Source organism: Haloarcula sp. CBA1115 (assembly GCF_000827835.1).
In the GTDB taxonomy this organism is placed as follows: domain Archaea; phylum Halobacteriota; class Halobacteria; order Halobacteriales; family Haloarculaceae; genus Haloarcula; species Haloarcula hispanica.
The window spans coordinates 400,273-455,211 of the sequence record NZ_CP010529.1; the positions used below are offsets into that span (position 1 = coordinate 400,273).

Sequence of the window (54,939 nt, forward strand, 5' to 3'; positions counted from 1 at the left end):
ACGCACGCGAGGTCAAGGAAGAGGCTCGGGAGTTCGCTGCGGAGCACATCGAACCAGTCGCCGGTGAGTACTACGCGTCCGGGGAGTATCCCTGGGATGTGCTTGAAGCAGCCAGGGAGGCCGGCCTCGTCGCACAGGATATCGGCGAGGAGTGGGGCGGGAGCGGCTACGACCTCCAGCAGATGCTTGCGATGGCGGAGGAGTTGTACAAGGCCGACGCAGGGATCGCGCTGACGATCCAGCTCGCCAGCTTCGGGGCAGAGATCGTCGAGGATCACGGCGCAGACTGGCAGAAAGAGGAGTTCCTCGAGCCCGTCGCCACCGGCGACCAGCTTACCGGCCTCGCCGTCTCCGAGCCAGAGACGGGGAGCGACCTCGCCGGGATGACGACAGCCGCCGAGAAGGACGGCGACGAGTGGGTGCTCAACGGCGAAAAGTACTGGATCGGCAACGGCGTCGAGGCCGACTGGGTGACGCTGTACGCCAAGACCGGTGACGACCCGAACGACCGCTACGGGAACTACTCGATGTTTATCGTCCCGACGGACGCCGACGGCTACCACGCCGAACACATCCCCGAGAAGATGGGCTTCCGGGCGTCCAAGCAGGCTCACATCGTGCTCGACGACTGCCGGATTCCGGAGGAGAACCTGATCGGCGTCGAAGGAGCCGGCTTCTACATGCTCGCCGAGTTCTTCAATCACGGCCGCGTCGTCGTCGGCGGACACGGCATCGGTCTCGCCGCCGCGGCCATCGAGGAGGCCTGGGAGTTCGTCCACGACCGCGAGGCCTTCGGCAAGACCGTCGACGAGTTCCAGGCGGTCCAGCACAAACTGGCGGATATGCAACTCGGTCTCCAGTCCGCCCGAACGCTCACCTGGCACGCGGCCGAACGCGTCGCTAACCAGGAGAACGCCGGTTACTGGGCCGCATTGGCAAAGACTAACGCGACCGAAGCCGCTATGGACTGTGCGGAGAAAGGAATGCAACTACACGGGGGCCGGTCGGTGCTGACGGAGAACCGCATCTCTCGCGTTTACCGCGACGTGCGCATTCCGGTCATCTACGAAGGGGCCAACGACATCCAGCGGAACCTCATCTACAAGCAAGCCCCGATGTAACGGAGAGGGCTCAGTCGATCACTGTCGATTGGTTGATTGCGTCGCAAACGACGTATTTTTCGCTGGAACACCACCCTACGAGTGTTCTGACAGCCCTATACAAACGATCCGACACCACCCTACAAGTGTTCTATCACCACCCTGCAAGTGTTTCCAGTACGACTACAACTGGACCAGAACAGTGGACAGGTGTTCACACCCCACCCTGCAAGTGTTCGCACGGGGGTATGCGTCGTGCGGGGGTGCGCGAGCGTCTGAGATTCCCGAAAACACCACCCTGCAAGTGTTTTTGAGACGTTGTTCGGAGTTCCGATGCGCCACTCTAACACCACCGTGCAAGTGTTTCCCGCACTGGGAGAGACAGACGAGAGCCCACGGGAACACCACCCTGCAAGTGTTCAGGAAAGCCCGTTTTGAGCGGTTTTCCCGGCGAATCGGTGTTGACACCACCCTGCAAGTGTTTTCGAAACGGAATACCGGGAGGCTGTGGTGGAAACGGACGGACACACCGGTCTGCAAGTGTTCTACACACTGCAGTGGAGGGTAACTGCCACATAATCGCTCGGTAGCACTCCGGGTTCACGGTCTACTGTTGGCACACACACCACCCTGCAACTGTTCTGGACTGTACAATAGAGGGACTGCCACTGAACACACACACACCACCGTGCAAGTGTTCTGCCATGTGAGTCGGTGGGGGGAGGGGAGCAAATACGCTGGCTACGTGAACTGCCAGAGGTTCTGTTGCTCGTCGTCGGTCGTGTCCGGTGCCTCGAACTCGGTGGCCTCGTCTTCCAGATAGTGTTCGAGTATCCCGTTGACGTTGCTCGGCACGGCATCGCTGTAGGACGACTGGAGCGCGGCGTTGATGATATCGGTCGCGTCGTCGGTGACCTCGTAGATGTACTTGCGCCCACCCTTGCGACCGAGGTTGCGTTCGGCCGAGCGGACTAGCCCTTGCATGGAAAGCTGGTCGAGGAACTCGTAGATCTTGCGTTCGGATTTCACGCGGCGGCCACTCGACTCCGCAATCGAGGAGTAGAGGTTGTAAATCCGCTTTGTCGACGCCTCGTGTTTCGGTTCGATGAGCGCAAGCGTCGTCGCGAGGTACGTCAGCGCCTGCTGTGAACTCAGGTCGTGCTCGAAGTAATCCAGCAGTTCGTCGGTTTCGATAGTGTCTGTCGCCCGTCGCGTATGTGCTTCTGTCACACCGTCCGCGCCCTCCATCCGCGCGTACTCTCCGGCCTTTTCGAGGATTCGGAGTCCCTGCCGAACGTCGCCCCGTTCCTGCGCCGAGAAGGCCGCCGCCAGCGGGACGACATCTTCGCCGAGCACGTCCTCTCGGAACGCAATGTCGGCGTAGTAGCCGAGAATGTCTCGGAGTTCCGTTGCGTCGTACGGACCGAACTTGATCTCTCGCTCCCCGAGCGTCGATTTCACTTTGGGTTCCAGCACGTCGACGAACTTGAGGTCGTTCGAAATCCCGATGAGTCCGACCTTCGCATCGGTGATCGGCGTGTTCTCGTTCGCTTCGGCCCGCGGCAGTTCATACAGGAAGTCGTTCCGCGCGTCCGCTGGAATGTTGTCGATCTCGTCCAGGATGATGAGGACGTTCCCACCCACGGCTTCGATCTCCTCGTAGAGGAACTCGAAGACGCTGTCAGTGCTGTAGCCGCTCTCGGGGAGTTGGTTCTCCGGATCTCGGAACTCGTTGACGAGTGTGTTGACCAGCGCGTACGCCGACCGGTAGTTCCGGCAGTTTATCGGACCGACAACGGTGAGTGGGATGTCCTCGGCCTCGGCCTTCTCTTCGAGTTTGTCCCGTACCCACTTCGTAACGGCAGTCTTTCCGACCCCCGTTGGGCCGTAGACGAAGACGTTGTTGGGGTCGTGGCCGACGATGACGTCCTGAAGCGCGTTGATGTAGAACTCGATCTCCTCGTCGCGGTGAAAGATCGTATCCGGCGTGAACGTGTCTTTTTTCAGCGGTTGCTTTCGTTCGAAGATCGCGTCAGTCCCATCGAACGGGTTCTCGTTCACGTCGACCATCGTACGCCACCTTTTGAGTGACTCTATATAAAACCAGTGACCACCGTACAAGTGTTTCAAGTGTTTTCACGCCGAACAGTCACACACCACCCTGCAAGTGTTTCTTCGATCCCTCTGGAAAACAGCCACGAACAGTCTGCTGCACCGACCCTTCATCTAGAACACTTGAGTCCTGCGATTCTCGACTGTCTCGTTCTGGACCGTATCTAGAACTAGTAGCACTATTATATATTTTATGGTAAAGGCAATAAAATCATATTCACCATCGAACGTCCACCTCCATAGAATTCAAGCTACAAGTGCTTCAGAGCACTCATATCTGCATATACGAATAGTCTTCTGATCATGTACTCTCAGTAGAATCGAACAATCTGCCATTTCTTTAAGTATGCAGAGGGAGCCTCCCCCTCCCCACCCCCACCCCTGGAAACACCGAGAACACTTGCAGGGTGGTGTGTGTGGGTCCCGCTTTTCCACCGACATTTCGGTATAAAAGTACTCAGCGTCGATACGGCATGAAACCCCTGCCATAGCGAACGGTTGGTCATATAGCGAGCTAGCCCGTCACCCGCGGCGCACGGCACCGCTCTTTACTTTCTGACAGCCCGTAGACACCGTATGGACGACCTTACAGTGACGTTCGTCGACCGGGGCCGCGTACAGGCTGATCGAAACTTCGTCGTCGACGGCCACAGCGTCGCGACGGCCTCGGACCGCGACCCGGAACACGAGTACGAAACGTACGTCGTGTGGAACCTCATCGTAGAGACGCCCGAGATGACTATCCTCTGGGACACTGGCTCGCATCCGGAGGCCGGCGACGGGTACTGGCCGACGCCGCTGTATGAGGCGTTCGCACACGTTGACGCCGAGGAGCACGCCCTGCCGGCGGATCTCGAAGATGCGGGCTACAGCATCGACGACATCGATGCCGTCGTGATGAGCCACCTGCATTTGGACCACGCTGGCGGCTTGCACAACTTCGCGGGAACAGACGTCCCGATCTACGTCCACCGGGAAGAACTCCCGTACGCGTACTACAGCGCCAATACGGACGACGGCTCTATCGCCTACCTCGCCAGCGACTTCGACCGGGACCTGAACTGGGAGATCGTCCACGGCGACAGCTATCATCTCACCGATGGGGTCGAACTGTTGCACCTTCCCGGCCACACGCCCGGGCTCATGGGCGCGTTCATCGACCGGCCGGGCCAGTCGCTCCTCGTCGTCGGCGACGAAGCGTACGTCGAAGCGAACTACGCGGGCCAGCCGATGGCGACGAGCCTCCTCTGGAACAACGGCTCATGGAAGGAGAGCCTAGAGCGGTGCCGCGACCGACAGCGGGCGACGGGGGCTGAAGTGCTGCTCGGCCACGACCTCGCGGTGTTCGAAGACGTGTCCGGGGCTGCGGACTGATTCGATATCAGCGTGAGATTAGTCCGACATAACGACAAGTGTCCGGCGCTCACCGTCGTCAGTCGCCACGACCCATCGGTCTTCGTGGCGCTCGATGACCGCCCACACGCCGAAAAACAGGTGCAACTCCAGTTCGAGACTGTTGACGCGCTCTCCGGTCTCCTCGATGCGGAACTCTCTAGACTCGGTCACGGTCGGCATCTCAAGAGCGAATGTCGGCCGACGGCGAGCCGTGGTAATGACCGCGCTGGCCGGTTCGAACGCGGCTCACTGTTCGAGGAAGCCGTACGTCTCCTCCAGATAGTCGATGATCCAGTCGACCGTCGACTCGTCGTAGGTCCAGAAGCCGTAGAACTCGCGTGGCTCGCGCTCCTCGGCCAGCAAGGCGCACTTCTGGGTCGGGTCACCGCCGCCGTCGAACACGACGAACCACGAGTCGGCGATCTCGTCCGACCGTTCCAGATGCAGCGAGAACGTGCTGTACTCGGGTGGCTCGACGTCAGGGACGGCATAGGCGTGAACGTCCACGTCGGTCTCACCCAGCCGTTCGTAGAGGTCGAGTTCGCCCTGAAGCGTAGACAGTGTCTGGAAGCCGGCGTGCAGCGTTCCCTGTCCCACACGCCACGCGCGGTCCTCGATCTCGCGGGACGCGGCCGTCATCCGCTGGATAGACCACGAGGTGAACATCGTCTCGTCGAGGTGGTCGAGAATCGACGCGTACGGGCTGTCGTCCCGCGTGATGTACTGACGGCCTTCGTCAAGCGAGTCGGTAAACGAATTGAGACTCGCGGCCGCGATGACCGCTTCGTCCTCGCTGAGAGTGATAAACTCGCCCGGGCGTCCGCTCTCAGTCTGCTCGGTCTGAACGTGGACGTTGCGGTCCGCGAAGCGCTCGCGCAGGTCTTCAGCCGCTGTCGGCCCGGCGTTGAAGACAGTCAGCGTCTTCTGATGGTCCTCGACGCCAGCGATGAGTTCCGTTAACGACATCCTCGACTATACATCGGTAGTCACTGTGTTAGTCGTTGCGGGAGGAAGTTGCATGGCTTACTATTGCTGGCTGACACCTGTCTCCCAGACGGATATCTCGCCCCTGTGAACGTGTCCCAACAGCGACGGACTTCAATTTCGAAAACGGCAATCTGAGGTACCTGAGCCGAAAGATAACGATTAATGAGTGGTGATGTAGTGGAAAATCTTTAGTCATGGCCCCCCAACGGGATGATACGGCACCAGAGCTGGGGCCGAGGATTTCACCATGACAGACAACGAACTAATCTGGCGAATCGCCGGTGGTTCCGGTGACGGAATCGACTCGACAAGCCAGAACTTCGCGAAGGCCTTGATGTGGTCGGGGCTGAACGTGTTCACACACCGCCATTACCCGTCGCGTATCCGCGGCGGCCACACGTACGTGGAAGTACGTGCGAAAGACGAGCCAGTACAGTCCCGCGGGGACGGCTACAACTTCCTGCTGGCCCTGGGTGACTCCTTCGCCCGGAACCCGCAGGAAGAGGCCTACTACGGCAAAGAGGAGCTGAAACCGCTGTACGAGAACTTCGACGACCTCCGCGAGGGCGGCGTCCTCCTCTACGACGAGGGGCTGCTCGACGAGGAAGACGTCGACGAGATCGGTCTCGAAGAGGCCGCCGAGGAGAACAACTGGCACGTCGTCCCGATGGACCTCCGCGGCATCGCCAAGGAGCACGGCCGCGAGATCATGCGGAACACGGCCGGTATCGGCGCGACCGCGGCCATTCTCGACATCAGCACCGACGAGTTCGAGAAGCTCATCAAACAGAACATGAGTGGCGACATGCAGGAGGCGAACCTCAACGTCCTGCACGACGCCTACGAAGCCGCAAGCGAACTCGATATCGATCACGACATCGAGGTCCCCGAGGGCTCCCACGACGAGGAGCAGGTCATCCTCTCGGGCTCGAACGCCATCTCCTACGGCGCAATCGACGAGGGCTGTCGCTTCATCTCGGGCTACCCCATGACTCCGTGGACCGACGTGTTCACGATCATGTCACAGCACCTGCCCTCGTTCGGTGGGATCTCCGAACAGGTCGAAGACGAGATCGCGGCCGCCGCGCTGGCCCTCGGTGCGTCTCACGCCGGCGTGAAAGCCATGTCCGGGTCATCCGGCGGTGGCTTCGCGCTGATGTCCGAACCGCTCGGACTGGCGGAGATGACCGAGACGCCTATCGTGCTCGTCGAAGCGATGCGGGCCGGCCCCTCGACGGGGATGCCGACCAAGCCCGAGCAGGCGGACCTCGAACACGTCCTGTACACGTCACAGGGCGACTCCGCCCGCGTCGTGTTCGCGCCGGCGAACATCCGCGAGTGCTACACGCAGACCCGCTCGGCGTTCCGCATCGCCTACGAGTACCAGATCCCGGCTATCGTCATCTACGACCAGAAGATCCAGGGCGAACTCCGGAACCTCCCGGCCAGCCACTTCGACGAGGAACCGAACGCCGATCCCGGCTCGGTCCTCACCGAAGAGGAGATTCAGGACGCCGCACACCACTCCTCCGGGAAGTTCCAGCGCTTCCTCCACGAACCCGAGGACGGCTCGAACGTCAGCCCGCGCTCCGTGCCGGGCCAGAAGGACGGCCGCTTCCTCGCGACGGGCAACGAGCACAACCCATCGGGCCACATCAGCGAGGACCCCGAGAACCGTATCGCCCAGATGAACCGTCGGCTCAACAAGCTCGACGACATCCGTGCTGATCTGGACGAAAACACGTCCCACCAGACCTACCACGGACCCGACGAGGCCGACTACGGCATCCTCGTGTGGGGCAGCCAGCAGGGGACCGTCTTCGAGGCCGTCGACAGACTCAACGAGAACGGCCATTCCGTGAAGGCGCTTGGCGTCTCCGACATGGCTCCGTACCCGAAGGAGGAGGTCTCCGAGTGGCTCGAATCGGTCGACGAGGCGCTCGTCGTCGAGATGAACGCCACGGCCCAGTTCCGCGGCCTGACTCAGAAGGAACTCGGCAAGTACGGCGACAAGATGTCGAGCCTCCTCAAGTACAACGGCAACCCATTCGAGCCCGCCGAGATCGTCGACGGGTTCGAGTCCAGCATCGACGGCGAGGAACTCGCCGCGAGCAACATGAAGTACGTCCCCGCGGCAGGTGACTAACCAATGAGTGCATTCTCAGCAATCAACGAAGAACGCGAGATCGAGCGCGACGAGTTCACACCCGGCATCGAACCCCAGGCGACCTGGTGTCCGGGCTGTGGTGACTTCGGCGTCCTCAAGGCGCTCAAGCAGGCCATGCCGGAAGTCGGCAAGAATCCCGACGAAGTCGCGCTGTTTACCGGCATCGGCTGTTCCGGGAAGCTCAACAGCTACTTCAACAGCTACGGCTTCCACACCATCCACGGCCGCTCGCTGCCCGTCGCCCGGGCCGCGAAGCTCGCCAACCCCAACCTCGAAGTCATCGCGGCCGGCGGGGACGGCGACGGCTACGGTATTGGTGGGAACCACACCATCCACACGGCCCGTGAGAACCACGACATCACGTACATCGTGTTCAACAACGAGATCTTCGGGCTGACCAAGGGCCAGACGTCGCCCACGTCGCCGAAGGGCCACAAGTCCAAGACACAGCCCCACGGCTCGGCGAAGTCGCCGATCCGCCCCCTGTCCCAGCAGCTCAACGCCGGTGCGACCTACATCGCCCGGACCGCGGCTGTCAACCCGAACCAGGCGAAAGAGATCATCGCCGAGGCCATCGAACACGACGGATTCGCGCACATCGACTTCCTGACCCAGTGTCCGACCTGGAACAAGGACGCGAAACACTACGTCCCGTACACGGACGTCCAGCAGTCCGACGAGTTCGACTTCGACGTCTCGGACCGCGCGGAAGCCGCCGAGATGATGCGAAAGACCGAGGAGCGTCTGTACGAGGGCGAAGTGCTCACCGGTCGGATGTACATCGAAGACGAGCGCCCCTCCTACGGCGAGGAGAAGCGCCAGATCGGCGAGATGCCCGAGGAACCGCTCGCAGAGCGGTACTTCGACGAGGACGCGGAGTGGGAGCGGACCTACGACAACCTCCTCGAACATCACAAATAAGGCCCGCTACTGGACTGCAGACACCACCTCGAACGTGGGTTTCTGGTTCGGAAGATATTTTTTCATGCACCGAAAAGATTACTCTATGAGTGCCGAGTCCACGGAGCGTCGAATCCTGTCGGTCCTTGAAGAGGACGCACAGGCCTCGTACGCAGAAATCGCGGAGCGAGCCGACGTATCGAAGCCCACAGTCCGGAAATACATTCAGAAACTCGAAGAGGAGGGCGTCATCGTCGGCTACTCCGCCGATGTCGACCCGAAGAAGCTGGCAGGCCAGTCGATTGCCCTTGTCGGCATCGACATCGCGAGCGATTGCTACGTCGAGGCCACGCGGAACCTCAAGGAGATCCCGGAGATGGAGGAACTGTACACGTCCAGCGGCGACCACATGCTGATGGCGGAGGTCCGAGCGATGGACGGGGACTCGCTGGCGGACGTCATCGAAGACAAGATTCTCGCGCTCGACGGCGTTACCGCCGCGCATCCGTCGTTTCTCCAGGAACGGCTGAAGTAACGGGTTTTTAGACGCTCCAGCGCTGACTGCACGGTATGCTTTCTCGGCTGGTGCTCGGACTCGGGCCGACGGCCGCGGACCTTCTCGACGCGATTAGCGACGACCGCGGCGACCTGGCAGTCGTGACCCAGGACGAGCACCGTGCTGAAACGCTCCGGGCGGACGGTATCAACGTACTCGAAGCCGACCAGACTGATCCATCTGTTCTCGCCGATCTCGACGTTCACCCCGAGAGCGTCATCATCGCCAGCGAGGACCCCGAGCAGAATGCCGACGCGGCGACGGCCGCACGTGACTGCTTTCCCGACGTGTTCCTCCTCGCCTACGCCGGCCGCGGCGCGACGGCAGACCAGCGCGACCGACTCGACAGCGTGGCGGACCGGCTGGTTACGCCGGAGTCTGTCGTTACCGACTACGTCACCCAGTCGGTCGGCGACGAAGGAACGCGGGCCAGACAGCTCCATCAGGTACTGCGGGACATCGACGACCACCTCGCCGTCGTCACGCACGACAACCCCGACCCGGACGCGATTGCCAGCGCTGTCGCCCTCGGGGCGCTCGCTGAACGGGCCGATTGCGAGGTGACGATCTGTTACTACGGAGAGATTTCTCATCAGGAGAACCGGGCGTTCGTCAACCTCCTCGATTTCGACCTCCGGAACTTGGATGCTGACTCCCCGGACGAACTGGACGCGTTCGACGCGTTCGCGCTGGTCGACCACTCCAGAGCCGGTGTCAACGACCAGCTCCCACCGGAGACCCCCATCGACATCGTCATCGACCACCATCCGCCGCGCGTCCCGATCGAAGCCCGATTCGTCGATCTCCGGAGCGGCGTCGGGGCGACGAGTACGTTACTGGTCGACTATCTCCAGCGGTTCAACATCGACATTCCGACCCCAATCGCGACGGGCCTGCTGTTCGGCATCCAGGTCGACACGAAGGACTTCCGCCGGGAGGTCGCCGCCGCGGACTTCGAGGCCGCCGCGCATCTCGTGACGAACGCCGACATGGCGACGCTCCAGCGCATCGAAGACCCGAGCGTGAGCCCGGAGACGCTGTCGGTCATCGGCCGCGCGATCGCGAACCGCGAACAGGAGGGCTCGGTGCTTCTGACCGGCGTTGGCGAGATAACCGACCGTGACGCGCTCGCGCAGGCGGCCGACAGGCTGCTCGACCTCGAAGGCGTGCAGGCGACGATGGTGTACGGCGTCGTCGACGGGACGATCTACGCCTCTGCACGGGCTCGCGGGGCGGACATCGACCTCGGCGAGGCGCTGCGGGACGCCTTCGGACAGATCGGGTCCGCGGGCGGTCACGCCGATATGGCGGGCGCACAGATCGACCTGGGGATGATCACCGTCGACGAGCGCGAGGAGTCGCTGGAGGAGATCGTCCGCTCTATCGTCTCTGACCGGTTTCTCGACGCTATCCAGTCGCGGTCCCACCGGCTGCTCGGGCGCGTCTACGCACGCGCTGACTACGACGTGGCCGCGTTCACGGAGTCGACGGCGCTCAGACGGGACAGCGGAGACACCATCACGACGCCTGGAGACACGCCTGCAGGGTCGAGCGACGACACCGCAACGGACTGGAACAGCGATGTGCTGTTTCTGGAAGACGGCGACGAAGACGGAGGCGACGAGTCAGAACAGGCGGACGACGCGGCTGAGCCGCCGGACGACGAGTCAGAACAGGCGGACGACAGCCCGGAGACGCTCGTCGAACCCGACGACAGCGAGCCGCCGTAGGCGAGCCTTTTTTGCCGTCGGTCGAGAACATCGCGCCGATGGAGGAATCGAGTCGACCGACGGTCGGAGACTACATGACACGCGAGGTTGCCACCGTCGAACTCGACGACACTGTCGGGGAGGTCGCCCGACGGATCGCCGACAACGACCACTTCAGCGGGTTCCCGGTGACGGACGGCCGCCGCGTCGAAGGGTTCGTCAGCGCGCGCGACCTGTTGCTCGCGGAAGACCACGAGCCGATGTTCCGTGTGATGACCGACGACATCCTCGTGGCGCACCCGGACATGGCCGTTCAGGACGCGGCACGCGTCATCCTGCGGTCGGGCATCCAGAAACTTCCGGTCGTCGACGACGCCGGCCACCTCGTCGGCATCATCTCGAACGCCGACGTGATCCGCTCACAGATCGAACGGGCGACCCCGGGCAAGGTGGACAAGCTCGGCCGGACGCTGGAGAACATCCACGGTATCACGACACACGAAGGCCGACGGGAGGTGGAGCTCGACGACCTGACGCCGACACAGACGACGGTGTACGCCGACGAACTCGAAGGCCGGGTGTACGAACTGGAACGCGGGCTGGCGGAACCGCTCGTCGTCATCGACAACGGCGGGGACCTCCTGCTGGCTGACGGCCACCACCGCGTGAAAGCCGCCGCGCGGCTCGATATCGACGAAATGGACGCCTACGTCATCGTTCTCGACGAGACGGTCGAACTGGGGATGGCCGAGACGGCCGCAGACTCCGACCTGGAGTCGATCGACGATATCGAGGTCGTCGACTACGCGCACCATCCGCTCGTGCAGACGACGGAGCGGCTCCAGAATTAGTCCTCGACGGTGTGATTGACGGTAGCGTCCCACTTTGCCCGAACCTTCTTACTAAATCATGACATACACCGGAGTATGTTCGACGAGTCGGACCTCCAGCGCATCCGCGAGCAGAAAGACGAGTGGGAAGCCGAGACACTGGACCCCGTACTGGACGCCTACGGCGAACGCAAAGAGCAGTTCGCGACGGTCTCAAACCTCGACGTAGACCGGCTGTACACGCCGCTCGACGTGGACGACGTCGATTACGAGGAAGACATCGGCTTCCCCGGCGAGGAGCCGTTCACACGCGGTGTCTATCCGACGATGTATCGCGGCCGGCAGTGGACCATGCGGCAGTTCGCGGGCTTTGGGACCGCCGACGAGACCAACGAGCGATTCCACTATCTCATCGACGAGGGCCAGACCGGGCTCTCGACGGCTTTTGACATGCCGACGCTGATGGGGATCGACTCCGACGACGTGATGGCCGACGGCGAAGTCGGCAAGGAGGGCGTCGCCGTCGACACGCTGGCGGACATGGAGCGGTTGTTCGACGGCATCGACCTCGGTGAGGTGTCGACCTCCTTCACGATCAACCCCAGCGCCCCCGTCATCTACGCGATGTACATCGCGCTGGCCGACCAGCAGGGCGTCCCGCGCGAGGAGATCCGCGGAACCCTACAGAACGATATGTTCAAGGAGTTCATCGCACAGAAGGAGTGGGTCATTCCGCCGGAGCCGTCGCTGAAACTCGTCACCGACACCATCGAGTTCGCCAGTCAGGAGACGCCGAAGTTCAAGCCTATATCCGTATCGGGGTATCACATCCGGGAGGCCGGTTCGACAGCCGTACAGGAACTCGCGTTCACGCTCGCGGACGGTTTCGCCTACGTCGAAGACTGTCTGAACCGCGGGCTTGAGGTCGACGAGTTCGCACCACAGCTCTCCTTTTTCTTCAATTCGCACAACTCCATGTTCGAGGAAATCGCGAAGTTCCGTGCGGCCCGGCGCATCTACGCCCGCGTGATGGACGACTGGTACGACGCGGAGGCTGACGCGAGCAAGCAACTGAAGTTCCACACCCAGACCGCCGGGCAGTCACTGACAGCCCAGCAACCGCTGAACAACATCGTCCGCGTGACGATTCAGGCCCTCGCAGGTGTGCTGGGCGGAACCCAGAGCCTACACACCAACAGCTTCGACGAAGCGCTGGCGCTCCCATCGGAGCAGGCCGTTCGCGTCGCCCTCCGGACACAGCAGATCATCGCGGAGGAGTCGGGAGCCGCCGATATCGTCGACCCGATGGGCGGCAGTTTCGCCATCGAGTCGTTGACCGACGAGGTCGAGGAGAAGGCGATGGCCTACATCAACCACATCAGGGACGAACTCGGCGACGGCTCGGTCCGCGACGGCGTCATTCAGGGGATTCAGGACGGCTACTTCCAGCGTGAGATTCAGGACGCCGCCTACGAGTACCAGCAGCGTGTCGAGAGCGAGGAAGAAGTCATGGTCGGGGTTAACAAGTACACCGTCGAGGAAGACACCGAACCCGAGATTCTCACCGTCGACGAGGACGTACAGGAACGCCAGCGGGACAAGCTTGCGACGGCCAAGGCAGAGCGCGATGACGCGGCCGTGGAGGCGGCGCTTGACGAACTGCAGCAAGTGATCACCAACGGTGGGAACGTCATGCCCGTCATCATCGACGCGGTGAAAGCCTACGCGACGATGGGCGAGATCATGGCCGTCTTCGAGGCAGAGTACGGGAGCTATCAGGAAACGGCCAGCGTCGCCTGACTGGACAGAGCGTACGCTCAATCGTCGCTTGAAGAACTGTTTTCGAGGTGCAACCAACTTCCATCATCACCCGCATCAGGCACACTGATACGACCCGAGCCGTTCCTGGTCGACAGATTCGGACCCGTTCAGGTTGGTCGACTCGGTCAGGACAATCAACTCCACGCGTTCCATCGCGTCGTCGTGGCCTTGATTCCACCGGGAACACAGATACGTTGCGAGCGACTGTCGAAGACTGGGTTCGTGACGGGCTGTCCCGAGGAACTTCTTCCAGCGCTGGTTCGGAAACCGGTCTGACACCTCTGGCGGCCGGGAGAGAGTGACCGGCTCCCCGGTAAGCGCGTCGACCCGATTCCCGGACTCCAGGGGTGCCGGGGCCGCGTACCACCACGTTTCCTGTGGCGGGTCTGGCGCGAACATATACCAGCTCCGGTCCTCGATTCTGTCCGGCGTACCTGTCGGTGCGGCGACGAAGCCGACTGCGATAGCGTTGAGAACGACAATGGCGACGATCCCGAGCGCCGCTAGCGAAGCCGTCGTCGTAGGGAACCAGATCTGTGGCGGACCTGTCGCTGCATCCGGCCACCGCGGGCGCAACGCTTCGATAGCGGCGGGCCAGCGGTTCGCGAGCCCGTCCCAAAGCGGCGTCGGGAGAAACAGGACCAGCCCGAGAATCGAGACGAGCGGAAACACACCCAGGCGAAACGAGAACGCCATACAGACGTGTGCGGTGACGAACGCCGCGACCAGTGCCGTCCGATACCATCCGGTCCAGATGAGCAACAACGGGGACCCAACGAGCAAAGCGAGCCAGAGCCAGTTCCCCAGGACCAGCACCGGGTCCCAGCCCGCAACCACGTCACCAAGCCGGACAGTGAGGTGGTCGAGCTGGAACGCGTACTGCACCGCAGTCCCTTGGTGCCAGTACGTACCACGAAGCTTCATGAGGCCGTTCGTCACGTACACGGCAAGCACTTGGAGAAGGATTCCTGCAGTGCCGGCGGTGGCGACCCGTGTCGAGGCGGAGTCCGGCGGCCCATCTTCCCAGGCACAGCCGAGCGGGAGCAGGAGACTCCAGAACAGCAGCCGGCGAAACAGCGTATCGCCGGCGTTGAGGACGACAGGGTTCCGGAGCTGTATCGATACGAGCAGGACGAACGCGACGCCCGCGCTCAGGCGAGGGTGGTAGCCGACCACCAGCGCCAGTCCTGCGAGCGCCGTCAGTCCGAGGGCCACCAGCGGGAGCCAGACGGCCCCCGAGAAAGCGAGCGGCGACACGTCTCCCAGAACCGGATACAGTTCAGCCAGTGTCGAGCGCGGGAGCGCGCCGCTATCGGTGTAGAACGCAACGATGTCCGACCACCGCAGAGTGATGTCGGCGAGGAGACACAGCCCGAGCGCCGCTCTGAACGCTGCGAGCGCACGTCGGTCGATAGCGATCCTGCGGACCAACCACTGACGGAGGGGAAATTCGGGGCGCATCTGTAGGGAGGGCGGCGAGACACCGGCTTGTCGTCAAGCAGGCGACTAGCAGCCGATTTTCTGTCGGCTTAAAATAAACTAACGGAATCAGGCTATCAGAAAGCTGAAGCGTACACAGCGGTACGAGGAACTGGTTCACACGGCCAGATATACTGCAGCAACGGACACTCAGGAACTGGCCGCGTCGTCGATTCGCTCGGAGACGTACACGACGAGGCCAAGCAACACGCCGAGGACGATGCCGATGGTAACGAACCCGTAGATAGCGACGCCGAACGGCGTTGGCGGCAGCGCAATCACACCGAACAGTTCGGGTTCGAGGTCCTCCGGTCGGATACTGCCAAGAACGAATCCCATTACACCCGCGAGAACGACAATAGCAACGTACAGACGAAGGACGATTTGCTGCCCGGACCTGGCCTCGGCTGGCTCGCTCATGTGTGAACAACGGCTCGAAGACGATTAGCCTTTTTCACTTCCACGCCGTAGCTATCCTATGTCACAGAAGGAACTGTTGTTTCTCGTCCTGACCGGAATCGCGCTCATGATGTTCGTGACGGCCATGGTACTCGTCTCCGGCGCGAGCTAACAGGCACTGTCAGTTCGGGCGTGGCTGCGAACGACAAAAAGTAGACGAAAACAGAATTCGGCCGCTTACGAGTCGTCTTGTTCTTCCTGGCCGCCGTCAGCGAGCAGCGACGGGTCCTTCTCCGGTGCTTCGGCTTCGAGTTGCTCGTCGAACCACTGGAACTCACGGTCTAGCATGCCGTCGCGTTCGAGGTTCCACGGGTCGCCGTCCTCGACTTTCGGGCCTTCGAGCCAGGACTGGACGATGTTCCAGACGAAGAACAGCTGGCCGATGAACAGGATGAGTGCGCCCACCGTCGCCGCCTGGTGGAAGGTGCTGACCTGCGTCAGCGGCGCGATAGCGCCATCAAACTGGTAGGTGGCGTACCGGCGCGGCATCCCCAGATAGCCGAGCGCGAGCATCGCGAAGAACGTGATGTTGGTCCCGACCATCGAGAACCAGAAGTGCGCCTTCCCGAGCGTGCGCTGGTACATCCGCCCGGTGAATATCGGGAACCAGTAGTAGATGCCGGCGAAGGCCGCGAAGCCGATGGCACCCATCACGATGTAGTGGAAGTGTCCGACGACGTAGTAGGTGTCGTGCAGAATCAGGTCGACGGGAATGGAGGCGAGGAACACGCCAGTCACACCGCCGATGATGAAGTTCGAGACGAAGCCGATACAGAACAGCATCGGCGTCGTCAGGCGCAGGCGGCCGTTCCACATCGTCGTGATCCAGTTGAACGTCTTGACTGCGCTCGGTATCGCGATAGCCAACGAGACAGCCATGAATGAGGCCCGGAGCCGCGGGTCCATACCCGTCGAGAACATGTGGTGGGCCCAGACGCCAAAGGAGAGGACCCCGATGGCGAGCGTCGAGTAGACGACGAACTTGAAGCCGAACAGTTTTCGGCCGGAGAACTTCGGCAGGATGAGGCTGACCAGTCCCATCGGCGGCAGGACGAGGATGTACACCTCGGGGTGGCCGAAGAACCAGAACAGGTGCTGCCACAGCAGCGGGCCGCCACCCTCGACGGCGAAGAACGTCGTCGAGAGGTTCCGGTCCAGGAGGAGCATGACGATGGCGCTCCCCAGCAGCGGGAACGCGAACAGGATGAGCGCGGACTGGGTGAGGATCGTCCACGAGAAGATGTCGAGGTTCGCCCAGTTGACCTCCTCGTTGCGCTCCGTGAAGATGGTCGCGATGAAGTTGATCGCCCCCATCGTCGCTGCAACGCCCGAGAGGTGCAGTCCCAGCAGCATCAGGTCGACGCCGGGGTTCGCCTGCTCGACCGACAGCGGCGTGTACATCGTCCAAGCCGTACGAGCCGGCTCGATCATGTTCTCGGTTACCGGCGCGAGGAAGAATCCGGCCCAGATAAGCAGGGCCGCCGGCGGAAGCAGCCAGAACGCGATGGCGTTGATACGCGGGAACGCCATGTCGTCAGCCCCGATGAGCAGGGGGATGAAGTAGTTCGCGAACGCCGCGATGATGGGCGTCCCGAACAGGAACAGCATCGTGATGCCGTGACTCGTCAGGATGGAGTTGTAGGCGTTGTTGCCGAGGATGGCCCCGGCGGGCGTGACGAGCTGGAGGCGGATGAGCATCGCCATGATGCCGCCCACGGCGAATGCGATGACCGCGTACACCCCGTACAACAGACCGATGTCTTTGTGGTCGACGGTTGTTAGCCAGCGAATGATACCTGCGGGTTTCTCACGGTTGATGACCGCTGCCTCGTCACCCGTGACGGCCCCGCCACCCGCGAGCGGCGTATACGAACGCCAGTTCTCGACACGGGTGAGAAGCGCGGCGACGCCGACGAGGAGGACGGCCATCAGCCCCGTCAGCACAATATCTCCTGCTACCATAGTCGTCCTTCAGGACTGGGACATTATCAAAGGGTCGATTCCTGCAGCAACGATCATAAAACACGGCTTCCATCCGGCGGTGAAACCGCAGAAAGGAGGGACCACCTCGCACTGTCATCCGGTGGCGACCGCGGTCGGCCTTCGAAACGGTTTGTCTGGAACTGTCAGATCAGTCTTCGTGGCCGAGTTCGCCGCTCTCCTTCTCAGCGTTCTCGACGGCCTTCCCCGCGTAGTAGGTCAGGACAGCGAGCAGCAGGAACATCGAGATGATCAGTGCGAACTGCATTCCGGAGAAGACGGGATCCGTTCCGAATGCCGGGAACGCGGCGAACGCGACGATGAAGAAGAGGAGGATCCCGAGCGGGATAACGTTCACAGTGAGGTCGAGCAGGGTGTCTTTTTCGAACCCGAACAGTGCCATGCCTGTCCGTTAGAACAGGTCGGTAAATAGAGTGTTGGTTTCCGAACCGGGCGGGTACCCGTCTCAGGCCGCGGTCTGTTCCATTATCGAGGCGACGCCACCCATCGCGATCATCACGGTGCCCGCCGCGGCGACGGCCACCAGCCGAGTGAGGAGTGGCCCGGTCCCGACGTTCGAGAGCGCGATATCGGCGACCGGGACCTGCCAGAGCGCAAACGCGGCGGCGAGGACGATAAGAACCACTCCCACGCCCAGCAGGGTCGGCCACGGCCGTTCCACGTACCCGGACTCCGTGAGGATACCGGCGATACTGCCGCCGAACAGTATCAGTCCGAAGACGGCTACCGGAAAGAGTCCGACGAACACGCCGATCTCTGACAGTGCTAATCCCAGTGCGACGAACAGCGGCCACGGGCTCGCAGTCGGATACTGGTCGCTTAGTCCCGGCTCCTCTGCCATACACGCACTTACACTCGAATCGACATATGTCCATCGGACCGCGCCCGTGGGCACAAACTATTTGTCTGCCATCCGGCTTGGTGGGAGTAATGAGTACACGCACGGTCGAACGGGTCGACGGCTGGGAGTCGGTTCCGTTCGACGGCGGGTTCGCGGGCCTGCAAGACCTCGCCGGGCAGGAGTTCTCCGGCGCGGTCATCACGGGTCCGACGCGCCTGTTCATGTTGAACGGGACCGTCGTCGGCGTCCTCGACGGCACTATCGAGGACTTCGAGGACGCGTCGGGAACAGCCAAGCGATCACCCCACGAGGCCTTGCCCCTGCTTGCAGTGATGCAGGAGCGGGCCGACGAGGTGAAAGCGCAATACTACACCGAAGACACCGCGCTTGCAGACGTCGATCAGACCCTGTCGAGCGGCAACTTTACGGGCTTTATCGAACTTTCAGAAAACGTCCTCTCGGGGGACTACTACACTGTCTACCACCAGGGCCGCTCGATGAGCGTGGCGTGGGTCGGGAACTCAGACAATCTCATCACCGACGACGAGGCGTTCGAGACGGCCAACGACGAGGTCGGCATCTACGAGGTCATGCCGGTCGACATCGAGCCGATCGAGATTCCGGAACCGCCGGAATCCGCGGCGGACGAGCAGTCAGCGGACCCGGCGGCCGCCGGCGTCGATCCGCTCGACGCTGGCGACGAGACGGCTGTCGCCGACGTACCCACCGACGAGGGTGCAGTGGATAGCACGCCGACAGAGACGGCAGCACCGGACGAACCGACACCACAGGACGACGCCAGCGATGAACTGGCGGACCCATCCCCGGACCCCGTCGGAGATACCGAAGCCGGTGGAACCGACGAGGCTGAACAGGCCCAGACCGCAGCAGAGTCGACACCGGACCGCGGCCCTGCAAGCAGCGGCCCGCCGGGGTCGAAAGCCGCCGGCGCGACTCCGGGCCGGTCCCGCCGCAGTTCTGAGTCGGACGAGCAATCGAGCGTGGACGAGAAGCCGAATGCGGACAGCCGGTCAGACAGCGGAGCGACCGACCGGGCGGCGACAGATACTGACACCGCGACACGGACGGAACCGAACAACGACGCCGCGACACGGACGGAACCCGACAACGACGCCGTCGAACGGGAGACCAGAGTGCGTGAGACTGCCGGGGAGACCGAACCGAATCGCCCGGCGACGGACCCGTCACAAGCGCAGGAATCCCAGCAGGCGAGTGCTCGGAACGCCCCGGCACAGAGCGACCAGACGGCTTCGACGGACCGTCGCGCCGAACCGACCGACGCGAAACCGGACCAGAGCACCGAGTCACGGCCGTCCCAGGCACAGCCCGGGACTGGAGCGGCAACGTCGACGCCGGACGCCGGTTCTGGCGGGTCAACCACGGACCTGGAGACGCGCTCGGTCCCGTCGCTGGACCCGAACAAATCCGGGGGTGCTCGGGAAAGCATGACAACCAGCGTGTCCCCCACCCAGACGCCACCGAAAGGTGGGCAACAGGCATCGACGCCGCGACGTGACCAGCCAGCACAGGACGACTCGGCACCGTCGACCGAATCCAGTGTACAGGGACCAGCACCGGCACAGGAGAGCCGTAGCACACCTGCGAAAGACCCACAGCCGGCCGAGACGCCCAAGACCCAGCCTTCGACAGAGGACCAGCGCCAGTCCCCTGCCGACGAAGAGCCGACACCACACGAGCAGGAGCGCGTCGCGGAACTGGAGTCCGAACTGGAACAGCGGGCCGAGACGGTGTCGGAACTGGAATCCGAACTCACAGATCTGGAAGCCACGAACCAGGAACTCCGGGACGAGCGCGACCGCCTGGAGTCGGAGCTAGCCGACGCACGGGCCGAGATCGACCGACTGGAGGAACAACTCGACGAGCAGGACGACACCGCTGCGGGTGGCACCCGGCTCAGCGTCGGCGAGGCGATAAACGGGACGAACCTCTTCGTCAGGTACGACTCGAAGGGCAAAGCGACGCTGGAGGAAGCCAAGGACGGCGAGGCGAGTCGCGAGGAAGTCGAGGCGAACCTCAGACTGGAGTACCACACGCAGTTCGAGGCCGAGGGGGCAACGGTCAACGGGACGCCCTTCGAGGAGTTCCTCGAAGACAGCATCCAGTACCGCTTCGTCAACTGGCTCATCCGGAACCTCCTCTACGAGATTCGGGACACCGGCCACGCGGGAGCGATGAAGGACCTCTACGAGGGCCTTCCGGCTATCGACCGCGCCGAACTGAACGGCAACGTCACGGTGACCTACACGGAGGACGGCCAGGAGAACCGCTCGCAGGAGCGGTTCGACGTCGTCGTCCGCGACCGGATGGGGAACCCGCTGGTCGTCGCCAACATCAACGACTCGCGCGAACCGGCCTCCGAGGGCCAGATGTCGGACCTCATCCGGAACGCTGAACGGGTCGGCAACGCCTCCGGATCGCTTGCGTCGGCGTTTCTCGTCACGAGCAGCTTCTTCGAGCCGGGGGCGCTCGAAACCGCCGAAGAAGCCACTTCCAGTGGGCTGTTCAACCGCGATAAGCGGAAGAGCTTCGTGAACCTCTCGCGCAAAGAGGGCTTTCACCTCTGCCTGTTAGAAGCGAGAAACCAGGAGTTCCACCTGGCGGTCCCGGAACTCTGAGAAAGAAGCTTAGCCTTCGATTTCGGCTGCGTCTTCGATCTTCATACCTTCGAGCTTGTCGATGATTTCGTCGACCTTCTCGTCAAGGTCGTCGACGAACTCACCAGTCTGTTCGGTCGTGATCGCACCCTGGCTGGAGGGCTCGATGAGGTTCTCCTCTTCGAGAACGCGCAGGGAGTACCGCACCTTGTGGTGCGGGTAGCCGGTTTCGTTGGACATCTTCACGATACCGATAGGCTCGTTCTCGATAACCATGCGAAGCACCTGCAAGTGGCGCTCCAGCATGTCAACTTCCTTTTCAAGCCTGTCTATCATGGCAATTGTTAACTTGTGTTTGCGGTATTTAAAGGTTCTCCCTCGGCCAATCGCTACAACGTTGATACGTTCGAACAGGGGTGTCTTAAAACCGTCGTAACGGTTCACATGGGTACTGCTCACGAGCGTGATTTCCGGACCGTAATCTGTTTATCACGGTGGATGGAAGGTGCGTGCGATGACCGTAACCATCGTCGGCTCACAGCTCGGCGACGAAGGGAAGGGCGGCATCGTCGACCTGTACGGCGACGACGTGGACGTCGTCGCGCGCTATCAGGGCGGCGACAACGCCGGCCACACCGTCGTCCACGAGGGCGAGGAGTACAAGCTCTCGCTGGTTCCGAGCGGAGCCATCCGCGGCAAGGTCGGCGTCCTCGGCAACGGGTGCGTCGTCAATCCGCGGACGCTGTTCGACGAGATAGACACGCTCCAGGAACGGGGCCTCGACCCGGACGTTCGCATCGCCGAACGAGCACACGTCATTCTTCCGTTCCACCGCGTGCTCGACGGTATCGAGGAGGAACTAAAAAGCGAAACGGATGACGAAGTCGGGACAACGGGCCGCGGTATCGGCCCGACCTACGAGGACAAGGCCGGCCGGCGCGGCGTCCGCGTCGGCGACCTGCTCGACCCGGACGTGCTCCGGGAGCGCCTCGAATACGTCGTTCCGCAGAAGCGGGCTGTCGTCGAGGACGTGTACGACCTCGATGTCGACGAGCTTGACGATCCGGACGCCTTCGACGTGGACGCCATCTTCGAGGAGTTCCGCGAGTTCGGCCGCCGCTTCGAGGCCGAAGACATGACCGTCAACGCTGGGGCCTTCCTCAGTGCGACCATCGACGAGGGCCAGAACGTCATGCTGGAGGGCGCACAGGGGACCATCATAGACATCGACCACGGGAACTACCCCTACGTCACGTCATCGAACCCGACGGCTGGCGGCGCGGCGACCGGGACCGGACTCAGCCCCGGCGTTGTCGGCGACGGCGAAGTTATCGGTATCGTGAAGGCATACCTCACCCGTGTCGGAAGTGGCCCGCTACCGACCGAACTCGGCGGCGTCGTCGGCGACACACCCGACTACGACGAGCAGGGCGAAGGCGAGAACGAGGAGCTAGCGAACTACATCCGCGAGAAAGGCGGCGAGTACGGGACCGTTACCGGCCGCCCGCGACGTGTCGGTTGGCTCGACCTGCCGATGTTGCGCCACTCCACGCGCGTGTCCGGCTTTACCGGTATCGCCATCAACCACCTCGACGTGCTCGCCGGCCTCGACGAAGTGAAAGTCGGTCACACGTACACGCTCGACGGCGAGGAACTGGCGTCGATGCCCGCGACGACCGAGCAGTGGAAGCGCTGTGAAGCCAACTTCAAGTCCTTCGACGGCTGGCCCGAGGTCGACTGGGCGGACGCCGCCGACGAGGGGTACGACGCACTCCCCGAGAACGCGAAGGCCTACGTCGAATACATCGAATCCGAACTCGACACGCCGGCCTACGCCATCGGCGTTGGCCCCGGCCGCGGCGAAACCATCGTTCGCGAGCATCCGTTCTAGGGGCTGTTCTCCCTACTTCGACGCGGCGTTCACACACGATTACCCAGTGACGTGGCGACACTCACTGGGAGAGCGGCAGACTTTTGCGACCGCCGGTCTTGGTCGAATGTATGAAAGAGGACTTGATGGAAATTATTTGCTGCCCTCTGGACAAGCACGACCTCGACCTCGAAGTGACAGAGCGCGATGACGACGAGATCCTGGCGGGCGAACTCGTCTGTACCGAGTGCAGCGAGACGTTCCCCATCGAGGACGGCATTCCGAACCTGCTCCCGCCGGACATGCGCGACGAAGCACCGGCCTGAACCTTTTTTTCCTCGCCCCGCGGAGTCACGTCCGTGCCTGACTCCCTGCCCGTGCACCTCAACCGGACGGACATCCACAGTCTGGAGGTTCCAAACGAGTTCGACGCGACAGGGAGTTTCGACGTACGATTAGTCAATCACGGCGAGGCCCTGCACGTCCATCTCCACCTCGACGACTCGCTTTCCTCCGTCGCATCGCTCGACGCCACGAACCACCACGTACGGGCCGAAACCGACCGACTGGTCAGGATAACTGTCGACGGTGACGGCCCGGTCCGCGGCAAGCTAAAGGTCGTGACGGGGTACGGCGCCGAGACCCGGTACATCGACATCTACATCCCGGAAGGCGGGACCGAGAACGAACCGGTCATCGTCGACGACGAGCTGTCGAAGCCACAGCCGAAATCGGCGACGGAATCGGAACCCGGGCTCGAAGACCTGTCCGCGGGACCGATACTGGCGGCTGGCGGTTTCACGGTCCTGATTGCGGGCCTCATCACGCTGGTTCTCACCGAGAGCCTGCTGTTGACCGCTGTCGCAGTCCTCGCAGTCACAATCGTGCTGGGACTTCTGTCCGTCGCCGTTCGCTCGTCCTGAACCCCGTTACTGTTCCGTCTCGACGCCGCCGAGGTTCCCCTCGTCGTCGAACAGCTTCGCGCGCAGGAACCGCGCCCGGTACCGGTTGGCTCCCTCGTAGATGTCCGCCTCGCGGATGTCCTCGGCCTCGCCGTCGGCGACGGCATCGATGATGGCCTCGACCTGCTCTTTTTCGCTGGGCGTGAGTTCGAACTCGTAGGTCTGGCTCGTCTCGCCTTCGAGTTTCGTCCACTGGCGTGCGCCAGCGATGACGAGGGAACAGGGTTCACGGCAGGGGAATTTCCCCGACCCACCGTCGACATCGAGCTCGGTCTCGTCGTCGTACTGCCACTCTCGGCGCTTGAGACACTGGGAGTCGTCACAGCAAGCCTCGGCGACCCAGTTGACGTGTTCGTAGCCGTCGCCGCGGTCCCAGGTCTTGACGACGCCGTAAATGCCCGTCTGGCGGTCGACGGTGTCGCGCCAGTGGCTCACGTCCAACTCGCCCTCGCGCTCACGGTGCCAGTTCGAAATCGTGGCCGGATAGAAGAAGTCCACCGCCTGGACTAGCTCCGTCGGTCCGAGTTCGGGAAACACCCAGCCTGACTGGAGAGTGGGGGCTGTTTTCAGCGGGCGGTAGCGGTCACGGTCGTCGTGTTTGGCGAGGGTACGGGCGTCCAGTGGGTCGTCGTACGCGTCCAGCGAATCGGCGTCTGTCCCCGTGTCGTCTACGTGGCGGAGGTCGTACACCCGCTCGTCGTCCTCGTCCAGTGTCACGGTAATCGAGAGCTCACCCCACGTCGTCGTCAGCCCCTCTCGTAACTGGTCGTATCGGTCCGGAATCGGCGTCGACTCAGCGTTTTCGAGCCACCGGAGATACGCCCAGCGAGGCTCCGCCTGAGGCGCTTTTGCGTGCCAGAAGTACCAGTTCGAGATGTACTCGGGGTACGACGCGGCCAGGCCATCGAGGTCCGCGATACTCGTACTCTCTGCTTCCGCTGTCGTCTCGACGGCGTAGCGTCCACCCTCGACCGCTGCCTCGATACCGTCGAACGCGATACCGTCCGACGCCGCCTCGGCGAACGCCTCGACATGGGTGTCGTCCATACCGCCGCCGTAGGTGTCGCACCGGGAAAAGTCGCCTGTTCCGGCAATCGGAGTGGAGATAGTTCCAAATTCGGCAAAATTATATTTTACAAGAATCGTAGATGATTTATGACATCTTGGTGGGGGCGGTCCGTGTCCGGAGGTGGACGCTGTGGACTGGCCGACTGACCGGGGGTTACAGGTCCGAATGGCGACTGCTGTCGTCCTTGTGGGACTCCTCCCGGTGGGGTTCGTCTACGCAGGCCTTGCACTCGTGAACACGGCCGGAATATGGCTGGCGAAGCTAGCCACCGACTGGGTGCTGGCCGGCGAGTTCTACATCGAGCCGTGGCTGGTCGCTGGCGGCGTCGTGGTCGGGTTCGCCGCGCAGTTGGCCGTTGGCGACACCATCGCCCTGCGGGCGCTGGACGCTCGCCCCGTGGGCCCCGACGACGAACCCGGTCTGGTTGAAAACGTGACACGGCTAGCGCAATCAGTGAACCTTCCGGCACCGGCAGTCGCCATTGCAGACAGCGACGCGCCGAACGCATTCACTGTTGGCCGGAGTCCCGACAGCGCCACGCTGGTGCTCACGACCGGACTGCTCGACGCACTCGACGACGACGAGCGCGACGCCGTCATCGCCCACGAACTCGCTCACATCAAGAACCGCGACGCCACCGTGATGTCGCTTTCCTACGTGCTCCCGACGCTAACCTACAGCCTCGCAGCCAGCACCCTCGGGCTTCTTCAGGCCATCCCCGGTGCTTTCACCGGCTTCCGACACACCGATAGCGACAGCGCCCGGGGCCTCCTACTCGGCATCTTTATTTTGACAGTCAGTGCCTTACTGACGCTCGCTGTCTCAGCCGTGTTCTGGCTCGCCAGTTTCACGCTGTTTCGCGTGCTCTCGCGGTACCGCGAGTACGCCGCAGACCGCGGGGCCGTCGCTATCACCGGCGACCCTGCGGCGCTCGCCAGCGCGCTGGCGACCATCGATGACGAGATGGCGGCGGCCCCAGACCACGACCTCCGGGCGCAAGACGGTGGTCTCGACGCGCTCTATATCGCACCCATCGACGAGACACAGTTCAAAGACGCGCCTGATTTCGTTGCCAACGACGTGTTCCCCCAGACCCATCCGCCAACCGAGGCCCGCATCGAACGACTGGAGACGATGGCCCGGGAGGGACCGTCGTGACCGAGTACAGCCGACGAACCGTTCTCACGGGGCTTACCGGCGTTATCGGGTCGCTCGCCGGGTGTGGCTATCGCCCCGGCCCGGGCGATAAGAAGTGGGAAACCGCCGACGACGGCGGCCGTCTGGTCACGCTGGTCGACGGGACGCTGTTCGAGGTCACGTTCGAGACCATGGACTTACTCGACGACAACTCGGCTGGGGCCGTTGCTCGGTACAATCTCGTCGACGGTTCCCGGCTGGGCCGGTTTGAGTTCGAGGGCGTCGCGGTAGACTGGGCCAGCCATGCGGCCCGCCTCTACGTCGGGACAGCGGCCGGTCGGGTCATCGGGGTGGCCGGGGACGGACGAGACTGGACGAAAACAGTCGAAGAGCCAGTGTCGAGCGTCGCCGCCGCTGACGGCCGCGTGTATGTCGGGACCGAGAGCGGGAATCTCCTTGCCTTCGCCAGCGAAGGAGGGGCCAAGCAGTGGTCGAAGTCCCTCCCCGTCCCTGCAGACCCGTATAAAAACAACGTGCCGACAGTCGGTGCGGGACCAGGCTGTCTCGCCGTCGACTGGGGGACTGGCGACGAGTTCCGACTCGACGTGTTCGCACCGGACGGCTCACCCCTCTGGAACCGAACGCTCCAGCGGAGCCTCAACGGGCGGCCACATGTCCGCGGCGACGCGGTTTACGTCCGCTCGGAGTTTCTTCAGGCGTTCGACCGTGACTCGGGGACGCGCCGCTGGGTCAACGAAAATGTCACCACTCCGGGTGGACCGTTGCGGTTTAGCCGCGACGGCGATACCGTCTACGTTCCGGAGCGACACGCCCTGATAGCTGTTGCGACCGCTGACGGCACTGAGCGATGGCGGTTCAATGACGAACGGTACGCGGGCATGGAACAGGGGCGAAGCGCGTACCAGACGGATATCGGTGCGACGGGCGCGGCCCCGGCTCCCGAGGGTGGGTCGGTGTTCCTCAACACGAAACACCACGGCCTGTTTCAGTTTGACAACGGCGGGAGCCTGAAATGGCACGAACCCCGTCTCGACTTCAGCTTCCTCTATGCGGTCACAGAGAACGCGATAGTCCACTCCGGTGACGAAGCAATCGTCGCTCGCTATCGGTAGTCCCCGCCGTCGGCGATGGGTCCGCTAGTCGCCCGCGGCGGTGGTGCCCCGCCGGTCTCCGCACGGACCTGCTCGATAGCGCTTCGCACGTCGGCCCCCGCGTCACCGGCCCGTTCGAGTACCACGTCGGCCATCAACGGCTCCGTCCCGACCGCGCCGGCGTACCAGATGTCGTGGCCCTCGACAGTTGTCGGTACGTCGTATCCCGTTCGGTAGTCGTCGGTCAACCCCATGTCCTCGGGGATGTCCTCCTGCGTGTGGAAGCCGTCGGCGATGAACAGCGGGACGACGACGATGTCGTCGCTCTCGAAGTAGTCAGCCACATCGTCGACCTCGGGGTCCTCGTCCATGAACAGCGACTGCACCTCGTCGAAGCGGTCCCGCTCACGGATGCGGTCGGCGTGGTACTGAATAGCCTTCGCGGAGTTCTCGTTACGCTCCGTACCGTGGCCGACGACCGCGAGGCCGAATCCGTCGCCGACATCTGGGTCACCGGTGACGGACTCGGCCCGCTGGACGATGACATCACTCATCGAATCGTGCGTCCCGACCGGACCACAGTAGTGGACGGTCTGGTCCGTGTCTTCGGCGGTCAGCGTCGCGTTTGTCGCGCTCGTCCCGTCGGAGTCCCACAGCTCGGGGTCCCAGCCCTCCAGACGGAACTCCCGGGGGATGACCTGCTCGGTGAAGTAGCCCTCCGAGATGAACAGCGGAACCAGATACACCTCGTCGGCGTCGACGGTCCGCAGCGCCTCCCGGAACGACGGTTCCTCCTTCCAAAAGGATTCACGGACCTCGCTAAACGCGCCGGTCGCCCGAATCGTGTCCGCGTGGTCGTAGGTGGGCGTACTCGACTCGGCGTTCAGGTGAGAGCCATGGGCCGCGATAACGAGCGCTTCGTCCATATCCACCGGTTGGTGCGAGCCGTCCTTAGGGCCTTCGTTGGCCTGCCCGGATAGCCGGCAGGCTGTTCAACGTTGAACGCCGAAAGTGTGTACTTGCCGACCGATTCCACTCGGTCACAGCCCGAACAGGAGGACGTAGAACAACACCCCAGCGGCTGCCAGCAGTGCGGCGTGTCCCAGCGCGCCAGCAGCGACGACGATGCCACCGATGACTCGTTCCGCCGGTTCCAGGGGCTGTCCGAACACTTGCCGTTCGCGTTGTGCAATAGCCATTGTCCTTCCCTCATGTAGAGAGACGGCCTCCTGTGGCACAATCCCCTATGACTGTTCTCAGTCGCTGGGAGTGGTCCCGAAGTTCTGCGGGTCCAGCGCGCCCGTTTACCGTTCATCACAGGACGGCGAGGCCCCTCGGTAGCGAGCGGCCCCGTGGAACCGCGTTCGCTCGCGCCTGATAGAACGACTTTTGCCCACGCCGCCCGTGGCCGACGCCAATGTCACTCGCAGCCGCGACCAGGGATGCCGTCCGCGAGCGGCCGTTTCTCTACGACGCACTCCGGGCGGGCATCGTCAACTACACGGCCGCCGCACGTACGCTCGACATCGACGGCGAGGAGGAAGCCGTCGCGACTGCGCTCCGTCGGTTCGCCGAGGAACTGCCCACCGACCCGCCACACGACAGCGACGCCAGGGTCTCGATGCAGAGCGGGCTTGGCCGGGTCGAGTCCCCCGATGCTGAGTCGGCCGCCGTCCTCACAGTCGGCGACGCCGCCTTCGCCGATGGCGCCGGTTCGCTGACTGGCATCGTCGCCACCGGTGACCTCTCGGCGGCGGCGCTGGCCGAGGTGCTGGGACGCCTGCGAGCGACCGATATCTCGACCGAGGCCGCCGGCGTCACCGACGACGCGCTCGTCGTGGTAGTGAGTCGCCGCGCGGGACCGGACGCGCTCCGAGTGGTCGAAGCGACTGTACAGGGGTGAGCCGCCTTCCGACGGCTTAAAGCGGGCGGCCCCAGTTTGCCCCGATAATGACGCTTCGTGTGACGAACACGTTGACCGGTGAGAAAGAGCCCTTCGAGCCGCGCGACCCCGACTCCGTGCTGTTGTACTACTGTGGGCTGACGACCTCCGACCCACCCCACCTCGGGCACGCGCGCGGCTGGGTCCATGTCGACGTGATGGCCCGCTGGCTCGACCACCTGGGCTATGACGTCCACCACGTCGAGAACTTCACCGACGTCAACGAGAAGATCGTCGCCCGCGTCGGCGAGGACGGCGACAGCGAGGCCGACGTGGCCCGCCACTACGTCCAGCAGGTCATCGACGATATGCGCTCGCTCAACCTCGGCCGCGCGGAGGTGTACCCCCGCGTCTCAGAGCACGTCCCGGAAATCATCGACCTCGTTGAGCGACTCATCGAGCAGGGCCACGCCTACGAGCAGAACGGCTCCGTCTACTTCGATGTGACGAGCTTCGAGGACTACGGGAAACTCTCGAACCAGTCCGTCGACGACATCGAATCACAGGGCGCGGACACCGAAGGGGAGAAGCGGCACCCCGCAGACTTCGCGCTCTGGAAGGCTGGCGGCGTCGATCCGGCAGACATCGCCGAACATCAACATCCCGAGGCCGCACCCGCCGAGGAAGCCTGCCAGACCGCTCAGATATGGGACTCGCCGTGGGGCGAGGGGCGACCCGGCTGGCACATCGAGTGCTCGGCGATGTCGATGACCCACCTCGACGAGTCCATCGACATCCACGTCGGCGGGCAGGATCTCGTCTTCCCCCACCACGAGAACGAGGTGGCCCAGAGCGAGGCCGCGACCGGAAAGCAGTTCGCGAAGTACTGGCTCCACGTCCGCCTGCTTGAAACCGAGGAGGAGAAGATGTCCTCCTCGCTTGGCAACTACTTCACCGTCGCCGATGCCGTCGAGGAGTTCGGCTCCGACGTGCTTCGGACCTTCCTGCTGTCGACGGCCTACACCTCGCGGGCGACCTACAGCGACGAGACCATCTCGGAGGCTGAAGAGCGCTGGGACCGCCTCTCTCGCGGCTACGAGCGAGCGGCCGAGGCCTGCGACGGCGTGGACGCCTACGCGAAGGTAACCGACGAGACGCTTCGTGACGCTGTCGCAGACGCCCGCTCGGCGTTCGAGGCCGCGATGAACGACGACTTCAACACGCGGGAGGCGATGACCGCGCTGCTCGACCTGACGGCCGCAGTGAACTCCCATCTGGATGCCCACGAGCAACGGGACTACCAGGGGCTCCGCCGCGCTGTCGAAACGTTCGAGGAACTCGGCGGCGGCATCCTCGGGCTGGCGTTCGGCGACGACGACAGCGGCGACGTGTCGCTTGCCGGCGACGTGGTCGATCTGGTTCTGGACATCCGCGAGCAGGAGCGAGAGGCCGGTAACTACGAACGCGCCGACGAACTCCGGGACGAACTGGAAGCGCTCGGCGTCGAGGTGCAGGACACCGACGACGGGCCGACCTACCGGCTCTGAAAGGGGACGACAGACCGGTTCTAGGACGTTTATCGACGGTGTTTTGTACCTTAGTTAACAGCTTGGGCGGCCAAGTACTTTATATACTGGACACAGTGTAGGAACAACAATGCGAAAGGGCATCCTCACGCTTCTCGTCGGGTTACTCGTCGCCTCGTCGGGCTGTGTCGGCCTGATAACCGGGGAGACAGTCGAGTTCGACTCCGCACCGGCGTCAGTCGGCGACAGTGCGCTCGAAGAGACCGGCTACGAGCAGTCGATGGCTGACGAACAGACTATCGAGCGGACGGTCACCGTCGCCGGGCAGGAGCGAACCATCCGCGTCACGAACCACGTCCGACAGTACGAGCGTGGCATCGACCTCGGACCGCTCGGTGAGGTCAACGCCGGCCGATTCATCGTCTTCTCGACGCCCAGCGCCAGCGTCGCGGGGAAGTCGCTGAACCCGGCCGCCAGCTGGTCCAACGAACGCCTCGTCGAGGAAGTCGCCAGCCGGAACGACCAGATAAACGATGTCCAGTTCGAACGCAACCGCTCGGTGGAGGCACTGGGCGAGTCCCGTGAGGTGGCCGTGTTCTCCGGAACGACGAGCATCGAGGGTCAGGAAGTCGACGTCCTGATCCACCTCACGAGCTTCGAGCACGAGGGCGACGTGGTCGTCGCCGTCGCCGTCTACCCGGAACAGATCGACGACCGCGAAGGGCCACGCGTCGATACGCTGCTCGGCGGCCTCTCGCACTCGGGCAACTGACTGCGGGGACACTGTTTTCTTTCGGGCCAGTGATGACGGAGGCATGAATCGGCTGTTTGTCGCCGGTGCGGTGCTCACGCTCGTCGGCATCGCCGGCTACGTCGTCGGGACGAGCGTCGCCTACCCTGGCCGGTCTGCGTCAGTGACGGCGGTCATGGTCGGCCTGACGGTGGCGGCCGTCGGCCACGCCACGCCGACGGAGGACACACCGTGATCTCCGCAGTGGTGTACGCCGACGGACAGGCGATGGAGTACGAGGACCTGGCGGCAGCCCGAACGGCCGTCGGGACGACGTGGGTTCACGTCACCGACGCGACACCCGAAGAAATCGACGCCGTCAGTTCCGCCTTCGATCTCCACTCGCTGGCTATCGAGGACATCAAGACCGACGTCCGGGCGAACGTCCAGGAGTTCAACGCCTACACGTTCGCGCTCGTCAAGTCCGCGTCGCTCACGCCCGGCGATACGACGTTCGACAAGGAGGTGACAACGACGCCGCTTGGCCTGTTCATCGGCCCCGACTGGGTCGTCACGCTGTCGACGGGAGCCGTCCCGTCCATCCAGCGCGTGATGGACGCCGTCGGCCGCGGGGACGAGCGACTCCTCCACCGCGGCCCGGATTTCACGGCCTACCGGGTCATCGACGTCATCGTCGACGCGTACTTCGACCTGCTGGACGAGATCGAGACCGATATCGAACAGATCGAGGAGGAAGTGACCATCTCCACCGATATCGAAACGCTCGAACGGATCAACGACGTCCGGCGCGACCTGCTGTCCTTCCGAAAACAGGTCTGGCCGGCGCGGGAGGCGATCGGCGTGCTCGCCCGCGGCGACCCCAAACAAATCCAGCCACAGACGGAGAAGTATTTCCGGGACGTGTACGACCACCTGGTCCAGATAGTGGACCTGACCGAGACGTACCGCGACTTGGTGGCGGGGGCGCGGGATATCTACCTGAACACGGTGTCCCAGTCGACCAACGAGGTAATGAAGATGCTCACCGTCGTCGCGACCATCTTCATTCCGCTGACCTTCGTGGTCGGCATCTACGGGATGAACTTCGCCGATAGCCCGTACAACATGCCGGAACTGGGCTGGGCGTTCGGCTACCCCGCGGTGATGATCGGGATGGTGATCGTCGTCGCCGTCTTGCTCGCCCATTTCCGCCAGCGGGGCTACCTATAACGCCAGCGGGACGAGCAACACCCCCATCAGGGTCGCCCGCCGAGCCCCGAACTTCGGGGGCAAGTGGCCGACTGCGGTCGCGGCCCCGAACGCACCCACGCCGACCAGCCCCGCGAAGAGCGCGGAGAGACAGATCAGGACCGCAATCACGGACAGCGAGAGGTATGTCGGGTCCAGTCGACCGACAATCCGGAGGTAGCGGTCGCCCAGCGTCGGGACGAGTATCGCGCCGGCGACGGCAGCGATGGCGACCGCGGCGAGCAGTGCTGGGAGCACCAACGGGACTTCGGCTCGGTCGAGCGCGACGAGAACGCCGGTTCGGGGCGTTCCCAACGAGATGAGCGCGAACAGCGCAAAGACAGCCGTCGCCGTGTTGACGCCGCTCGTCGTGACGATGAACGCTCGCGGCCCCTGGTCGGAGACCAGGCCCAGCGCCAGCGTCGCTGCGATAGCGCTGGAGACGCCCGGAATGTAGCCGACAGCGCCACCACAGAGCGTCCCGATACCGGCGAGAACGCCGACCGTTCGTCGCGGCGTCGTCACCGTCGCGTCGGCCTGTGGCGGGACGCCGTCCCCCTCGATAGCGGCCAGGAGCACCGGCGCGCCGAACAGTCCCGAAAACAGCGGGACCAGCACGTCCGACACAGGCAACGCTCCGGTTACCGGCGCATCGAGCAGGCCGATTCCGAGCAGACCGCTGGCGGCCAGGGAACACGCCGCGCCGACCCGCTGGCGGCGACCGTGCTCCGTGACCACGAGCAAGGCCGCAATTCCTGCGAGCAGCACTGGGAGCCACGGCCGGAGCAGCGGATACACGCGCTCCATCAGCAGCGTTAGCGGAACCGCCAGCGGGACAGCAAACACCACAGCTAGTCCACTCCCCAGCGCTGACAGGCGAAGCGCCTCCCGGCCGCGGCCCTCGATGACCAACTGGTGGCTCGGCAGTGCGCTGGCTGCCATCGCCGGGTCCGGCACGCCAAGCGCCAGCGCCGGAATTACGTCGAGGAAGGTGTGTGTCACGCCGGCCGAAAGCATCGCGACGCCGACGTACAGCCGCGGGCCGGGCAGGCTGCTCGCCGCGGCGGCGAGCAAGAGCGCGAACGTGTTGGCGTGCAGCCCCGGGATGAGGCCGCTGAGCGTTCCCAGCCCGACTCCCGTTCCGACCGCAGCGAGTAATGCGAGCGTCGCTGCCGGGTCGGCGGCGGGAGCCATGGACTGCATACCGGGGCGTGGCCCCGTTCCCGTACTTGAACCTCCGTGCCGGCCGCGTGCCCACTCACTCCGCCGAACTGTCGTACATGTCGTCGAAGGCCTGTTCGCCACGGATGAGCTCGTCGACGCCGTCGGTGAGCGTCACCTCGCCGAAGACAGTCGCACTGTAGTATGTGTAGAGTCCATCTTGGCCGCGGTCCGTCCGCTGGCGCTTCTCGACGAGGCCGGCGTCGACGAGCGTGTTGAGGTGATAGTGGAGCGTACTGTCATCGACAGTTAACATGTCATCCAGTTCCGTCGGACTCATCTCCCCACCGTGGACGAGGCGGTAGAGGATTTCGTACCGAATCCGGTTGCCGACCGCAGCGTGCATATCAAGGTACTCCTCAAGACTGAGAACGCTGTCGTCGGGCAGCAGGTCGGCCGGGTCCTCCGGCGGCTCCCCGTCCACCGCTCGCGAATGGTCCGTCGACATCTCAATTATGTGTACGGACGGCTCATATTTAGCTGTTCTCAAGCCAATGAATACTGAAAATACCTACTTTTATAATATAGTGGCAGATTGGTGTCACTATGGCGACGGAAATAACACGGGAGCGGATTATGGACCAGGTCGGGGATGTTCGGTACGACCGGTTCCTGTTCTATCTGATGGGGCCCTACAAGTCGTTCAATCTCAACTACGTTCTTAGCGAGTCCGAGCGAGCCGATATCGATATCGGCGACCTGCCTGGCCCACTCCGGCGACTGTTTCAGAACAAAGCTGAAATCGATGAGGCGAAAGCACTGTTGCGGCGGGTACAGGGGGCGCTCCGGGCCGACCCGGGCTTCAACGCTTTTCTGGCGCTTGATGTCGACATTGACACTGACGACGTGGACGCGGCGACACAGAGTATCGAGTTTGCGCGATGCAGCAATGCCACCGCGTTCGTGTTGCCGTTTCTCGGACACAACTTCGGCGTTGGTGAGGAGGCCGGCAGTATCCTCGAACGGCTCGCGGACACGCACGGTGATCGGATGGTGTTCATCCATGAGGACGACGTGACGAGTGCGATGATTCGGTCGGCGTCGGTGCGCTGGGACTTGCGAATCGAAACGTACGAAACCGAATCAGAACTCGTCGACACGTTGCGTCGGTTCGCCGGTGGTGTCATGCATCGGGAGCGTCGGGGTGACCTCAACCGCCTCGACTGACCGAGCTGGGGACGGTGATACTCACCTCTCCACGGCGTGGTGCGGCCCGACCGGCCCGTGTTCGGGGCAGGTCCCGGCGATAGGTGTGGTGTTGAGACAGCAGTGCCGGCTGTCGGTCGCGACTAGCCCCGTCGAGAGTTCGCTCCCGCAGAGACGACAGCGGAGGGTCGACCCACTCACACCTACGCTACTGTCACTACCCTCCTGAACCTGGCGAGCTTTTTGGTGTGCCGGCCATTCGTACAGGCATGAGCAACGAGTCCCGAAAGTCGGCCGGGTTCAAGGACCGAACACCGGTGACGACGGCCAGGGAGACGCTGCTGGACGCAGTGACGCCCCACGAGCGGACCGAGCGCGTCCCGCTGCGCGAGGCGGACGAACGCGTGGTCGCCACGGACATCGCTGCTGAACGAGCGGTGCCCCACTACCGCCGGGCGGCCATGGACGGCTTCGCCGTCAGAGCCGAGGACACCTTCGGCGCGAGCCAGCGGTCGCCCGCATCGCTCCGGGTCGGTGAGACGGTGACCACAGAGACAGCGGCCCGCGTACACACGGGGAGCGAACTCCCCGATGGCGCAGACGCCGTCGTGATGGTCGAGGAGACCGAGGTGGCCGGCGACACCGTCACGGTGTTCGACGCGGTCGCGGGCGGCGAGAACGTCGCGCCGGTCGGCGAGGACGTGGCGGAAGGGCAGACCCTCTACGAGGCAGGCCACAGGCTCCGTCCGTCGGACCTCGGCCTGCTGAAATCCGTCGGTACCGACACCATCGAGGTGTACGAGCAGCCAACCGTCAGCGTGATTCCGACCGGGGAGGAACTGGTGCAGGACGACCCCGCGCCGGGCGAGGTCATCGAGACGAACGGCCAGACCGTCACCCAGTACGTCGAACGCTGGGGCGGCACAGCGACTTACCGCGATATCGTCACCGACGACGTGGACGCGCTCCGGGCGGCCATCAGCGACGACCTCGACCACGACATCGTGGTGACGACCGGCGGGTCCTCCGTCGGCGAGCGGGACCTGCTCCCGGAGGTCGTCGATGGAATCGGCGAGGTGCTGGTCCACGGCGTCGCGCTGAAGCCGGGCCATCCAGTCGCGCTGGGCGTGGTCGAGGAGACGCCGATTCTGATGCTCCCGGGCTATCCGGTCGCCTGTATCGTCAACGCCGTCCAGTTCCTCCGGCCGGCGCTCCGACAGGCCGGCCACCTCCCGTCGACAGCGCCGCCGACCACCGAGGCCGAGCTGACACGAAAGATAGCCAGTGAACCGGGGACCCGAACCTACGCCCGGGTGGAACTACACACCGAGGACGATGACGAACCGACCGCGACGCCGACGCGGGCCAGCGGCTCGGGCGTCCTCTCGAGCGTCGCGCTCGCCGACGGCTGGGTCGTCGTGCCGGAGTCCGTCGAGGGGTACGACGCCGGCGACACCGTGACTGTCGAAGACTGGGAGTGGTCCCAATGAGCGACCGCCGCGAGTTCCGCGACCTGGCGTCGCCCGAGGAGGCCCACGAGGTCGTCGCGGACCTCGACATCGACCCTGCCCCGGAGACGGTCCCGCTCGCTGACGCTCGCGACCGCGTCCTCGCCGAGCGGGTCGACGCCGACATCGACGTGCCGGGGTTCGACCGCGCGAGCATGGACGGCTACGCCGTACACGCCAGGGACACCTTCGGCGCTGACGAGGCCGACCCGGTGACGCTTTCAGTCGCCGGCGAAGTTCACGCGGGCGAGGAGCCCGACGTGACGGTCGAGTCGGGGTCGGTCGCCGAGATCTCCACTGGCGCGGTGATGCCGCCCGGCGCGGATGCCGTCGTGATGGTCGAGCGAACGACCGAGACAGCCGACGGCGTCGAGATACGCACATCCGTCGCGCCCGGTGACAACGTGATGCTTGCCGGCGCGGACATCGCGGCCGGGGCACGCGCCCTCGGACCTGGAACGCGCATCACGCCGCGGGAAATCGGACTCCTGTCGGCGCTAGGCCTCGACGAGGTCCCGGTGCGTGGTCGTCCCAAGGTCGGCATCCTCTCGACCGGTGACGAGCTCGTCCGGCCCGGGGATCCCCTCGACAGCGCCGCCGGCCAGATATACGACGTGAACAGCTACACGCTCGCCGGCGCTGTCTCGGAGGCCGGCGGCGATCCGGTGATGTACCCCCACGCCGGCGACGACTACGCGGAGATGGAGCGGTTGCTCCACGAGGCGGCCGACGAGTGCGACCTCGTTCTCTCGTCGGGGTCGACCAGCGCGAGTGCCGTGGACGTCATCTACCGCGTGATCGAGGAACGCGGCGAACTCAGGCTCCACGGCGTCGCCGTCAAGCCCGGCAAGCCGATGCTCGTCGGCACTATCGGCGACTCGGCGTACGTCGGCTTGCCCGGGTACCCGGTGTCGGCGCTGACCATCTTCCAGACGTTCGTCGCGCCGGCGGTCCGGGACGCCGCCGGGCGGGACCCGCCACAGACAGCGACGGTCTCGGGCACGATGGCGGTCCAGGAACGCTACGGCGAGGGGCGCAGACGCCTCATGCCGGCCGGCCTGGTCGAGGACGAGACGGGGTCGCTGCTGGTCTATCCCGTCGACAAGGGCAGCGGCGCGACGACGAGCCTCGTCGACGCCGACGGCTTCGTGGACGTGCCGCCGGGGACAGACTACCTTGCTGAGGGGGAGGCAGTCGACGTGACGCTGTTCTCCCCGGCGGTCAGACCGCCGACGCTTCTCGGCATGGGCGAGGACGACCCCCTCCTCTCGCGCTTGCTTGACACCGTTTCCCGCCCGCGGTATCTCCCGCTCGGCTCCACCGAGGGGCTCCGCCGCCTCGACAACGGCGTGCCCGATATTGCCGTCGTCGCGGGTCCGACCAGCAGCGACCACGAAGCGACCGACATCGGGGGATGGCAGCGTGAGTGGGGACTGGTCGTCAGTCCTGATACCGATGTGTCCGACCTGGGCGACCTCGTCGACGGCGACTACCGCTTCGTCAACCGCGACAGCGCTTCTGGACTGCGGCGGAGCTTCGACGACGCGGTCGACGCACTTGGCGAGGAACGGGGTGTCGGCCGCGCCGAACTCATCGATGCTATCGACGGCTACGAACTCACGACGAAGGCACACGAAAGCCCCGCTCGGAAGGTGCTTGCAAGCGACGCGGACGCGGGCCTCGGCCTCCGTGCTACGGCGGCGAAACTCGACCTCGGATTCGTCTCGCTGGGAACGGAATCGGTTCGGGTGCTCGTGAACCCGGACCGACGGGAGAAAGACAGTATCGGTTCGCTCGCCGAGGTGCTTTCCGACCTCGGCGCACTGACTGACGGGATGGCCGGCATGGAGCCACAGTAGGCGGAGCCGGTCTGAGCACGGGAATCCTGCCGAGAATACGCTACGGTTTTACCACGGACAGACGACGTGACCACGCTTGCAGACGACCCGAACGCTCGACCTGTGGCGACCGACGGCGCTGACGACCTGAAGGGCTAAAGACGAGCGGGGCCGAGTGAGTCACAGCAATGCCCGACACACCGCTTGCCGCCGACCTCAACGCCCCGTTCCGGTTCGAGTACGACCCTGCGACGCTGCGGTACGGCCCCGATGCCGTTCGGTCGCTTGACACGGAGCTAGACGCACAGGGCGACGACCGCGCGCTGGTCGTCTGTGGCGCTACCGTCGGTGAGACGCCGGCTGTGATGGACCCCGTTCGAGAGGGGCTCGGTGACCAGCTGGCTGGCGTCTTCGCGAAAACGACGCCAGCCAAGCGGCTCGGTACCGCTTACGACGGGCTCGAACGCTTCCGCGAGGTCGATGCCGACTGTCTCGTGGCCGTCGGCGGCGGGAGCAGCCTCGACGTGGCGAAAATCATCAGTATCCTCGCGGCAACCGACCGTGATCCGGCCGCTGTCGGTCAGGCGTTCGTCGATTCCGGAACGATAGCCGTCCCCGAAACGGAGCTGCCGCCGATTGTGGCTGTCCCGACGACACTGGCCGGCGCTGACCTCTCTATCGTGGCGGGAGTCACAGCCGTGCCCGATACTTGCCCTGTGGACGAACCGACCAGCGGCGGTGTCGGCGATCCGAAACTGATGCCCGCAGCCGTCTGTTACGACCCCGAACTGATCGCGACGACGCCCCGGTCGGTCCTCGCGGCGTCGGCGATGAACGGCTTCGACAAAGGTATCGAGACGCTGTACGCGGCTAATTCAACCCCGATAACTGACGCCACAGCGTCGCGCGGTCTCGGTCTTCTCACAGACGGACTGCTCGCACTCGGTAACGGTGACGACGACCCGTGGGTGTATCAGTCGCTCACCCGGGGCATCATGCTCGTCCAGTACGGCATCTCGCGGGCCGATGGGACGACGCTCTCGCTGATCCACGCCTTCGGCCACGGACTAACCCGGACCTACGAGGTCCAGCAGGGCGCGGCCCACGCGGTTATCGCTCCACACGCCCTCTCGTACCTGTTCGAGCAGGTCGACGGCCGGCGGTCACTACTCGCCGATGCTCTCGGTGTCGGTGAGGCCTCTGACCCCGCTGCTGCGGTCGTCGACCGGGTCAATGACGTGGTGACGACGCTGGGACTGCCGACACGACTCCGGGATGTTGACGGCCCCGACCGCGAGGCGTTCCCCGAAGTTGCTGACGCCGTCCTCGAAGACGCCTTCATGGCGAACGTCCCGTCAGAACTGGAACCCACACGAAAAGACATCGTCAGCGTGTTAGAGTCGGCCTGGTAGTGCCTTGCTCGGAGACGGGCAAAACAGCATACCGCGCGCCATCGGCGCGCGGTTTTACGTCTCGCGACCAGCGGGAGCGAGACGGTCGTTTTTAGCGTAGATTTTTGCGAGGAGTGGTGCCCGCAGCGCGCTCGAAGAGCGCGTGAGGACACCCGACGAAGTAAAAAGGTACTACATGTCGGGCCAGGCCTTGACGGCCCGACCGACGCCAGTAACGTCCTTGATCCAGCGGGCGGCAATCGCCTTTTTCAGCAGTTTCGCGGGCATCCCGCCGAACGTTTCGATAGGCATATTCACCACGTCGTGGGCGACGGCTTTCTCGCCGACCGAAACGACCGTGCCCTTGTCCTTGTGGGTCCACGTCTTCAGCGGCTGGCCTCGCACGGCGCGAGCGAGGTTCTCACCGGCGACTTCGGCGGCCTGCCAGGCGGCCTGCGCGGTCGGCGGGGCGGGCTGGTCGCCCGGCTGGTCGATCAGCGCCGAGTCGCCGATCGCGAAGACGTGTTCATCCTCGGTCTGGAAGTTCCCTTCGGCGTGGACGCGGTGGTTGCGCTCGTCCTTGTCCAGATCGACGTCTTGCATACAATCGCGGCCGGTGATGCCGCCCGTCCAGACCAGTACGTCGTAATCCAGTTCGTCCTCGTCGCCGATGTACACTGTCTCCTCGTCGACTTCGCCGATGAACTCCCCGCACTTGATGTTCACGTCGGCGGCTTCCAGACGCTTACGCAGGGCACCCTGCAGTTCCGGGTCGCTGTTGGGCAGGACCTGGTCGAGCCCTTCGACGAGGTGGATGTCGATGGGCGCGTTGTGTTCGTCGCGGAACTCGGCGACTTCGCCGGCGGTCTGGATACCCGAAAGGCCAGCGCCGCCGATGACGACCTGCGCGGGGTCGTTGGTGGAGGCGTCACGAGCGGCCTGCTGGATGTTGTCGTGGATGTCGAGCGCGTCGTCGAGGCTCTTGAGCGTCAGCGCGTGCTCTTTGAGGCCCTCGATGCCGAAGAATGCGGTCTGCGATCCCAGCCCCACGAGCAGGTAGTCGTACTCGACAGTGTCGGAATCGGCGAGGGCCACTTCCTGGGCGTCGGTGTCGATGCCGACGACTTCGTCCTGAACGAACGAGGTCGAGGGCTGTTTGATCTCGTGGACGGGAATAGTGATGTTCTCCTGGACGCTCGGGTCCCGAATGCAGCGGTGGGACTCGTGCAAGACCAGGTGGTAATCCGTCTCAGAAATCCAGGTCACATCGACGTCCGTCACACCGTCTAGCTCGTCCTCTAAACTCTTTATTGCCCCCGCACCAGCGTACCCCGCACCGAGTACGACCACGTTCTCTGTCATAGGCCACTCTCCGAAGTCATTAGATACAAACCCTTTGGAATCGGTCTACGGCTCCGCTGTTGTCCTCGCATGCTGGCTCACGGTCGTGACCCAGCCCCCTAAGTTTGCAGTCGCCTTCGGTCACCCTCCCGAGGTAAAACAGCACCTACCGTTCCGAAAGACGCCTCCTAATCACCTATTTACAGAGACAGTCTGTCCTTTCTGGTCGGCCAATCAAACAGAAGGAGGGGCAACCGAGAGCTAACAGACAGCACAACGGTTGTCCCGACTGTCAGGACTGTCCAGCGCAGCGGTGGTCGGTCTCATCCGGCGCGGCCCAGGTAACAGCGTTGTGCAGGAGCTTCTGAACGACCGGCCGGTGATACACTGGAAACGTCTCGTGGCCGGGTTGGAAGTAGAATATCCGTCCTGCATCACGGTAGTAACAACACCCGCTGGGAAACACTGTGCCGTCGCCACACCAACTTACGGTCACCAGGGTGTCCGGTATCGGCAGGTCGAACCCCTTTCCGTAGATCTCGGCACGTTCGAGTTCGAACTCCTCGGGAAGCCCGTCGGTAATTGGGTGGCTCGATTCGACGACCCAGACGTGCTCGCGCTCGCCCTCCTCGCGCCAGCGCAGGGTGCCAGTCGTTCCCATGAGTGCCTCGAACGGCTTCGATTCGTGACTGGAGTGTAGCGGGATGAACCCCATTCCCTCACGGACAGCCTGCTCGACGCGGCTCGCAGTCGCATCGCTGACAGCATCGTGTGCGACATCGCCCCACCACAATAAAACGTCAGTTTCGGCGAGTATCTTCTCGGTTAGTCCGTTGGCAGGGTCATCGAGTGTCGCTGTCTGGACGGTGTGGCCGTAGGAAGTAAGCATCTCAGCCAACGTCGTGTGGATCCCGTCGGGGTACATCGCATTGGCCGGGCCTGTCGCCCGTTCGTGCCGGTTTTCGTTCCACACGGTGACTGCAACCATACAAGAATACACTGAATAACCGGAGAAAAATATAATTACTCTCTCATGGCTGGGAAGCTGCCGCTCGCCATGATTTTGGGCAGGCACACGGTGTGCGAGGGTCCACTGTGTCTCCCAAGCTATAGTAGCCATTGAAAATCAATACACACCTGATCGCACGACAGCAGTGCGATCAGGTGTGTACATCGTTTCAATTGTTACTATAGCCCACGAACAGTAGCGTCCGGCTACCTGCACAGGGGTAGTTATTAGCCGGCCGCGGCCGAAATCCCGACAAGATATGAGCGATTCACCGGAGAAGCTCTCCGTCTGGTGTGCTGGCGAAGAGTGGTGTCCGATAACCACGACGGCGTCCCTCATCGGGAAGAAGTGGCACCCCGTCATCATCCACCGACTGCTTGATAACGGCCCGTCAGGATTTAACGAACTCAAAGAGAACGTCGACGGGATTTCTTCCAAAGTGCTCTCTGACAGCCTCGAAGACCTACAGGAGAAAGGGCTCGTCGACCGGGAAGTAATCAACGAACAACCGTTTCGCGTCAATTACTCGCTCACCGAACACGGGGAGTCACTTGAGTCCGTAATCACCGAAATGGCAGCGTGGGGCCAGACATACCTGCAGGAACCGACAGGGGCCGACGAGCCCACGGAGTAAGTCCCGCAGGCAATCGCTTTTGTTGCTGCCCGGCTAACATCCGTGTATGCCTGTTACTTCGGACGACGAACTCCGAGAGATCCTCGAACTGGACCGCGTCGCCGTCGTCGGGTGTTCGACCAGCCCCGGCAAGGACGCTCACGAGATCCCGAAGTACCTCCGCGAACAGGGGTACGAGGTGATTCCGGTCAATCCCTTCGCAGACGAGATATTCGGACAGAAGGCCTACGACTCGCTGTCAGAGATTCCCGGCGAGATAGACATCATCGACGTGTTCAGGCCAAGCGACGAGGTCAGCGACATCGTTGACGCGGCCCTGGAACGGGACGACGACGCCGTCATCTGGCTCCAGCTCGGCATCCACGACGACGAGGCCGTCGAACGTGCCGAAGCGGCCGGCCGCCGCGTCGTCCAGGACCGCTGTATGAAGCCGACCCACCAGCAACTGATGGCCTGAACAGGCAGATAACGGCTGAATGCGGTTGACACAGCCGTCGCCCGTACGGTCAGTCTGTGTCTGGGCCACATCCGGAGTGTGCTGCCGTGGGAGCCAGAGGGTACTGGCTCGTCCGGATGCTGTTCACCGGGCGCTGGCGGTCAGTTACCTCCTGGTGTTCGTTGTCGCGACCACGCGGTTCCGGTGTCGGTTCTGCGCTACGCCAGCCCGGTCAGCGAGGGCAATTTGCAACACGCCAGGGTCCGAGGTCGTCAGTTCGTGCCGTCCCTGCGCGCTGGCGGCGTCTTCGACATGACCTTCCCCCACTTCGAACGGTTATCGGCGACCTGTCGATAGGCCCGCTCGCGGAACCGCTCGTAGTCTTCGAACTGCCGGAAGAAGGAGACCAGCGGCCGCGCCGGCTTGCCTATGTCAGTGTAGGTGAGCGCTGTCTCGATGGACTCCCCACAGGAGTACACCTCCTCCTCGGTCACCAGATGCGAGCAGGACTCGTAGTCGTCCGGGAGTCGCTCCAGCAGGTCGTCGTCGAGGTCGGAGAACCCGACGATTTCGAGGTCGGACCGCTCGTCGATGAAGTCCGCCCACCACGTACAGAAGCCGCAGTCGTCGTCGTAGACGAGCGTAGCGTCGCTCATATTCGAGCTACGTACCCGAGGCACAAACACCTGTGGTTCAGCCGGCGGGAATTTACAGCCGATCACCACAGGTACGGACGTGGAGCGATTCGTCAGACTGATCGTGGCCGGCGGGCTTGCCTTGGTAGTCGGGCTCTGGACGGTTTGGCTTGTGGCCTCGTTCTCGGCAGTCCGGTTCGGCGGGGTCGCGCTCGCACTTCTGGGACTGGCCGCCCTCGGAGTCGGTATCAGCCGGCAACTGTCACTCAGTTAGTGACCGCGGCGTGACTGTGACGCCAACTGTTTTGCCTGCCGCTCTCTTCAGAGCGCGTATGGACGAGGATGCAGTCGCCGAACTCATCGAAACGGAACTGCCGGAGGCACAGGCGACGGTCACCACACCGCGGGACCCCGACGACGACAAACACTACGCCGTACGCGTGGTGTCCCCGGCGTTCGAGGGAGAATCACTAGTCGACCAGCACCAGCTCGTCCACGACGCGCTCGGGGACCATCTCACCCGCGACATTCACGCTATCGAGCTGACGACACTGACGCCCGAGGAAGCCGAGTAGTCGTATCCCGGCGGTGCGGTTCCGCTCGACCCGTCGGTACAACCTCGTTTGTCCCGTCGGTACGCCTTTATTGCCGACGGCGTTAGTGAGGGTATGGCATTCGAGCCCGAAGAACTCTCGCCCGAAGAAGTCACGGACCAGGTAGACAGCGTCATCGAGGACAACGAGGTCGTGCTGTTCATGAAAGGCAACGAGCTGATGCCACAGTGTGGCTACTCGAAGAAGGCCCTCGCACTACTGCAACAGCACCGCGACGACATCGAGACAGTGGACGTGCTCAAGGCGACCGACGCCTATCGGGAGGCCCTAGAGCGCCACAGCGACCGCGAGACTATCCCCCAAACGTTCGTCGACGGGGAGTTCATCGGCGGCAGCGACATCCTCGAACAGCTGGACGAGCGCGGTGAACTCGCGGAAAAAGTCGGCCAGTAAGCGCAGTCGGGAATGGCGGCGGCGTTACTCCTCGTCCTCGTCTTTCATGTCGCCGAGTTTGTCGACGAGGTCGCTCGTGGTCGCCTCCGTCTCGAAGGAGACCGACCCGTCGTGGTCGTTCTCGTGGACTGCAACGCCCTCGCTGTCGTCTGCGTCTACGTCGTTGTCCTTCTGTTCGGATTCATCGTAGCTACCAAAGCCCATACAACTACAACTCGCAGTCCCACACTAAAATTCGCCGGTTCCTGCCGAGACACGACCACACGATGACATACCGAGACAAGCAAAGGTTCTTTACCGTGCTTGCACTCCCGCTAGATAACGGCAGTCGAGAGCCGTGGTTTTACCGACGGCTATCGGGCCTCCATCTCCAAACTTATGAGTTCCGCAGACGAGACACTTGATCGAATCAAAGCACAGGTCGAAGAAGAGACACCGGACGACATCGAAATCGAATCCGTCGCGTTCGAGGGACCGGAACTGGTTATTTACACGCCGGACGCACAGACGGTCGCCAACCGCGACGGGATCGTCAGAAACCTCGCACAGACGCTGCGCAAACGCATCAACGTTCGCCCCACGCAGGAAGCACTCGTCCCACCGAACGAAGCCCGGGCTCGAATCACGCAGACGATTCCCGAGGACGCCGGCGTCCAGAACCTGGATTTCGACCGCCAGACCGGCGAAGTGTTCATCGAGGCCGAAAAGCCGGGACGAGTCATCGGCCGCCACGGGGCGACGCTGGACGATATTTCCGCCTCCGTCGGCTGGACTCCCGAAGTCGTCCGGACGCCGCCGATGGAGTCCTCGACCGTCTCGAACGTCCGGAACTACCTCAAGCAGGAACGCGAGGAACGACGGGACATCCTCCAGCGCGTCGGTCGCCAGATCAACCGCCCCACCACGAGCGACGAGGACTGGGTTCGACTCACTACGTTGGGCTGCTGTCGCGAGGTCGGGCGCGCCGCCTTCATCCTCTCGACGCCCGAGTCCCGCATCCTGATCGACTGCGGCGACAAGCCCGGTGCTGAGGGCGAGGTCCCGTACCTTCAGGCACCCGAAGCGCTCGCGGCGGGGCCGAACTCCCTCGATGCCGTCGTCCTGACACACGCCCACCTGGACCACTCCGCGCTCATCCCGATCCTGTTCAAATACGGCTACGACGGCCCGATTTACACGACAGCGCCGACACGAGACCTGATGGGCCTGCTCCAGCTGGACTACCTCGACGTGGCTTCGAAGGAAGGGCGGACGCCACCATACGAGAGCCAGCAAGTCCGTGACGCGCTGAAACACACGATTCCTCTGGAGTTCGGCAACGTCACCGACATCGCGCCCGATATCAAACTCACGATGCACAACGCCGGCCACATTCTCGGTTCGGCGGTGTGTCACTTCCATATCGGCGAGGGCCGCTACAATGTGGCCTTCTCCGGGGACATTCACTACAAGGACACCCGCCTGCTCGACGGCGCTGTCAACGACTTCCCGCGAGTCGAGACGCTCGTGCTTGAGTCGACCTACGGCGGGAAAAACGACTACCAGACCGACCAGTCCGACTCCGAACGGGTCCTCAGAGACGTCATCAACGAGGCCTACGAGAACGACGGCAAAATCCTGATTCCGGCGTTCGCCGTGGGTCGGTCCCAGGAACTCATGCTCGTCCTCGAAGAGGCGATGCGAAAGGGCGACATCCCGACGATGCCGGTGTACCTCGACGGGATGATTCGAGAGGCAACGGCCATCCACACCGCGTATCCGGAGTACCTCCGGGACGACCTCCGCCAGCGTATCCTGTACGAGGACGAGAACCCGTTCCTCGCCGAGCAGTTCGAGCAAGTCGACGGCGGCGACGAGATGCGACGCGACATCACCGACGAGGGGCCGGCCATCATTCTGACCACCTCCGGGATGGTCACTGGTGGCCCCGTTATGTCCTGGCTCCGACTGCTGGGCAGCGACCCGGACAACACGATGGCCTTTGTCGGCTATCAGGCCGAGGGGACGCTCGGTCGCCAGATCCAGCGCGGCCAGGACGAGATTACTATGGGCGATACGAGCGGGCCACGCGCCGAGCGGGTGAGCCTCAGACTCAACGTGGAGACGGTCGATGGCTTCTCCGGCCACGCCGACCGACAGGGGCTTGAGTCGTTCGTCGAGACGATGCACCCGCGACCGGAGAAAATCCTCTGTGTCCACGGCGACGCGTCCACGACGAACCAGCTGTCCTCGGCGCTGTACCAGAAGTTCAATATGCGGACGCACAACCCGAAGAACCTGGAAACGTTCCGCCTGTCCTGAACGGCGTCTCAGTCCTTTTCAGAGAGGTTCAGTCCGGCAAACAGCCGCGCCGAAATCACTTGCTCGACGATGTCGACGAGCACGGCGTCGTCGCTCGTGTAGTCGGCGAAAATGCCAAGCGGGACCTCGCCGCCGGCCATCTCTCTGTGACCACCCGCGCTCCCGACATCGCCCAGCGATGCGTCCAGAACGTCACCGATATTGATACGGGAGTCCGTTGACCGGGCGCTGAGCTGGATGGTGTCCTCGACAATGCCGAAGACAATGGCCGTCTCGACGCCCTCGAGCGTCGCCAGGTAGTCGGCCGCCTGCGGTAGTGCGTCCCGCTCCTGTGTCCGGCCGACGTGCGAGATTAACACCGAGCCTTTGACCGTCCGGTTCTCGATTGCGTCCGCGATGGCGTCGACGGTCGCACCACTGACTGATGGCGAGGAAAGCTGGCGCAACAGGTCCGAATCAGCCGCCGCTGTCAGGAAGCCGGCCGCCCCGTGCTCGTCTGTCGTCACGCCGCGCAGGAAGCCCAGCGTCTCGCGTCGAATGGCAAACAGTAGCGCCGTCGCCAAGCGGTCGTCGAGTTCGATGTCGAGGTCCCGCAGGTACTCGGTCAGTATCGTCGCCGTCGCCCCGATTTCTACCCGGTGATCGACGAACCGGGCGCTGATATCCTCGGCGGGATGGTGGTCGATAACGATGTCGACCGAGACGTCTTCGGGGACCCGGTTGTTCGCCCCCGGAATCGAGTGGTCGACGAAGGCGAGCAATTCCGAGGATTCCCGGTCGGTCACGTCGGCTGCATCGAACTCCTGGATGTCCATCTCCAGCAGATTGACGAACGAGCGGTTCTGCTGGTGTGAGATCTCGCCGCTGTAGAGGATGCGTCGCTCGTCGATGCCGACGGCGGCCGCGATGCGACCGAGTGCGAGCGCGCTGGCCAGGCAGTCGGGGTCGGGGTTGTTGTGACAGACGATGGTGAGTGACTCCGCCTCTCCGAGCAAGTTTTCGAGTTCCGTTGCGGGGCGCATCTATCAGTCGACCCTTCGGGCTCCTGATACAAGCGTGTGGGGGCCAGCCGCTGAGTCACAACTGGGTGCGCAGTTGCTGGACGAGGACGCCGACGACGAACGCGAGACCGAGGTTGACGAGTACGCCGAGGACGCCGATTGCCGCGACGACCGCCAGGTCGTCCGTTTTGGAAACGCCGGTCCAGCCCAGTTGGAGCGCGATTAGTACCAGAATGACCCCGAGCAGCGCCGTCGGGTAGGCCGCGATGACGCCGACGGCGAGGAACGCAGTCAAGACGTAGCCCGCGCCGAGTAGCAGGTTCGCGCCGGGCGTTCTGGCACCGAAGGCGTACTTTCCGGCGACGCCGCCGCTCCCGTGACACATCGGGAACGCGCCGAACGGGACCGCGGCGAGGTTCATCAGCCCCATGCTGTTCGAGAGCTGGTCCGCGGACACGTCCCGATCGAAGTAGTCTGCAAGCAGGACTGACGTGGCGAGGGCGGCGTTGCCGACGGTGACTGCAATCTGGGCGAGGACGGCCTCTGCCGTTTGCACCGACAGTGTCATGCGTGGAAGCATGAACATGGCGTCGACAGCGGGGACGGCCGGCGTCGGTACGCCGGTCTCCGCGAGGGCGAGAACGACGCCGAGGACGAAGACGGCGAAGGCGCTCTGCCCACTGTAGCCCAGAAGTGCGAAGAGGGCCACAAGGCCGACGGCAACGACCAGGAGTGTTGGGTCGCTGAGCCCGAGACCGACGCCCGTCTCCAGCAAGACCAGCGCGACGCCGAGTTGGACCCCCCGGACCACGGTGTCGTCGACGTACCGATTGACCGTCCCGAGCGACCGCGTGGTACCGAGTACGAGCAGGATGCCCGCCAGCAGGAGCCCCGCAACGACGAGTTCGCCGGTGGAGATAGTCCCGGCGATGACCAGCGCGGCGAAGGCCTTCATCGGCTCGACCGATATCGGGACGCCGTAGTACAGCCCCCAGACGACCTGAAAAACGCCGAACCAGACGAGCATGACCGGGAGCGAGAGCTCCGTCAGCACGGCGACGGCCACGACGACCGGGAGCACCGTCGCGGAGTCCCCGACAGCGCCGGTGAGTTCGTTCCACGACAGTGAAATCGCGGTTCGGTCGCGGAGCGGGAGACTCATCCTGGCCGGTTTTCACGATGGAACAGTAAGAGCGCTTGCCCGCGGCGACCGCTACTCCGAGTACTCGTAGGGCGCACGGTCCCCGTCGGTGTCGATGTACTCCTCGTTTATCTCCCACTCGCCGTCCTCGGTTTCAATCATGTACTCGCCGTAGTAGGGGACGCGAGTGTCGACCGTCTCGCGGAACGCGGCGCGCATCGACTCTTTGGTCGTGCCGATGTCACGCAGGTCATCGTTGCGGTTCAGACAGCCCTTGAGGTAGCCGTCGTGGGTGAGCCGCACGCGATGACAGTTCGCACAGAAGTTCTCGTTGCCGACTGGGTCGACGATTTCGACCATCCCGCTGTTCTGGTTGTTGACCGGTTCCGTCTGAACGCCGCCGTCGGACGCGGCCAGCGAGGTGGTCGCGCCGCTCCCTTCGACCGCCGCCTCGGTGCTGTGTATCCAGTAGCGCTTGCGGTCGTGCATCTCCCGGTGTTCAACCGTGTCCGCGCGGTCTTCGAGCCAGTCGTGGACGCGGTCGATGTCGATGGCCCACTCCGGATGGCCGGCCAGTTCCGGCATGTACTCGATGAGCTGGAGCTGGAGCCCGGGGTTCTCGGCGACGTGGTCGACCATCTTCGGGACGTAGCCTGCGGTCGGCTCGAACACGACCATGTTGAGCTTCACCGGCGCGAGGCCGGCGTCCAGCGCCGCTTCGACGCCTTCGAGGACGCGGTCGTAGGCCCCGCTCTGTGTCAGCTCGGCGAAGGCCTCGCTGTCGAGCGCGTCCTGCGAGACGTTGACCCGCTCAAGGCCCGCGTCGACGAGGTCCGGGGCGCGGCCGGGGAGGAAGGTGCCGTTGGTCGTCATCGACACCTCCATCTCGTCGGGGGCGCGCCGGACGATTTCCTCTAAGTCCTCCCGGAGCATCGGCTCCCCGCCCGTGAACTTCACCGAGTCGACGCCGAACTCGGCGGCGACTTCGAGGAAGGCCACGATGGTGTCGGCAGTGAGTTCGTCGTCCTGTGCCTCCATCGGGCCCCGTGTGTCGCCCAGCCCCTCATTGTGGCAGTAGACGCAGTCGAAGTTACACCGGTCGGTCAGGGAGACGCGGACACCGGAGACCTCGCGACCGAAGTCGTCTTCGAGCATTTCCTTGCTAACTGTTCACAGCACAACCTCTTAAATGGCGTGACTGGTCCGGTTCCGTCGTCGCGCGCACCAGGGTAACGATTAATTCGGCGACTGCCGTGCACTGCGTATGAACATCGTCGATGCGCTGGACGCGCGGCGGGGAACGACCTGTTTCGTCGGCGCTGGGGGGAAGAAGACGACGATGGCAGCGCTCGCAGCGCGACTAGAACACGCCGTCGTCACCGCGACGGTTCGGATTCCGATTTTCGACGGGTGGGTCGAGGACGTTGTCGTGACGGAAACCCCACGGACAGCCATTGACGAGGCGTCTGCGTGGCCGCTGGGCGTCGTCCCGACACAGGAGCGGCCGGACCGCTACCGCGGCTACGACCCGGAAACCGTCGCCGACCTGGCAGACGTCGACCACCCGATTCTGGTGAAAGCCGACGGCGCGCGGATGCGTGAGTTCAAAGCACCGAGCGACCGGGAGCCACAGCTACCCCCGACCGCATCGACGGTCGTTCCCATCGCCAGCGCGCACGTCGTCGGCGAACCCCTGACCGACGACATCGTCCACCGCGTCGACGAGGTAGCCGCGATTACCGGGCTCGATCCTGGCGACGAGATTCGACCACAGGATGTCGCCGCGGTCCTCGCCCACGAACAGGGCGGGCTGAAAGACATCCCTCCCGACGCGACCGAGATTCCGCTACTCAACATGGTCGACGACGAGAGACTCGAAACGAACGCGCGGGCTGTCGCCGAGGGGATTCACGACCGCGCCGACGTGCCACGCGTGGTGCTCGCGGAAATGCGAGCCGACGACCCACTGGTGGCAGTCGTCTGAGATCGAGCCGACACCGGCACCGCTTGTTCAAAATCGTTTGCCAGCGGCCTCGAACTCTTCGCGGGTATTGAGGTTGTTGAACGTATCAAGTGAGGTGCATTCGAGTATCTCTTCGCGTTCGACGACGACGTAATCGAGGTCGAACAGCGGTTCGACGACTTTGTGCTCGCCGCGTTCCAGCGCTCGCTGGCAGGCCGCCTGCATTGCCTCGGCGTGGTACACCGCCTGTGTCGTCTGGAACCACTCGTCCGGGCGCGGCACCGCGGCCTCGTGGGACGCTGCCCGCTCGAACAGATAGTCGAGGAACGCGGGATCGACGAAAGGCATATCACAGGCCACCACGGCGGCGTACTCGCTATCGACGGCCCCCAAACCGGTTGCGATGCCCGCCATCGGCCCCTGATCGGGGTCCTCGTCGAGCGCGAACGTCGGGTCGAGGGTGTGGCCCGACAGCGCCGCGTCGATGGCCTCGACCTGGTCCTCGCGGCAGTTCACGACGAGTTCGTCGACGACCTGTCCCAGTCGGTCGGCGACGCGGCGAATCATCGGCGTCCCCGCGAGGTCGGCGACGGCTTTGTCGCTGTCGCCGAACCGCGTCGACCGACCGCCCGCAACGATGACACCTGCGCGCATACCCTGCCTTCTCGGGTCTGGCAGAAAGGTGCTTGGTGCTGTGGGTAATCCTTTAGTCGACAGACGGAAGAGTGAGGTATGATGACAGTAGCCAATCGGGGCCGGATGCTCCACGTCGACCTGTCGTCGGCATCGGTCGAGAGCTGTCCGGTTCCGGAGGCCTGGCGTCGCCAGTTTGTGGGCGGCAAGGGACTCGGCGCTCGGTACCTGTACGACAAACTCGACGCAGGCACCGACCCGCTAGGCCCCGAGAACGTCCTGTTGTTCATGCTCGGGCCGGTCTCCGGGCTGCTCCCCGGCGAGACACGCTACGCGGCGGTCACGAAGTCGCCCCTGACTGGCGGCTTCCTCGACTCCTATGCGGGCGGGACGTTCCCGGACACGCTGGCCGGCGCGTTGCAGGACCACACCGGGATTCTTGTCACCGGGCGCGCTTCGGAGCCGGTCAAACTCGTCGTCGAGGCCGACGGCGCGACGGTCGAACCCGCCGAGACGTGGGGGCAGGATACAGCCGAAACCGACGCAGCGTTCCCCGAGGCTGCGGTGGCGTGTATCGGCCCGGCGGGCGAGCAGGGCGTCGCGTTCGCGACTATCGCTTCTGACGGCGGCGAACACCACGCGGGGCGGGGCGGTGCCGGAACAGTGATGGGCGCAAAACGGCTGAAAGCCGTCGTCGTCCGCGGTGAGCCGCCGACGGACCTCGCGGAGCTACGGGAGCAGTACGCCAAGCGGTACCGCGAGGGCGACACCGGACAGTGGCTCAACGCCAGCGGGACCGTCGAAACGGTCGACTTCGCCAACGAGATCGGCGCGCTCTCGACGCGCGGCTGGGAAGACGGCCAGTTCGAGGGAGCCGACGGGGTCGGTATCGAAGCCGTGCAGGAACTCGCCGCGGGGCGGGAGTACGACGACGATGCTAGCCCCGGCGGGTTCCGCGTCCAGACGGAGGACGGCGAAACCGTCCCGCGCGGGGCGACGGCGATGAGCCTTGGGGCCGGGCTTGGCATCGACGACTTCGACGCCGTGGCGACGCTGGGCGAGACATGCAACCGACTGGGGCTCGACCTCATCAGCGCCGGAAGCGCCGTCGCGTGGGCTATCAAAGCCGGCGACGCCGGCCTGCTTGCGGAATCGCTCGATTACGGGAGTCCTGACGACGCGCGAGCGCTCCTCGAAGAAATCGTCGCGCGGGAGTCGACGCTCGGCGACGCTCTGGCCGACGGCGTTGACGCGGCCTCGGCCCGTCTAGGCGGGGACGACCTCCTGCCGACGGTCAAGGCTATGGAACTGCCCGCGTACGACCCCCGCGGCGCACGGAGCATGGCACTGGCGTACGCGACCAGCGACCGCGGGGCCTGTCATCGGCGGGCGCTCCCCATCGAGCGGGAAGCCTTCGACTCCGATTGGGACCCGGAGCGGGCGGCCGCGGCCGTCATCCGCGAACAGGACCAGCGCTCGGTGCTGTGGTGCCTCGTCGTCGACGACTTCGTCGGCGACGCCTTCGAAGACCTCGGCGCGGAGTGGCTCGACGCTATCGGCCTGGACACGGACGGCGACCTCGCGACGGTCGGCGAGCGGGTCTGGACGCTCACGCGCCTGTTCAACGTCCGGGAGGGCGTTTCCCGAGCCGACGACGAACTCCCGGCAAAGCTGCAGGAACCGCTTGATTCTGGCCCGAACGCTGGCGCGGCAATCGACACCGAGTCGTTCGACGCGATGCTCGACGAGTACTACAGCCAGCGCGGCTGGGACGCCGACGGCCGGCCCACCCCCGAGACAATCGAGCGACTCGGCCTCGCGGACGCCGTCGACCAATCGACACGACCAGCGGACACGACACTCGGAGAATGACAGACGAAATCGACCTCGACGAACTCGACGTACAGGACGACGAGGAGACGCCGAACCGGGGCGACTGGTTCTGGAGTGGTGATGGCGACCCCGAAGACGAACCCGACTCCGGAGCGACTGGGACCGAATCGGTACGGCCCGACAGCGATACCGAGGCTGAGAGTCCCGGCGCGGCCACAGATACGGGTCCTGCTTCGGACACTGGTGTCGAAGGGAATGGCGGAGATACCGCCAGCGCAGACCCCGGAGGCCAAGCGGTCCCCCACGTCCCGCGGGAGAACAAGGACAAGCCGGTCGGTATTCCGACAGACAGCGGCGGCGCGGGCGGCGCGGCCGCGACCGACACAGACCCGGCCTCGAACGTCGCCGAGGACCCCGCTGCCGGCGAGGAACCCGTCGAAGCGAGCGGTCCCCACGGCGGCGGCATCGACGACATGACGATGGCTGTGACCTACGACGCGGCCCGGCAGTTCGCCGATCCGCAACTGGTCTTCCGCGAGGCGCGGGCGTGGGCCGACTGGGTCGGTATCGTCGGCGACGTCGACGCCTTCGTCATCAACAAGTTCCAGCGTGACCACGGCATCGATGCCGACTTCTTCAGCGGCGCGGGTCAGGAACCGGCCGAACGCCTCGCCGACATCGGCGAGCACTCGATGTTCTACGCCGAGCGGATGGTCCTCGTCGGCCGTCCGGACGACGAGCCCATCGCCGACCGGACGGGCTGGGAGTTCATCCCGCTCGCCGACGCCGCAGAGAAGGCGGAGTGGGAACTCGCTGACGAGTGACGCCCTATATTTATAATGCTTGCTGGTCATTGTCATACACGAACGACAATGACACTCCGAACCGCGGTCCACCAGTCGAAGATACTCACGTTCGTGGTACTGGGGGCCTTCGTCTGGCTCTTATTGACACTGTTCGAAGTACTGTCGACCATCAACTTCGCGACCGGAACAGCGACGTTCGTCGGTCAGAACGCGCTGGGCGGTCTCGCCGGAGTGCTTGTGCTGACTATCGTCCTCGGGGCGCTCGTGGTTCTGTACTCCGAGATAACCGAGTCAGACCCGGCCCCGCAGTCGTGGCCCCCGTCGGAAGAATGACGTACTACAGTTGCGAAGAATGCGGCCAGATGATAGACCTCTCGGCGTTCGAGGGGCAGCCGCGCCGGCAGGACTGTCCGGTATGTGAGGAGACGACGCTGTGGACGCCCGAGTTCGAGGGTGAAGGGGTGTCGTTTTGACACTCGCTTTCGAGGTGAGCGACCGCCTGTACGAGGCCGCTCAGGAGTGGGCCGACCGGCGGTTGGAGGACATCGACGAAGCGATGGAAACGA

The 54,939-nt window shown here is 63.9% G+C and carries 58 protein-coding genes (2 of these 58 cut by a window edge); 34 read left to right on the forward strand and 24 right to left on the reverse strand.

Going from position 1 to position 54,939, the window contains the following annotated elements; all coding sequences use genetic code 11:
• Window positions 1-1,121: the 3' portion of an acyl-CoA dehydrogenase family protein gene (locus SG26_RS01810; RefSeq protein WP_008313353.1), read on the forward strand. Its footprint begins 34 nt before the window's first position; only the last 1,121 of its 1,155 coding nucleotides appear in the window; the start codon falls outside the window, past its left edge; the stop codon is at window positions 1,119-1,121.
• A gap of 720 nt (window positions 1,122-1,841) precedes the next feature.
• Here SG26_RS01810 and SG26_RS01815 read toward each other — a convergent pair.
• Window positions 1,842-3,170, reverse strand: a complete 1,329-nt coding sequence (locus SG26_RS01815) for a Cdc6/Cdc18 family protein (RefSeq protein ID WP_008313351.1) — start codon at window positions 3,168-3,170, stop codon at window positions 1,842-1,844.
• 618 nt (window positions 3,171-3,788) lie between these two features.
• Between SG26_RS01815 and SG26_RS01820 the strand changes: the two genes are divergently transcribed.
• Window positions 3,789-4,586, forward strand: coding sequence for an N-acyl homoserine lactonase family protein (locus SG26_RS01820; RefSeq protein ID WP_014040645.1), 798 nt, complete (start codon window positions 3,789-3,791; stop codon window positions 4,584-4,586).
• A gap of 18 nt (window positions 4,587-4,604) precedes the next feature.
• On the opposite strand, the gene SG26_RS01825 is transcribed toward SG26_RS01820, so the two are convergent.
• Complete coding sequence (locus SG26_RS01825; protein ID WP_014040646.1) at window positions 4,605-4,787, reverse strand: hypothetical protein; 183 nt, start codon at window positions 4,785-4,787, stop codon at window positions 4,605-4,607.
• A 66-nt stretch (window positions 4,788-4,853) separates the two neighbouring features.
• Window positions 4,854-5,573, reverse strand: coding sequence for a DICT sensory domain-containing protein (locus SG26_RS01830; protein WP_014040647.1), 720 nt, complete (start codon window positions 5,571-5,573; stop codon window positions 4,854-4,856).
• Between the two features lie 268 nt (window positions 5,574-5,841).
• Here SG26_RS01830 and SG26_RS01835 point away from each other — a divergent pair, with 268 nt between their 5' ends.
• The 6 genes from SG26_RS01835 to SG26_RS01860 all read left to right on the forward strand — a co-directional run bounded on the left by SG26_RS01835 (window position 5,842) and on the right by SG26_RS01860 (window position 13,556).
• On the forward strand, window positions 5,842-7,740 hold the full coding sequence (locus SG26_RS01835) for a 2-oxoacid:acceptor oxidoreductase subunit alpha (RefSeq protein WP_014040648.1): 1,899 nt from the start codon (window positions 5,842-5,844) through the stop codon (window positions 7,738-7,740).
• A 3-nt stretch (window positions 7,741-7,743) separates the two neighbouring features.
• Window positions 7,744-8,682: a thiamine pyrophosphate-dependent enzyme gene (locus SG26_RS01840; RefSeq protein ID WP_014040649.1), complete on the forward strand. Its 939-nt coding sequence runs from the start codon at window positions 7,744-7,746 to the stop codon at window positions 8,680-8,682.
• Window positions 8,683-8,767: 85 nt separating this feature from the next.
• Window positions 8,768-9,196, forward strand: a complete 429-nt coding sequence (lrpA1, locus tag SG26_RS01845) for an HTH-type transcriptional regulator LrpA1 (RefSeq protein WP_004591923.1) — start codon at window positions 8,768-8,770, stop codon at window positions 9,194-9,196.
• A gap of 35 nt (window positions 9,197-9,231) precedes the next feature.
• Window positions 9,232-10,947 carry a DHH family phosphoesterase gene (locus SG26_RS01850; protein ID WP_050036698.1) on the forward strand — a complete coding sequence of 572 codons (1,716 nt, stop codon included), beginning with the start codon at window positions 9,232-9,234 and terminating at the stop codon, window positions 10,945-10,947.
• Window positions 10,948-10,985: 38 nt separating this feature from the next.
• Complete coding sequence (locus tag SG26_RS01855) at window positions 10,986-11,777, forward strand: CBS domain-containing protein (protein WP_044951895.1); 792 nt, start codon at window positions 10,986-10,988, stop codon at window positions 11,775-11,777.
• A 75-nt stretch (window positions 11,778-11,852) separates the two neighbouring features.
• Window positions 11,853-13,556: a methylmalonyl-CoA mutase family protein gene (locus SG26_RS01860; RefSeq protein ID WP_014040652.1), complete on the forward strand. Its 1,704-nt coding sequence runs from the start codon at window positions 11,853-11,855 to the stop codon at window positions 13,554-13,556.
• 75 nt (window positions 13,557-13,631) lie between these two features.
• Here SG26_RS01860 and SG26_RS01865 read toward each other — a convergent pair whose 3' ends face one another.
• The 5 genes from SG26_RS01865 to SG26_RS01885 form a co-directional block, all read right to left on the reverse strand.
• Window positions 13,632-15,008, reverse strand: a complete 1,377-nt coding sequence (locus SG26_RS01865) for an HTTM domain-containing protein (RefSeq protein WP_050038232.1) — start codon at window positions 15,006-15,008, stop codon at window positions 13,632-13,634.
• Between the two features lie 198 nt (window positions 15,009-15,206).
• Complete coding sequence (locus tag SG26_RS01870; RefSeq protein WP_023843313.1) at window positions 15,207-15,476, reverse strand: hypothetical protein; 270 nt, start codon at window positions 15,474-15,476, stop codon at window positions 15,207-15,209.
• A gap of 216 nt (window positions 15,477-15,692) precedes the next feature.
• Window positions 15,693-17,477, reverse strand: a complete 1,785-nt coding sequence (locus tag SG26_RS01875; RefSeq protein WP_014040655.1) for a cytochrome c oxidase subunit I — start codon at window positions 17,475-17,477, stop codon at window positions 15,693-15,695.
• A 169-nt stretch (window positions 17,478-17,646) separates the two neighbouring features.
• Window positions 17,647-17,898 carry a DUF6684 family protein gene (locus tag SG26_RS01880; protein WP_008313331.1) on the reverse strand — a complete coding sequence of 84 codons (252 nt, stop codon included), beginning with the start codon at window positions 17,896-17,898 and terminating at the stop codon, window positions 17,647-17,649.
• A gap of 63 nt (window positions 17,899-17,961) precedes the next feature.
• Window positions 17,962-18,357, reverse strand: a complete 396-nt coding sequence (locus SG26_RS01885; RefSeq protein ID WP_014040656.1) for a hypothetical protein — start codon at window positions 18,355-18,357, stop codon at window positions 17,962-17,964.
• 89 nt (window positions 18,358-18,446) lie between these two features.
• On the opposite strand from SG26_RS01885, the gene SG26_RS01890 reads away from it, so the two are divergent.
• Window positions 18,447-21,014: a hypothetical protein gene (locus SG26_RS01890; RefSeq protein WP_050036699.1), complete on the forward strand. Its 2,568-nt coding sequence runs from the start codon at window positions 18,447-18,449 to the stop codon at window positions 21,012-21,014.
• 9 nt (window positions 21,015-21,023) lie between these two features.
• On the opposite strand, the gene SG26_RS01895 is transcribed toward SG26_RS01890, so the two are convergent.
• A complete protein-coding gene (locus tag SG26_RS01895) occupies window positions 21,024-21,329 on the reverse strand; it encodes a hypothetical protein (RefSeq protein ID WP_004516266.1) in 306 nt (101 codons plus the stop codon).
• A gap of 178 nt (window positions 21,330-21,507) precedes the next feature.
• On the opposite strand from SG26_RS01895, the gene SG26_RS01900 reads away from it, so the two are divergent.
• The 3 genes from SG26_RS01900 to SG26_RS01910 all read left to right on the forward strand — a co-directional run bounded on the left by SG26_RS01900 (window position 21,508) and on the right by SG26_RS01910 (window position 23,786).
• Window positions 21,508-22,884 carry an adenylosuccinate synthase gene (locus tag SG26_RS01900; protein ID WP_050036700.1) on the forward strand — a complete coding sequence of 459 codons (1,377 nt, stop codon included), beginning with the start codon at window positions 21,508-21,510 and terminating at the stop codon, window positions 22,882-22,884.
• 110 nt (window positions 22,885-22,994) lie between these two features.
• The gene (locus SG26_RS01905; RefSeq protein ID WP_014040659.1) at window positions 22,995-23,189 is read left to right on the forward strand and encodes a methytransferase partner Trm112; all 195 of its coding nucleotides are present in this window, start codon (window positions 22,995-22,997) and stop codon (window positions 23,187-23,189) included.
• Window positions 23,190-23,240: 51 nt separating this feature from the next.
• On the forward strand, window positions 23,241-23,786 hold the full coding sequence (locus SG26_RS01910; protein ID WP_008313320.1) for a hypothetical protein: 546 nt from the start codon (window positions 23,241-23,243) through the stop codon (window positions 23,784-23,786).
• Between the two features lie 6 nt (window positions 23,787-23,792).
• Here the strand turns inward: SG26_RS01910 and SG26_RS01915 are convergent, their stop codons facing one another.
• Complete coding sequence (locus tag SG26_RS01915) at window positions 23,793-24,872, reverse strand: DR2241 family protein (RefSeq protein WP_050036701.1); 1,080 nt, start codon at window positions 24,870-24,872, stop codon at window positions 23,793-23,795.
• A gap of 187 nt (window positions 24,873-25,059) precedes the next feature.
• On the opposite strand from SG26_RS01915, the gene SG26_RS01920 reads away from it, so the two are divergent.
• Window positions 25,060-26,052 carry a M48 family metalloprotease gene (locus SG26_RS01920; protein WP_050038233.1) on the forward strand — a complete coding sequence of 331 codons (993 nt, stop codon included), beginning with the start codon at window positions 25,060-25,062 and terminating at the stop codon, window positions 26,050-26,052.
• Complete coding sequence (locus tag SG26_RS01925) at window positions 26,049-27,164, forward strand: PQQ-binding-like beta-propeller repeat protein (protein ID WP_050036702.1); 1,116 nt, start codon at window positions 26,049-26,051, stop codon at window positions 27,162-27,164. Before SG26_RS01920 ends, SG26_RS01925 begins: the two co-directional genes overlap by 4 nt.
• Here SG26_RS01925 and SG26_RS01930 read toward each other — a convergent pair.
• Together SG26_RS01930 and SG26_RS21455 are read right to left on the reverse strand one after the other, a co-directional pair.
• Window positions 27,155-28,069, reverse strand: a complete 915-nt coding sequence (locus SG26_RS01930; protein ID WP_050036703.1) for a CbiX/SirB N-terminal domain-containing protein — start codon at window positions 28,067-28,069, stop codon at window positions 27,155-27,157. The two genes, SG26_RS01925 and SG26_RS01930, sit on opposite strands and share 10 nt — an antisense overlap.
• Window positions 28,070-28,183: 114 nt before the next feature.
• On the reverse strand, window positions 28,184-28,342 hold the full coding sequence (locus SG26_RS21455) for a hypothetical protein (RefSeq protein ID WP_023843316.1): 159 nt from the start codon (window positions 28,340-28,342) through the stop codon (window positions 28,184-28,186).
• A gap of 218 nt (window positions 28,343-28,560) precedes the next feature.
• Between SG26_RS21455 and SG26_RS01935 the strand changes: the two genes are divergently transcribed.
• The 5 genes from SG26_RS01935 to corA all read left to right on the forward strand — a co-directional run bounded on the left by SG26_RS01935 (window position 28,561) and on the right by corA (window position 32,511).
• On the forward strand, window positions 28,561-29,046 hold the full coding sequence (locus SG26_RS01935; protein ID WP_050007442.1) for a hypothetical protein: 486 nt from the start codon (window positions 28,561-28,563) through the stop codon (window positions 29,044-29,046).
• A gap of 47 nt (window positions 29,047-29,093) precedes the next feature.
• Window positions 29,094-30,572, forward strand: coding sequence for a cysteine--tRNA ligase (cysS, locus tag SG26_RS01940; RefSeq protein ID WP_050036704.1), 1,479 nt, complete (start codon window positions 29,094-29,096; stop codon window positions 30,570-30,572).
• 109 nt (window positions 30,573-30,681) lie between these two features.
• On the forward strand, window positions 30,682-31,323 hold the full coding sequence (locus SG26_RS01945; RefSeq protein ID WP_050036705.1) for a DUF6517 family protein: 642 nt from the start codon (window positions 30,682-30,684) through the stop codon (window positions 31,321-31,323).
• Between the two features lie 43 nt (window positions 31,324-31,366).
• On the forward strand, window positions 31,367-31,537 hold the full coding sequence (locus tag SG26_RS21460; protein ID WP_014040668.1) for a hypothetical protein: 171 nt from the start codon (window positions 31,367-31,369) through the stop codon (window positions 31,535-31,537).
• Window positions 31,534-32,511 (forward strand): magnesium/cobalt transporter CorA, encoded by a 978-nt coding sequence (gene corA / locus SG26_RS01950; protein WP_050036706.1) that lies wholly within the window; start codon window positions 31,534-31,536, stop codon window positions 32,509-32,511. Before SG26_RS21460 ends, corA begins: the two co-directional genes overlap by 4 nt.
• Here the strand turns inward: corA and SG26_RS01955 are convergent.
• The gene (locus SG26_RS01955; protein ID WP_175055162.1) at window positions 32,506-33,723 is read right to left on the reverse strand and encodes a tripartite tricarboxylate transporter permease; all 1,218 of its coding nucleotides are present in this window, start codon (window positions 33,721-33,723) and stop codon (window positions 32,506-32,508) included. The genes corA and SG26_RS01955 overlap by 6 nt on opposite strands.
• A 64-nt stretch (window positions 33,724-33,787) precedes the next feature.
• Entirely contained in the window at window positions 33,788-34,198 is a 411-nt protein-coding gene (locus SG26_RS01960) for a transcriptional regulator (RefSeq protein WP_014040671.1), read from the reverse strand.
• 98 nt (window positions 34,199-34,296) lie between these two features.
• Here SG26_RS01960 and SG26_RS01965 point away from each other — a divergent pair, with 98 nt between their 5' ends.
• Window positions 34,297-34,917: a hypothetical protein gene (locus SG26_RS01965; RefSeq protein WP_023843318.1), complete on the forward strand. Its 621-nt coding sequence runs from the start codon at window positions 34,297-34,299 to the stop codon at window positions 34,915-34,917.
• Window positions 34,918-34,938: 21 nt separating this feature from the next.
• On the opposite strand, the gene SG26_RS21465 is transcribed toward SG26_RS01965, so the two are convergent.
• A complete protein-coding gene (locus tag SG26_RS21465) occupies window positions 34,939-35,097 on the reverse strand; it encodes a hypothetical protein (protein ID WP_175055136.1) in 159 nt (52 codons plus the stop codon).
• Between the two features lie 68 nt (window positions 35,098-35,165).
• Between SG26_RS21465 and glp the strand changes: the two genes are divergently transcribed.
• The 3 genes from glp to SG26_RS01980 all read left to right on the forward strand — a co-directional run bounded on the left by glp (window position 35,166) and on the right by SG26_RS01980 (window position 39,654).
• Window positions 35,166-36,386 (forward strand): gephyrin-like molybdotransferase Glp, encoded by a 1,221-nt coding sequence (gene glp / locus SG26_RS01970; RefSeq protein WP_050036708.1) that lies wholly within the window; start codon window positions 35,166-35,168, stop codon window positions 36,384-36,386.
• On the forward strand, window positions 36,383-38,263 hold the full coding sequence (locus SG26_RS01975; RefSeq protein ID WP_079980792.1) for a molybdopterin biosynthesis protein: 1,881 nt from the start codon (window positions 36,383-36,385) through the stop codon (window positions 38,261-38,263). The genes glp and SG26_RS01975 overlap by 4 nt, the downstream gene beginning before the upstream one ends.
• A gap of 167 nt (window positions 38,264-38,430) precedes the next feature.
• The gene (locus SG26_RS01980) at window positions 38,431-39,654 is read left to right on the forward strand and encodes an iron-containing alcohol dehydrogenase family protein (protein ID WP_014040675.1); all 1,224 of its coding nucleotides are present in this window, start codon (window positions 38,431-38,433) and stop codon (window positions 39,652-39,654) included.
• Between the two features lie 171 nt (window positions 39,655-39,825).
• Here the strand turns inward: SG26_RS01980 and SG26_RS01985 are convergent, their stop codons facing one another.
• Window positions 39,826-40,995 (reverse strand): NAD(P)/FAD-dependent oxidoreductase, encoded by a 1,170-nt coding sequence (locus tag SG26_RS01985; RefSeq protein ID WP_050036710.1) that lies wholly within the window; start codon window positions 40,993-40,995, stop codon window positions 39,826-39,828.
• Window positions 40,996-41,266: 271 nt separating this feature from the next.
• The gene (locus SG26_RS01990) at window positions 41,267-41,962 is read right to left on the reverse strand and encodes a ThuA domain-containing protein (protein ID WP_014040677.1); all 696 of its coding nucleotides are present in this window, start codon (window positions 41,960-41,962) and stop codon (window positions 41,267-41,269) included.
• A gap of 280 nt (window positions 41,963-42,242) precedes the next feature.
• Between SG26_RS01990 and SG26_RS01995 the strand changes: the two genes are divergently transcribed.
• Window positions 42,243-42,617: a helix-turn-helix domain-containing protein gene (locus tag SG26_RS01995; RefSeq protein ID WP_014040678.1), complete on the forward strand. Its 375-nt coding sequence runs from the start codon at window positions 42,243-42,245 to the stop codon at window positions 42,615-42,617.
• A gap of 46 nt (window positions 42,618-42,663) precedes the next feature.
• Window positions 42,664-43,074 carry a CoA-binding protein gene (locus tag SG26_RS02000; RefSeq protein ID WP_014040679.1) on the forward strand — a complete coding sequence of 137 codons (411 nt, stop codon included), beginning with the start codon at window positions 42,664-42,666 and terminating at the stop codon, window positions 43,072-43,074.
• Window positions 43,075-43,325: 251 nt separating this feature from the next.
• On the opposite strand, the gene SG26_RS02005 is transcribed toward SG26_RS02000, so the two are convergent.
• Window positions 43,326-43,709: a DUF393 domain-containing protein gene (locus SG26_RS02005; RefSeq protein ID WP_050007246.1), complete on the reverse strand. Its 384-nt coding sequence runs from the start codon at window positions 43,707-43,709 to the stop codon at window positions 43,326-43,328.
• 52 nt (window positions 43,710-43,761) lie between these two features.
• Entirely contained in the window at window positions 43,762-43,947 is a 186-nt protein-coding gene (locus SG26_RS21060) for a hypothetical protein (protein WP_154020784.1), read from the reverse strand.
• Window positions 43,948-44,020: 73 nt separating this feature from the next.
• Between SG26_RS21060 and SG26_RS02010 the strand changes: the two genes are divergently transcribed.
• The gene (locus tag SG26_RS02010) at window positions 44,021-44,263 is read left to right on the forward strand and encodes a BolA/IbaG family iron-sulfur metabolism protein (protein ID WP_014040681.1); all 243 of its coding nucleotides are present in this window, start codon (window positions 44,021-44,023) and stop codon (window positions 44,261-44,263) included.
• A 93-nt stretch (window positions 44,264-44,356) separates the two neighbouring features.
• A complete protein-coding gene (locus SG26_RS02015; protein ID WP_008313275.1) occupies window positions 44,357-44,695 on the forward strand; it encodes a glutaredoxin in 339 nt (112 codons plus the stop codon).
• Between the two features lie 24 nt (window positions 44,696-44,719).
• On the opposite strand, the gene SG26_RS02020 is transcribed toward SG26_RS02015, so the two are convergent.
• Window positions 44,720-44,899 (reverse strand): DUF5786 family protein, encoded by a 180-nt coding sequence (locus SG26_RS02020; RefSeq protein ID WP_004516241.1) that lies wholly within the window; start codon window positions 44,897-44,899, stop codon window positions 44,720-44,722.
• Between the two features lie 174 nt (window positions 44,900-45,073).
• On the opposite strand from SG26_RS02020, the gene SG26_RS02025 reads away from it, so the two are divergent.
• Complete coding sequence (locus SG26_RS02025) at window positions 45,074-46,996, forward strand: beta-CASP ribonuclease aCPSF1 (RefSeq protein ID WP_050036711.1); 1,923 nt, start codon at window positions 45,074-45,076, stop codon at window positions 46,994-46,996.
• 8 nt (window positions 46,997-47,004) lie between these two features.
• Here SG26_RS02025 and SG26_RS02030 read toward each other — a convergent pair whose 3' ends face one another.
• The 3 genes from SG26_RS02030 to moaA are packed head-to-tail and all read right to left on the reverse strand — an operon-like array spanning window position 47,005 to window position 50,293.
• Window positions 47,005-48,018 carry a bifunctional oligoribonuclease/PAP phosphatase NrnA gene (locus tag SG26_RS02030; RefSeq protein ID WP_014040683.1) on the reverse strand — a complete coding sequence of 338 codons (1,014 nt, stop codon included), beginning with the start codon at window positions 48,016-48,018 and terminating at the stop codon, window positions 47,005-47,007.
• A gap of 55 nt (window positions 48,019-48,073) precedes the next feature.
• Window positions 48,074-49,159, reverse strand: coding sequence for a putative sulfate/molybdate transporter (locus SG26_RS02035; protein WP_050036712.1), 1,086 nt, complete (start codon window positions 49,157-49,159; stop codon window positions 48,074-48,076).
• A gap of 51 nt (window positions 49,160-49,210) precedes the next feature.
• Window positions 49,211-50,293: a GTP 3',8-cyclase MoaA gene (moaA, locus tag SG26_RS02040; protein WP_014040685.1), complete on the reverse strand. Its 1,083-nt coding sequence runs from the start codon at window positions 50,291-50,293 to the stop codon at window positions 49,211-49,213.
• Between the two features lie 109 nt (window positions 50,294-50,402).
• On the opposite strand from moaA, the gene yqeC reads away from it, so the two are divergent.
• Window positions 50,403-51,122: a selenium cofactor biosynthesis protein YqeC gene (gene yqeC / locus SG26_RS02045; RefSeq protein WP_050036713.1), complete on the forward strand. Its 720-nt coding sequence runs from the start codon at window positions 50,403-50,405 to the stop codon at window positions 51,120-51,122.
• A gap of 27 nt (window positions 51,123-51,149) precedes the next feature.
• Here yqeC and SG26_RS02050 read toward each other — a convergent pair whose 3' ends face one another.
• Window positions 51,150-51,755, reverse strand: a complete 606-nt coding sequence (locus SG26_RS02050; RefSeq protein WP_050036714.1) for a molybdenum cofactor guanylyltransferase — start codon at window positions 51,753-51,755, stop codon at window positions 51,150-51,152.
• A 78-nt stretch (window positions 51,756-51,833) separates the two neighbouring features.
• Between SG26_RS02050 and SG26_RS02055 the strand changes: the two genes are divergently transcribed.
• The 5 genes in view from SG26_RS02055 to SG26_RS02070 are tightly spaced (at most 48 nt apart) and all read left to right on the forward strand, a layout consistent with a single transcriptional unit that may run on beyond the window.
• Complete coding sequence (locus SG26_RS02055) at window positions 51,834-53,606, forward strand: aldehyde ferredoxin oxidoreductase family protein (RefSeq protein WP_050036715.1); 1,773 nt, start codon at window positions 51,834-51,836, stop codon at window positions 53,604-53,606.
• On the forward strand, window positions 53,603-54,391 hold the full coding sequence (locus SG26_RS02060; protein ID WP_050036716.1) for a hypothetical protein: 789 nt from the start codon (window positions 53,603-53,605) through the stop codon (window positions 54,389-54,391). Before SG26_RS02055 ends, SG26_RS02060 begins: the two co-directional genes overlap by 4 nt.
• Before the next feature lie 48 nt (window positions 54,392-54,439).
• Entirely contained in the window at window positions 54,440-54,706 is a 267-nt protein-coding gene (locus SG26_RS02065; RefSeq protein WP_014040690.1) for a hypothetical protein, read from the forward strand.
• Window positions 54,703-54,846, forward strand: a complete 144-nt coding sequence (locus tag SG26_RS21470) for a hypothetical protein (protein WP_004516231.1) — start codon at window positions 54,703-54,705, stop codon at window positions 54,844-54,846. Before SG26_RS02065 ends, SG26_RS21470 begins: the two co-directional genes overlap by 4 nt.
• Window positions 54,843-54,939, forward strand: the start of a protein-coding gene (locus SG26_RS02070) for a hypothetical protein (protein ID WP_174878659.1). Its footprint extends 248 nt past the window's final position; only the first 97 of its 345 coding nucleotides appear in the window; its start codon is at window positions 54,843-54,845; the stop codon falls past the right edge of the window. Before SG26_RS21470 ends, SG26_RS02070 begins: the two co-directional genes overlap by 4 nt.

Excerpts from the sequence above, each read along its gene's own strand:
- SG26_RS02065 (WP_014040690.1), top strand. The coding sequence starts at position 54,440 with ATGACACTCCGAACCGCGGTCCACCAGTCGAAGATACTCACGTTCGTG.
- SG26_RS02015 (WP_008313275.1), top strand. The coding sequence starts at position 44,357 with ATGGCATTCGAGCCCGAAGAACTCTCGCCCGAAGAAGTCACGGACCAG.
- SG26_RS02030 (WP_014040683.1), bottom strand. The coding sequence starts at position 48,018 with ATGCGCCCCGCAACGGAACTCGAAAACTTGCTCGGAGAGGCGGAGTCA.
- glp (WP_050036708.1), top strand. The coding sequence starts at position 35,166 with ATGAGCAACGAGTCCCGAAAGTCGGCCGGGTTCAAGGACCGAACACCG.
- SG26_RS02050 (WP_050036714.1), bottom strand. The coding sequence starts at position 51,755 with ATGCGCGCAGGTGTCATCGTTGCGGGCGGTCGGTCGACGCGGTTCGGC.
- SG26_RS01815 (WP_008313351.1), bottom strand. The coding sequence starts at position 3,170 with ATGGTCGACGTGAACGAGAACCCGTTCGATGGGACTGACGCGATCTTC.
- SG26_RS01860 (WP_014040652.1), top strand. The coding sequence starts at position 11,853 with ATGTTCGACGAGTCGGACCTCCAGCGCATCCGCGAGCAGAAAGACGAG.
- SG26_RS01875 (WP_014040655.1), bottom strand. The coding sequence starts at position 17,477 with ATGGTAGCAGGAGATATTGTGCTGACGGGGCTGATGGCCGTCCTCCTC.
- SG26_RS01945 (WP_050036705.1), top strand. The coding sequence starts at position 30,682 with ATGCGAAAGGGCATCCTCACGCTTCTCGTCGGGTTACTCGTCGCCTCG.
- SG26_RS01900 (WP_050036700.1), top strand. The coding sequence starts at position 21,508 with ATGACCGTAACCATCGTCGGCTCACAGCTCGGCGACGAAGGGAAGGGC.
- SG26_RS01980 (WP_014040675.1), top strand. The coding sequence starts at position 38,431 with ATGCCCGACACACCGCTTGCCGCCGACCTCAACGCCCCGTTCCGGTTC.
- SG26_RS01915 (WP_050036701.1), bottom strand. The coding sequence starts at position 24,872 with ATGGACGACACCCATGTCGAGGCGTTCGCCGAGGCGGCGTCGGACGGT.
- SG26_RS02055 (WP_050036715.1), top strand. The coding sequence starts at position 51,834 with ATGATGACAGTAGCCAATCGGGGCCGGATGCTCCACGTCGACCTGTCG.
- SG26_RS02005 (WP_050007246.1), bottom strand. The coding sequence starts at position 43,709 with ATGAGCGACGCTACGCTCGTCTACGACGACGACTGCGGCTTCTGTACG.
- lrpA1 (WP_004591923.1), top strand. The coding sequence starts at position 8,768 with ATGAGTGCCGAGTCCACGGAGCGTCGAATCCTGTCGGTCCTTGAAGAG.
- SG26_RS21470 (WP_004516231.1), top strand. The coding sequence starts at position 54,703 with ATGACGTACTACAGTTGCGAAGAATGCGGCCAGATGATAGACCTCTCG.
- SG26_RS21460 (WP_014040668.1), top strand. The coding sequence starts at position 31,367 with ATGAATCGGCTGTTTGTCGCCGGTGCGGTGCTCACGCTCGTCGGCATC.
- SG26_RS01960 (WP_014040671.1), bottom strand. The coding sequence starts at position 34,198 with ATGTCGACGGACCATTCGCGAGCGGTGGACGGGGAGCCGCCGGAGGAC.
- SG26_RS01855 (WP_044951895.1), top strand. The coding sequence starts at position 10,986 with ATGGAGGAATCGAGTCGACCGACGGTCGGAGACTACATGACACGCGAG.
- SG26_RS21455 (WP_023843316.1), bottom strand. The coding sequence starts at position 28,342 with ATGGCTATTGCACAACGCGAACGGCAAGTGTTCGGACAGCCCCTGGAA.
- SG26_RS01975 (WP_079980792.1), top strand. The coding sequence starts at position 36,383 with ATGAGCGACCGCCGCGAGTTCCGCGACCTGGCGTCGCCCGAGGAGGCC.
- moaA (WP_014040685.1), bottom strand. The coding sequence starts at position 50,293 with ATGCTCGAAGACGACTTCGGTCGCGAGGTCTCCGGTGTCCGCGTCTCC.
- SG26_RS01885 (WP_014040656.1), bottom strand. The coding sequence starts at position 18,357 with ATGGCAGAGGAGCCGGGACTAAGCGACCAGTATCCGACTGCGAGCCCG.
- SG26_RS02000 (WP_014040679.1), top strand. The coding sequence starts at position 42,664 with ATGCCTGTTACTTCGGACGACGAACTCCGAGAGATCCTCGAACTGGAC.
- SG26_RS01905 (WP_014040659.1), top strand. The coding sequence starts at position 22,995 with ATGAAAGAGGACTTGATGGAAATTATTTGCTGCCCTCTGGACAAGCAC.
- SG26_RS02060 (WP_050036716.1), top strand. The coding sequence starts at position 53,603 with ATGACAGACGAAATCGACCTCGACGAACTCGACGTACAGGACGACGAG.
- SG26_RS01955 (WP_175055162.1), bottom strand. The coding sequence starts at position 33,723 with ATGGCTCCCGCCGCCGACCCGGCAGCGACGCTCGCATTACTCGCTGCG.
- SG26_RS01995 (WP_014040678.1), top strand. The coding sequence starts at position 42,243 with ATGAGCGATTCACCGGAGAAGCTCTCCGTCTGGTGTGCTGGCGAAGAG.
- SG26_RS02020 (WP_004516241.1), bottom strand. The coding sequence starts at position 44,899 with ATGGGCTTTGGTAGCTACGATGAATCCGAACAGAAGGACAACGACGTA.
- SG26_RS01830 (WP_014040647.1), bottom strand. The coding sequence starts at position 5,573 with ATGTCGTTAACGGAACTCATCGCTGGCGTCGAGGACCATCAGAAGACG.
- SG26_RS01825 (WP_014040646.1), bottom strand. The coding sequence starts at position 4,787 with ATGCCGACCGTGACCGAGTCTAGAGAGTTCCGCATCGAGGAGACCGGA.
- SG26_RS01835 (WP_014040648.1), top strand. The coding sequence starts at position 5,842 with ATGACAGACAACGAACTAATCTGGCGAATCGCCGGTGGTTCCGGTGAC.
- SG26_RS01990 (WP_014040677.1), bottom strand. The coding sequence starts at position 41,962 with ATGGTTGCAGTCACCGTGTGGAACGAAAACCGGCACGAACGGGCGACA.
- SG26_RS01850 (WP_050036698.1), top strand. The coding sequence starts at position 9,232 with ATGCTTTCTCGGCTGGTGCTCGGACTCGGGCCGACGGCCGCGGACCTT.
- SG26_RS01840 (WP_014040649.1), top strand. The coding sequence starts at position 7,744 with ATGAGTGCATTCTCAGCAATCAACGAAGAACGCGAGATCGAGCGCGAC.
- SG26_RS01890 (WP_050036699.1), top strand. The coding sequence starts at position 18,447 with ATGAGTACACGCACGGTCGAACGGGTCGACGGCTGGGAGTCGGTTCCG.
- SG26_RS01985 (WP_050036710.1), bottom strand. The coding sequence starts at position 40,995 with ATGACAGAGAACGTGGTCGTACTCGGTGCGGGGTACGCTGGTGCGGGG.
- SG26_RS01965 (WP_023843318.1), top strand. The coding sequence starts at position 34,297 with ATGGCGACGGAAATAACACGGGAGCGGATTATGGACCAGGTCGGGGAT.
- cysS (WP_050036704.1), top strand. The coding sequence starts at position 29,094 with ATGACGCTTCGTGTGACGAACACGTTGACCGGTGAGAAAGAGCCCTTC.
- SG26_RS01895 (WP_004516266.1), bottom strand. The coding sequence starts at position 21,329 with ATGATAGACAGGCTTGAAAAGGAAGTTGACATGCTGGAGCGCCACTTG.
- SG26_RS01920 (WP_050038233.1), top strand. The coding sequence starts at position 25,060 with ATGGCGACTGCTGTCGTCCTTGTGGGACTCCTCCCGGTGGGGTTCGTC.
- SG26_RS02035 (WP_050036712.1), bottom strand. The coding sequence starts at position 49,159 with ATGAGTCTCCCGCTCCGCGACCGAACCGCGATTTCACTGTCGTGGAAC.
- SG26_RS02010 (WP_014040681.1), top strand. The coding sequence starts at position 44,021 with ATGGACGAGGATGCAGTCGCCGAACTCATCGAAACGGAACTGCCGGAG.
- SG26_RS01820 (WP_014040645.1), top strand. The coding sequence starts at position 3,789 with ATGGACGACCTTACAGTGACGTTCGTCGACCGGGGCCGCGTACAGGCT.
- SG26_RS02025 (WP_050036711.1), top strand. The coding sequence starts at position 45,074 with ATGAGTTCCGCAGACGAGACACTTGATCGAATCAAAGCACAGGTCGAA.
- SG26_RS01870 (WP_023843313.1), bottom strand. The coding sequence starts at position 15,476 with ATGAGCGAGCCAGCCGAGGCCAGGTCCGGGCAGCAAATCGTCCTTCGT.
- SG26_RS01930 (WP_050036703.1), bottom strand. The coding sequence starts at position 28,069 with ATGGACGAAGCGCTCGTTATCGCGGCCCATGGCTCTCACCTGAACGCC.
- SG26_RS01880 (WP_008313331.1), bottom strand. The coding sequence starts at position 17,898 with ATGGCACTGTTCGGGTTCGAAAAAGACACCCTGCTCGACCTCACTGTG.
- yqeC (WP_050036713.1), top strand. The coding sequence starts at position 50,403 with ATGAACATCGTCGATGCGCTGGACGCGCGGCGGGGAACGACCTGTTTC.
- SG26_RS01935 (WP_050007442.1), top strand. The coding sequence starts at position 28,561 with ATGTCACTCGCAGCCGCGACCAGGGATGCCGTCCGCGAGCGGCCGTTT.